General features: G+C 66.3%; 56 protein-coding genes and 1 pseudogene (1 of these 57 cut by a window edge). 33 read left to right on the top strand and 24 right to left on the bottom strand.

Annotated features, from left to right (window positions below):
* The 5 genes and pseudogenes from ACTXG9_RS03625 to ACTXG9_RS03645 form a co-directional block, all read left to right on the top strand.
* On the top strand, positions 1-276 hold a 276-nt coding region (locus ACTXG9_RS03625; protein WP_457654774.1), incomplete at its 5' end, for a PilN domain-containing protein.
* Positions 257-964 carry a type II secretion system protein GspM gene (gspM, locus tag ACTXG9_RS03630; RefSeq protein ID WP_241745020.1) on the top strand — a complete coding sequence of 236 codons (708 nt, stop codon included), beginning with the start codon at positions 257-259 and terminating at the stop codon, positions 962-964. The genes ACTXG9_RS03625 and gspM, both read left to right, overlap by 20 nt.
* On the top strand, positions 954-1,748 hold the full coding sequence (locus tag ACTXG9_RS03635; protein WP_010482014.1) for a hypothetical protein: 795 nt from the start codon (positions 954-956) through the stop codon (positions 1,746-1,748). The genes gspM and ACTXG9_RS03635 overlap by 11 nt, the downstream gene beginning before the upstream one ends.
* A gap of 9 nt (positions 1,749-1,757) precedes the next feature.
* Positions 1,758-2,171: pseudogene (locus ACTXG9_RS03640) on the top strand (type II secretion system secretin GspD); the annotation flags it as partial.
* 36 nt (positions 2,172-2,207) lie between these two features.
* On the top strand, positions 2,208-3,392 hold the full coding sequence (locus tag ACTXG9_RS03645; protein WP_111102661.1) for an MFS transporter: 1,185 nt from the start codon (positions 2,208-2,210) through the stop codon (positions 3,390-3,392).
* A gap of 12 nt (positions 3,393-3,404) precedes the next feature.
* On the opposite strand, the gene ACTXG9_RS03650 is transcribed toward ACTXG9_RS03645, so the two are convergent.
* The 6 genes from ACTXG9_RS03650 to ACTXG9_RS03675 all read right to left on the bottom strand — a co-directional run bounded on the left by ACTXG9_RS03650 (position 3,405) and on the right by ACTXG9_RS03675 (position 9,489).
* Positions 3,405-5,477 (bottom strand): acyltransferase family protein, encoded by a 2,073-nt coding sequence (locus ACTXG9_RS03650; protein ID WP_111102663.1) that lies wholly within the window; start codon positions 5,475-5,477, stop codon positions 3,405-3,407.
* A gap of 48 nt (positions 5,478-5,525) precedes the next feature.
* Positions 5,526-6,212 (bottom strand): DUF2058 domain-containing protein, encoded by a 687-nt coding sequence (locus tag ACTXG9_RS03655; RefSeq protein WP_021202714.1) that lies wholly within the window; start codon positions 6,210-6,212, stop codon positions 5,526-5,528.
* 10 nt (positions 6,213-6,222) lie between these two features.
* Complete coding sequence (locus tag ACTXG9_RS03660) at positions 6,223-6,462, bottom strand: SlyX family protein (protein ID WP_019660397.1); 240 nt, start codon at positions 6,460-6,462, stop codon at positions 6,223-6,225.
* Complete coding sequence (locus ACTXG9_RS03665; protein ID WP_019660398.1) at positions 6,455-7,804, bottom strand: UDP-glucose dehydrogenase family protein; 1,350 nt, start codon at positions 7,802-7,804, stop codon at positions 6,455-6,457. Before ACTXG9_RS03665 ends, ACTXG9_RS03660 begins: the two co-directional genes overlap by 8 nt.
* Positions 7,805-7,827: 23 nt before the next feature.
* A complete protein-coding gene (locus ACTXG9_RS03670) occupies positions 7,828-8,805 on the bottom strand; it encodes an FKBP-type peptidyl-prolyl cis-trans isomerase N-terminal domain-containing protein (protein ID WP_019660399.1) in 978 nt (325 codons plus the stop codon).
* 96 nt (positions 8,806-8,901) lie between these two features.
* Positions 8,902-9,489 carry a glutathione peroxidase gene (locus tag ACTXG9_RS03675; protein ID WP_019660400.1) on the bottom strand — a complete coding sequence of 196 codons (588 nt, stop codon included), beginning with the start codon at positions 9,487-9,489 and terminating at the stop codon, positions 8,902-8,904.
* 364 nt (positions 9,490-9,853) lie between these two features.
* Between ACTXG9_RS03675 and ACTXG9_RS03680 the strand changes: the two genes are divergently transcribed.
* The 7 genes from ACTXG9_RS03680 (at position 9,854) to ACTXG9_RS03710 (ending at position 14,442) form a co-directional block, all read left to right on the top strand.
* Positions 9,854-10,099, top strand: a complete 246-nt coding sequence (locus tag ACTXG9_RS03680) for a hypothetical protein (RefSeq protein ID WP_032955307.1) — start codon at positions 9,854-9,856, stop codon at positions 10,097-10,099.
* A gap of 2 nt (positions 10,100-10,101) precedes the next feature.
* A complete protein-coding gene (locus tag ACTXG9_RS03685) occupies positions 10,102-10,461 on the top strand; it encodes a GntR family transcriptional regulator (protein WP_006453095.1) in 360 nt (119 codons plus the stop codon).
* On the top strand, positions 10,461-11,336 hold the full coding sequence (locus tag ACTXG9_RS03690; protein ID WP_019660401.1) for an ABC transporter ATP-binding protein: 876 nt from the start codon (positions 10,461-10,463) through the stop codon (positions 11,334-11,336). Before ACTXG9_RS03685 ends, ACTXG9_RS03690 begins: the two co-directional genes overlap by 1 nt.
* Positions 11,333-12,361, top strand: a complete 1,029-nt coding sequence (locus tag ACTXG9_RS03695; RefSeq protein WP_019660402.1) for an ABC-2 transporter permease — start codon at positions 11,333-11,335, stop codon at positions 12,359-12,361. The genes ACTXG9_RS03690 and ACTXG9_RS03695 overlap by 4 nt, the downstream gene beginning before the upstream one ends.
* Positions 12,362-12,386: 25 nt before the next feature.
* Positions 12,387-13,274: a DUF4097 family beta strand repeat-containing protein gene (locus ACTXG9_RS03700; protein ID WP_111099345.1), complete on the top strand. Its 888-nt coding sequence runs from the start codon at positions 12,387-12,389 to the stop codon at positions 13,272-13,274.
* Positions 13,275-13,304: 30 nt separating this feature from the next.
* Positions 13,305-13,910, top strand: coding sequence for a YggN family protein (locus ACTXG9_RS03705; RefSeq protein WP_021202712.1), 606 nt, complete (start codon positions 13,305-13,307; stop codon positions 13,908-13,910).
* Positions 13,911-14,016: 106 nt separating this feature from the next.
* Positions 14,017-14,442 (top strand): hypothetical protein, encoded by a 426-nt coding sequence (locus tag ACTXG9_RS03710; protein WP_032953534.1) that lies wholly within the window; start codon positions 14,017-14,019, stop codon positions 14,440-14,442.
* 105 nt (positions 14,443-14,547) lie between these two features.
* Here the strand turns inward: ACTXG9_RS03710 and ACTXG9_RS03715 are convergent, their stop codons facing one another.
* The gene (locus ACTXG9_RS03715) at positions 14,548-15,975 is read right to left on the bottom strand and encodes a class II fumarate hydratase (protein WP_111101754.1); all 1,428 of its coding nucleotides are present in this window, start codon (positions 15,973-15,975) and stop codon (positions 14,548-14,550) included.
* Between the two features lie 292 nt (positions 15,976-16,267).
* Here ACTXG9_RS03715 and purB point away from each other — a divergent pair, with 292 nt between their 5' ends.
* The 8 genes from purB (at position 16,268) to lpdA (ending at position 28,034) form a co-directional block, all read left to right on the top strand.
* Complete coding sequence (gene purB, locus ACTXG9_RS03720) at positions 16,268-17,635, top strand: adenylosuccinate lyase (protein ID WP_111101755.1); 1,368 nt, start codon at positions 16,268-16,270, stop codon at positions 17,633-17,635.
* Between the two features lie 451 nt (positions 17,636-18,086).
* Positions 18,087-18,752, top strand: coding sequence for a T6SS immunity protein Tdi1 domain-containing protein (locus ACTXG9_RS03725; RefSeq protein WP_111098025.1), 666 nt, complete (start codon positions 18,087-18,089; stop codon positions 18,750-18,752).
* A gap of 369 nt (positions 18,753-19,121) precedes the next feature.
* Positions 19,122-19,478, top strand: coding sequence for a hypothetical protein (locus tag ACTXG9_RS03730; RefSeq protein WP_134735989.1), 357 nt, complete (start codon positions 19,122-19,124; stop codon positions 19,476-19,478).
* 472 nt (positions 19,479-19,950) lie between these two features.
* A complete protein-coding gene (locus ACTXG9_RS03735; protein WP_111104472.1) occupies positions 19,951-21,366 on the top strand; it encodes a ribosomal protein uL16 3-hydroxylase in 1,416 nt (471 codons plus the stop codon).
* Between the two features lie 11 nt (positions 21,367-21,377).
* Positions 21,378-22,274: a GNAT family N-acetyltransferase gene (locus ACTXG9_RS03740; RefSeq protein WP_456115731.1), complete on the top strand. Its 897-nt coding sequence runs from the start codon at positions 21,378-21,380 to the stop codon at positions 22,272-22,274.
* Between the two features lie 187 nt (positions 22,275-22,461).
* On the top strand, positions 22,462-25,293 hold the full coding sequence (locus ACTXG9_RS03745; protein WP_019660410.1) for a 2-oxoglutarate dehydrogenase E1 component: 2,832 nt from the start codon (positions 22,462-22,464) through the stop codon (positions 25,291-25,293).
* Positions 25,294-25,334: 41 nt separating this feature from the next.
* Positions 25,335-26,534 (top strand): dihydrolipoyllysine-residue succinyltransferase, encoded by a 1,200-nt coding sequence (sucB, locus tag ACTXG9_RS03750; RefSeq protein WP_019660411.1) that lies wholly within the window; start codon positions 25,335-25,337, stop codon positions 26,532-26,534.
* A 63-nt stretch (positions 26,535-26,597) separates the two neighbouring features.
* A complete protein-coding gene (gene lpdA, locus ACTXG9_RS03755) occupies positions 26,598-28,034 on the top strand; it encodes a dihydrolipoyl dehydrogenase (RefSeq protein WP_019660412.1) in 1,437 nt (478 codons plus the stop codon).
* A gap of 145 nt (positions 28,035-28,179) precedes the next feature.
* Here the strand turns inward: lpdA and ACTXG9_RS03760 are convergent, their stop codons facing one another.
* The 9 genes from ACTXG9_RS03760 to ACTXG9_RS03800 all read right to left on the bottom strand — a co-directional run bounded on the left by ACTXG9_RS03760 (position 28,180) and on the right by ACTXG9_RS03800 (position 37,801).
* The gene (locus ACTXG9_RS03760; RefSeq protein ID WP_032955311.1) at positions 28,180-28,428 is read right to left on the bottom strand and encodes a hypothetical protein; all 249 of its coding nucleotides are present in this window, start codon (positions 28,426-28,428) and stop codon (positions 28,180-28,182) included.
* A complete protein-coding gene (locus ACTXG9_RS03765) occupies positions 28,425-28,637 on the bottom strand; it encodes a hypothetical protein (protein WP_019660414.1) in 213 nt (70 codons plus the stop codon). The genes ACTXG9_RS03760 and ACTXG9_RS03765 overlap by 4 nt, the downstream gene beginning before the upstream one ends.
* Before the next feature lie 263 nt (positions 28,638-28,900).
* On the bottom strand, positions 28,901-30,331 hold the full coding sequence (locus ACTXG9_RS03770) for a replicative DNA helicase (protein WP_021203036.1): 1,431 nt from the start codon (positions 30,329-30,331) through the stop codon (positions 28,901-28,903).
* Between the two features lie 212 nt (positions 30,332-30,543).
* Positions 30,544-31,104: an NADPH-dependent FMN reductase gene (locus ACTXG9_RS03775; RefSeq protein ID WP_111104478.1), complete on the bottom strand. Its 561-nt coding sequence runs from the start codon at positions 31,102-31,104 to the stop codon at positions 30,544-30,546.
* A gap of 66 nt (positions 31,105-31,170) precedes the next feature.
* On the bottom strand, positions 31,171-33,114 hold the full coding sequence (asnB, locus tag ACTXG9_RS03780; protein ID WP_021203034.1) for an asparagine synthase (glutamine-hydrolyzing): 1,944 nt from the start codon (positions 33,112-33,114) through the stop codon (positions 31,171-31,173).
* 3 nt (positions 33,115-33,117) lie between these two features.
* On the bottom strand, positions 33,118-35,397 hold the full coding sequence (locus ACTXG9_RS03785) for a thiamine pyrophosphate-dependent enzyme (RefSeq protein ID WP_134732283.1): 2,280 nt from the start codon (positions 35,395-35,397) through the stop codon (positions 33,118-33,120).
* Between the two features lie 62 nt (positions 35,398-35,459).
* Entirely contained in the window at positions 35,460-36,116 is a 657-nt protein-coding gene (locus ACTXG9_RS03790; RefSeq protein ID WP_031269994.1) for a glutathione S-transferase family protein, read from the bottom strand.
* 176 nt (positions 36,117-36,292) lie between these two features.
* Positions 36,293-36,835 (bottom strand): GNAT family N-acetyltransferase, encoded by a 543-nt coding sequence (locus tag ACTXG9_RS03795; RefSeq protein WP_019660420.1) that lies wholly within the window; start codon positions 36,833-36,835, stop codon positions 36,293-36,295.
* A 123-nt stretch (positions 36,836-36,958) separates the two neighbouring features.
* Positions 36,959-37,801 (bottom strand): glycine zipper 2TM domain-containing protein, encoded by an 843-nt coding sequence (locus tag ACTXG9_RS03800; RefSeq protein ID WP_026347069.1) that lies wholly within the window; start codon positions 37,799-37,801, stop codon positions 36,959-36,961.
* A 163-nt stretch (positions 37,802-37,964) separates the two neighbouring features.
* On the opposite strand from ACTXG9_RS03800, the gene ACTXG9_RS03805 reads away from it, so the two are divergent.
* On the top strand, positions 37,965-38,183 hold the full coding sequence (locus ACTXG9_RS03805) for a DUF6116 family protein (protein WP_019660422.1): 219 nt from the start codon (positions 37,965-37,967) through the stop codon (positions 38,181-38,183).
* Positions 38,180-38,953, top strand: a complete 774-nt coding sequence (locus ACTXG9_RS03810) for a TatD family hydrolase (RefSeq protein ID WP_019660423.1) — start codon at positions 38,180-38,182, stop codon at positions 38,951-38,953. Before ACTXG9_RS03805 ends, ACTXG9_RS03810 begins: the two co-directional genes overlap by 4 nt.
* A 110-nt stretch (positions 38,954-39,063) precedes the next feature.
* On the opposite strand, the gene ACTXG9_RS03815 is transcribed toward ACTXG9_RS03810, so the two are convergent.
* Positions 39,064-39,891: a tRNA threonylcarbamoyladenosine dehydratase gene (locus tag ACTXG9_RS03815; RefSeq protein WP_111099281.1), complete on the bottom strand. Its 828-nt coding sequence runs from the start codon at positions 39,889-39,891 to the stop codon at positions 39,064-39,066.
* Between the two features lie 79 nt (positions 39,892-39,970).
* On the opposite strand from ACTXG9_RS03815, the gene ACTXG9_RS03820 reads away from it, so the two are divergent.
* Together ACTXG9_RS03820 and ACTXG9_RS03825 are read left to right on the top strand one after the other, a co-directional pair.
* Positions 39,971-40,405 (top strand): cytochrome c, encoded by a 435-nt coding sequence (locus tag ACTXG9_RS03820; RefSeq protein ID WP_019660425.1) that lies wholly within the window; start codon positions 39,971-39,973, stop codon positions 40,403-40,405.
* Positions 40,406-40,541: 136 nt separating this feature from the next.
* The gene (locus ACTXG9_RS03825; protein WP_005410289.1) at positions 40,542-41,036 is read left to right on the top strand and encodes a glycine zipper 2TM domain-containing protein; all 495 of its coding nucleotides are present in this window, start codon (positions 40,542-40,544) and stop codon (positions 41,034-41,036) included.
* Positions 41,037-41,109: 73 nt separating this feature from the next.
* On the opposite strand, the gene ACTXG9_RS03830 is transcribed toward ACTXG9_RS03825, so the two are convergent.
* A complete protein-coding gene (locus tag ACTXG9_RS03830; protein WP_005410290.1) occupies positions 41,110-41,319 on the bottom strand; it encodes a cold-shock protein in 210 nt (69 codons plus the stop codon).
* A gap of 236 nt (positions 41,320-41,555) precedes the next feature.
* Here ACTXG9_RS03830 and ACTXG9_RS03835 point away from each other — a divergent pair, with 236 nt between their 5' ends.
* The 3 genes from ACTXG9_RS03835 (at position 41,556) to arsC (ending at position 43,656) form a co-directional block, all read left to right on the top strand.
* On the top strand, positions 41,556-42,041 hold the full coding sequence (locus ACTXG9_RS03835) for a DUF456 domain-containing protein (RefSeq protein WP_111104487.1): 486 nt from the start codon (positions 41,556-41,558) through the stop codon (positions 42,039-42,041).
* A 119-nt stretch (positions 42,042-42,160) separates the two neighbouring features.
* A complete protein-coding gene (locus ACTXG9_RS03840; RefSeq protein ID WP_019660427.1) occupies positions 42,161-43,315 on the top strand; it encodes a phospholipase A in 1,155 nt (384 codons plus the stop codon).
* Positions 43,315-43,656, top strand: a complete 342-nt coding sequence (gene arsC / locus ACTXG9_RS03845) for an arsenate reductase (glutaredoxin) (RefSeq protein ID WP_019660428.1) — start codon at positions 43,315-43,317, stop codon at positions 43,654-43,656. The genes ACTXG9_RS03840 and arsC overlap by 1 nt, the downstream gene beginning before the upstream one ends.
* 100 nt (positions 43,657-43,756) lie before the next feature.
* Here arsC and ACTXG9_RS03850 read toward each other — a convergent pair whose 3' ends face one another.
* From ACTXG9_RS03850 to ACTXG9_RS03865, 4 genes are all read right to left on the bottom strand, one after another.
* A complete protein-coding gene (locus ACTXG9_RS03850; RefSeq protein WP_019660429.1) occupies positions 43,757-44,392 on the bottom strand; it encodes a glutathione S-transferase family protein in 636 nt (211 codons plus the stop codon).
* Positions 44,393-44,448: 56 nt separating this feature from the next.
* Positions 44,449-44,784: a hypothetical protein gene (locus tag ACTXG9_RS03855; RefSeq protein ID WP_019660430.1), complete on the bottom strand. Its 336-nt coding sequence runs from the start codon at positions 44,782-44,784 to the stop codon at positions 44,449-44,451.
* Between the two features lie 74 nt (positions 44,785-44,858).
* The gene (locus ACTXG9_RS03860; RefSeq protein ID WP_111099277.1) at positions 44,859-45,254 is read right to left on the bottom strand and encodes a hypothetical protein; all 396 of its coding nucleotides are present in this window, start codon (positions 45,252-45,254) and stop codon (positions 44,859-44,861) included.
* A 117-nt stretch (positions 45,255-45,371) separates the two neighbouring features.
* On the bottom strand, positions 45,372-46,889 hold the full coding sequence (locus ACTXG9_RS03865) for a fumarate hydratase (RefSeq protein ID WP_019660432.1): 1,518 nt from the start codon (positions 46,887-46,889) through the stop codon (positions 45,372-45,374).
* 147 nt (positions 46,890-47,036) lie between these two features.
* On the opposite strand from ACTXG9_RS03865, the gene ACTXG9_RS03870 reads away from it, so the two are divergent.
* The 5 genes from ACTXG9_RS03870 (at position 47,037) to ACTXG9_RS03890 (ending at position 52,187) form a co-directional block, all read left to right on the top strand.
* Positions 47,037-47,933: an RNA polymerase sigma-70 factor gene (locus tag ACTXG9_RS03870; protein ID WP_111099275.1), complete on the top strand. Its 897-nt coding sequence runs from the start codon at positions 47,037-47,039 to the stop codon at positions 47,931-47,933.
* Between the two features lie 36 nt (positions 47,934-47,969).
* Positions 47,970-48,419, top strand: coding sequence for a carboxymuconolactone decarboxylase family protein (locus tag ACTXG9_RS03875; protein WP_019660434.1), 450 nt, complete (start codon positions 47,970-47,972; stop codon positions 48,417-48,419).
* 368 nt (positions 48,420-48,787) lie between these two features.
* The gene (locus tag ACTXG9_RS03880; protein ID WP_111104343.1) at positions 48,788-50,659 is read left to right on the top strand and encodes an ABC transporter ATP-binding protein; all 1,872 of its coding nucleotides are present in this window, start codon (positions 48,788-48,790) and stop codon (positions 50,657-50,659) included.
* Positions 50,660-50,739: 80 nt separating this feature from the next.
* On the top strand, positions 50,740-51,519 hold the full coding sequence (locus tag ACTXG9_RS03885) for a ferredoxin--NADP reductase (protein ID WP_019660436.1): 780 nt from the start codon (positions 50,740-50,742) through the stop codon (positions 51,517-51,519).
* Positions 51,520-51,629: 110 nt separating this feature from the next.
* A complete protein-coding gene (locus ACTXG9_RS03890; RefSeq protein ID WP_227852243.1) occupies positions 51,630-52,187 on the top strand; it encodes a TlpA disulfide reductase family protein in 558 nt (185 codons plus the stop codon).
* 34 nt (positions 52,188-52,221) lie between these two features.
* Here ACTXG9_RS03890 and ACTXG9_RS03895 read toward each other — a convergent pair whose 3' ends face one another.
* On the bottom strand, positions 52,222-52,701 hold the full coding sequence (locus ACTXG9_RS03895; protein ID WP_111104338.1) for a glutathione peroxidase: 480 nt from the start codon (positions 52,699-52,701) through the stop codon (positions 52,222-52,224).
* A gap of 130 nt (positions 52,702-52,831) precedes the next feature.
* Between ACTXG9_RS03895 and ACTXG9_RS03900 the strand changes: the two genes are divergently transcribed.
* Positions 52,832-55,000 carry a M3 family metallopeptidase gene (locus ACTXG9_RS03900; RefSeq protein ID WP_111104336.1) on the top strand — a complete coding sequence of 723 codons (2,169 nt, stop codon included), beginning with the start codon at positions 52,832-52,834 and terminating at the stop codon, positions 54,998-55,000.
* A 63-nt stretch (positions 55,001-55,063) separates the two neighbouring features.
* Here the strand turns inward: ACTXG9_RS03900 and ACTXG9_RS03905 are convergent, their stop codons facing one another.
* Positions 55,064-55,396, bottom strand: the 3' end of a protein-coding gene (locus tag ACTXG9_RS03905; RefSeq protein WP_111104335.1) for a hypothetical protein. 420 nt of this gene lie beyond the right edge of the window; the window shows 333 of its 753 coding nt (coding positions 421-753); its start codon lies beyond the right edge, outside the window; the stop codon is at positions 55,064-55,066.

Consider the following 55,396-nt stretch of genomic DNA (forward strand, 5'->3'; position numbering starts at 1 on the left):
CTGACCCGGCGCCTGCCGGAGGGCACCTATCTGGAAAAGCTGGCCATCGAGAACAACAACCTGCAGCTGATCGGCCTGAGCCGCGAGGCGTCGCAGCTGGTGCAGCTGCTGCAGGACGCACCGCAGTGGCGCAAGGTCAATCTGACCGGCGTACTGCAGGCCGATGGTGCTGCCAGCGGCCGTGACCGTTTCACCATGACTGCCGAACTGCAGCCGTTGCCGGCTGCAGCCCCGGCCCGGGAGGCGGCCGATGCCGATGCCAAGCGCACGCCGTGACCGCTGGCTGGCACTGGCGCTGCTGCTGGCAGTGCTGGGCCTGGCCTACCTGCTGCTGGTGCACCCCTGGTTCACCCGGCCACTGCGTGAAATCGACGCCGACGTGGCCGCCCTGCGCGAGCGCGAACAGCGCGTGCAGGCGCAGCTGCAGCAGCAGCCGCAGATCGAACAACGCCTGCGCGCCACCCGCGAGGCACTGCAGCAGCGGCCGGGCTTCCTGCGTGAAGCCACCGCCGAAGCTGCAGCCGCTGCGCTTGGCGCCAGGCTGCAGGATGCGGTGGCGATGGCCAGCCCGGGCAACCGCAGCTGCACCATCAGCAACCGCACGCCACTGGCCGACAACCGTCGTGACGCCGAGTTCGTGCGCGTGGCCATGCAGGTGCGCCTGCGTTGCGGTGTGGCCGAACTGGCCACGGTGCTGCACAGCCTGGAAACCGGCAGCCCGCGCCTGTTCGTCGACAACCTCAACCTGATCGCGCAGCGCTTCCAGCAGTCGCCGAATGAATCCGGGCTCGGCCTGGACGTGTCGTTCGAACTGGCCGGTTACCTGCTGCCCGGTGCCGCTGCCGATGGCGCTGCGGCGGCCCCGGCAGCCGAGCCGGGCGCGGCGCCGCAACCGCCTTCGGCTGCACCGGCACCCTCACCGGCTGCGCCGGAAGAGGGGCAGGAGGTGGCCGATGAAGCTTGAGCAGATCAGCCTGCGCACCGGTTTCCTGCTGGCACTGGCCGGCTGGGCGGCAGCGGTCTGGCTGGCCACCGGCTTCGGCCTGGGCAGCCAGCTGCCAGGTGCGGATGGCGATGCCGATGCGGTGCCTTCGTTGCCGGTGCTGCCGCCGTTGGCCGCAGAACGCATGGCCAGCGCCGACAGCTACAGTGCCATCGGCGAGCGACCGCTGTTCGCCGAGGACCGCAGGCCGAAGCCCTATCTGCTCGGTGGCAGCGAGCCTGCCGCCAGCGCCGCGCTGCGCCTGACCGGCGTGCTGCTGACCGGCGACTTCGGCATGGCCACCTTCACCACCGAACAGAACCGTTCGTTGCGCCTGCGCCTCAACGGTGAAGCCGTCGACGGCTGGCAGCTGGTGGCACTGCAGCCGCGCCAGGCCACCGTGATCGGCCCCGGTGGCAACCAGGTGCTGGAACTGGCGGTCTTCAACGGCCAGGGCGGTGAGCCGCCGACCGTGCTGCGCGGCGCCAACGGTGCGCCGCCGGCAGGTGCGATCGTTGTGCCGCCCCCGGCAGGTGCTCCGCCGACACCGCCGCCGGCTGCGGCAACCCCATCGCCGTCGCCTGCTGCCAGTACGCCAGCGCCCTCGGCTGCGGCGGCCGCCACACCGCCTGCCACCAACAACGGCCCCAGCGAAGCGCAGATGCAGGCCATCCGCGAACGCATCCAGGCCCGTCGCCGCCAGCTGCAGCAACAACAACAGCAGCAACAACCGTCGCCGCCCCCGGGCGATGGCACCAACCGATAGAGTGAATGCATGAGCCTGCGTTTCCTTCCCTGGTCCTTTGCCCTCGCGCTGCTGGTCGGCTGCAGCACCGTGTCCGCGCCGCACGTGCAGCGCAAGGGCAATCTGTCGCCCACTGCCGAGGCCGGCCAGGCGGCCAATGTCGCCGCGGATGCTGCCCGTGACGCGCAGGGCGCTCCGCAGGCGGTGATCCGCCGTGGCACCGGCACCATGATCAACCGCGAAGCAGCACGCGCACCGGCACCGGCACTGCATGGCGCCAGCACCGGTGAAGCAACCTTCAATTTCGAAGGCGAATCGGTGCATGCGGTGGTCAAGGCCATCCTCGGTGACATGCTGGGCCAGAACTACGTGATCGCACCGGGGGTGCAGGGCACGGTCACCCTGGCCACGCCCAAGCCGGTGTCGCCGGCGCAGGCGTTGTCCGGGCATGGCCCGGCGCTACCGTGCATTATTCCCGCGATGACCGTTCCCGTTGCCCGCCTCTCAAGTTTCTACTTGTTCTACTACGCGGCGCTCGGCGCGTTCACGCCGTACTGGAGCCTGTTCCTGACCGCGCGCGGGATGAGCGTGACCGCGATCAGCGTGATGATGGGCCTGTGGTACGCCACCCGCGTCATCGCACCCAGTGCCTGGACCTCGCTGGCGGCCGCATCACCGCGACCGATCCGCCTACTGCGCGTCGGCTGCGTGCTGACCCTGCTCAGCTTCGCCGCCTTCCTGCAGCCCCTGCCGCAGCCGTGGATGTACCCGGCGATGATCGTGTTCTGCTTCTTCTACAACGCGGTGATGCCGCAGTTCGAGTCGATCACCCTCACCCACCTGGGCACCGACAGCCATCGCTACGGGCTTATCCGGGTCTGGGGCTCGCTCGGTTTCATCGCCGTGGTCACCCTGTTCGGCTGGCTGATCGAAGGCGATGGCGCCGGCAGCCACGCCGGATTGTTGCCCTGGATGATGCTGCCCCTGTTCGTGCTGCTGGTTGCCTCGGCCTTCAGCAACCACTACGCGCGCGACATCGGCAGGACGGCGGGGGATGCCAGCGGCTTCTGGCAGATCGTGCGCCGACCGCCGGTGCTGGCGTTCTTCCTGGCCGCGTTCATGGAGCAGCTGTCGTTCGGCCCGTACTACACGTTCTTCTCGGTCTACATGGACCATCACGGTTACCGTACCTCCGCCCTGGGCCTGCTGTGGACCATCGGCGTGGTCTTCGAAGTGGGCGTGTTCTTCACCATCGGCCGCTTCTTCCGCCACTACGACGCCAGCTGGATGCTGCTGATCGCACTGGTCAGTTCCTGCCTGCGCTGGGCCGTGACCGCATTGTTCCCGGAGAACCTGCCGGTAATGCTGCTGGCGCAGACCGCGCACGCGCTGGGCTTTGCCGCGTTCTTCGCGGCGGCGATGCAGATGCTGGCGACCTACTTCCCCGGTCGTCTCAATGGCCACGGCCAGGGACTGCTCTATGGATTCTCGTCGGGTGTCGGCGGGGTGCTGGGCGCGCTTATTGCCGGCCAGCTGTGGAAGATCGACGATGGCCGCACCGCGTTCCTGGCGGGTAGCGGGTTTGCCCTGATCGGCGCCCTGCTCTGCTTCTTCGCGCTGAGCCTGCCGCTGATACGCGCGCGCCGGACCCACGGCGCACACTGACAACGCTCCGGTTCAGCGCTGCAGCAACACCTGCTGCAGCGAAGGCAGCAGCACGCGGTTGCCATGCGCGCTGAGATGATCGCCATCGAAGAACAGCGGGCGGCCATCGCGCTGCGCGGGACATAGCGCGTCGTCGCACAGCACCGGCAGCGGGTCCCACAGCACGCCCCCCGGCAGTCCATCGACCACCTGCCGCAGGCTGCCCAGCATGGGTGCCCGCAACGTTTCCATCGCGACGCGCGTGCTGTCCAGCCCGTTGCGGCAGACCTCGTTGCGCGCATTGAAGCGGTCCGAGCAGCGATAGGGGGGCGCCGGCAGCACCGGTTTAGGTGCCTCCAGCACGATGCGCACACCGCGCTCGGCCAGAGGCTTCCACTGCTTGATCGCCTCGGCCGCTTCGGCCTCACGCCCTGCCGTGGCCTCCGCTGTCAGTTCGCCCTCCAGCTGCGCCTGCGCATCGAACAGCACGAACTGATCGGACAGGCGCGGCACCCGCAGCGATACCAGAACCACGGCGTCCCCCGGCTGCGCGCGCTGCGCGATGTCGGCAAACACCGCTGCGTCGAAATCGGTGCAACCGGCCCCGGCACCGCGCCACTTCTGCAGGCTCACCTGCGGGCATCCGCCACGGCCATAGAGGGAGACCTCAGAGCCGGTTTCCAGCGCCAGGCGCTGCAGCAGCTCGATGTAGGCCATCGCATGCGAATCGCCGGCAACAAACACCCGCTTCGGCGCACCGGCCGGCAGCGGACGGTCGCAGTTTCCACGGGTAAAGGTGCGCGCACTGCCGCCTTCGAATCGATGCTTCGCGGCCACCAGAGCACAATCGGGATAATCACCCGCCACACTCTCGCCATTGGGATACCAATCGGCTGGATGCCGGCTGACGGTACTCAGCGACAGCCGCGGCGCCTGCAGGTAGAGCAATGCCTGGATGCCGGCGGCGCACAGCAGTACGACTGCGCCGCTCAGCACCCACCGGCCTGGACGCAGGCGCTGCGACAACGGGCCGCGGAAGGGTTGCTCGACCCAGCGCCACGATACCCATGACAGCAGCAGCACCAGCACCATCGCAGCGATCATCTGCGGTGGTGTCCGCAGGCCCACGGTCCAGCGCATCAGCACGAACACCGGCCAGTGCCACAGATACAGCGAGTACGACAGCAGGCCAATGCGGCGCATCGGAGCGCTGGCGAGCAGCCGCGCCACCCATGCCTGCGGATGATGATGCAGCGTCCAAAGCAGGCCTGCGGTGGCGAAGGCCGGCAGCAGGCCGTCAGGCCACGGCGAGCGCCCGGCACGCGAGGACCATAGAGCCCACCCCAGCAGGACCAGCGCCATCATGGCCAGCAGGGAAAACACCGGCGCAGCGCGCTTCAGTGCCTGACTGGTTGCGGGGTCCAGCGATTGCCGCACGTGCAGCAGCTGGAACAGCAGCACGCCCACGCCCAGTTGCCAGAGACGGGTGCTGGTGGCGTAGAACGCCCACGATGGCGGCGCCTCGCGCAGACCCAGCACCGCAGCGTGCAGCAGCGATGCCATGCTGACCAGTGCGAACAGGCCCAGGCTGATACAGCGCCCGCGCGCGCCACGTGCCCAGGCCAGGAACAGCAACGGGAACAGCAGGTAGAACTGCTCTTCCACACCAAGCGACCAGGTATGGGTGTAGGGATTGAATTCGGCCTTGGGCGCGAAGTAATCGTTGCCGATCGCCGCCAGCACCCAGTTGCTGAATCCGAACAACGCCATCAGCCCCGTCTTGTCGCTGGCTTCGCTGAGCCACGACTCAGGAATGAACAGCACGCTCGCCACAGCGGTCAGCAACACGCACGCCAGCAGCGCCGGTGCGATACGACGGATGCGGCGCGCATAGAAGCGCAGCATCGACTGCCCCAGCGACAGCGGCGGCAGCCGATGTACCGACGCGCTGACCACGAAACCGGAGATGACGAAAAACACGTCCACGCCGGTAAACCCGCCCGGCAACCAGCCCGGGTCCAGGTGGAACACGATGACAGCCAGCACGGCGATCGCGCGCAGGCCGTCAATGTGCGGCACGTAGCCGCGGCTTGGATCAGCGGTCATCCCTTCCTCCGCGGCCGCGGGGGCAACGCGCCCACGGCGATCACGCGTTTACCAGACCAGGTCGTCCGGCACCTGGTACTGCGGGTCCGCGTACGGATCTTCCTCGGCCGGCGCATTCGGATCGACCTTCAGCGCCACCGACGGGGCGAACACTGCCTCGCACTGTGCCAGCACCTCGGCGGTCACCAGCAGGTAGCGGCCGTTGAGCTGGACCACGCCCAGTTCACCCGCATTGAGCGCGGTCAGCTGTTCGGCGGTCACGTAGATGCGCTTGATCTTGCCGCCGTACGGGAAGTGGCGGGCAATGTCCGCCTCCTCGGCATTGAGGCTTTTGCCCTGCAGCAGCGCTTCCAGCTTGGCCTTCGCCTCACGGCGCACGCGTGCTTCTTCCTGCTTCAGGCGCTCGGCCTCGATGCGCTCTTCCTTCTCCCGCTGCGCACGGATCGCATAGGCCTTGGCCAGGTCCATCTCTTCGGCGCTGCGCGGCTTGCGCGGCCCCTGCTGCCCTTGGCCACCACGCGCCTGCCCACCGGGCTTGCCCGCCCCACCATGGCCATGCCCGCGACGCTCGCCGGGCTTGTGCTCGCCCTTGCCTGCGCCCTGCGGCTTTGCATTGCCGTTGCCACCCTTGCCCTGCGGGCGGCCGTCACGGCGGGGGCCATCATTCTTGCGCTCGGGCTTGGGCGCGGGCTTGAAGCCCAGGCCCATCAGCTGGTCGCGGAGGGTATCGCTCATAGGATTCGGATCAGTAGTGCGGCGGCGGCGGTTCGCTCGCCGGATCGGAAGAATTCAGTGCGTTGCGGACCTTGCCCAGGTCCTCCAGCAGGACGCGCAGCACATCGGCATTGCGCATGCCCTGCATGCGGGCATCAGCCAGCGCATCGCTCAACTCGGCCAGCGCCTGTTCCTGGAAGGACACGCGCATCTCCAACTCGACCAGGCGCGCTTCCAGCGCCTGCTCGCGTTCGGTCGGTAGATCAGACATGCAGCGAACGCCCCCGGCCGATGCCGTAGTACGCCAGGCCGGCGGCTTCCACTTCGGCCGGCTCATAGAGGTTGCGGCCGTCGAACACCACCGCGTCCTTCAGCTGCTCGCGCAGCTTCTGGAAATCGGGACTGCGGAACTGCTTCCACTCGGTCACCACGACCAGGGCATCCGCGCCCTGCAGCGCTTCGTCAGCATTGCTGCAGAACACCAGGTCATCGCGTTCGCCGAAGATGCGCTGCGATTCGTGCATTGCTTCCGGATCGTAGGCACGCACCGTGGCACCGCCTTCCCACAGCTGCGCCAGCAGGCGACGGCTGGAGGCTTCACGCATGTCATCAGTGTTCGGCTTGAAGGCCAGGCCCCACACGGCGAAGGTCTTGCCGCGCACCCCTTCGTCCTCGCCCTTGTCGTAATGACGCTGGATGAGGGCGAACAGATGGCCCTTCTGTGCATCGTTGACCGCTTCCACTGCATTGAGCAGCTTCGGCTCCAGGCCATGCTGCTGGGCCGTACGGGCCAATGCCTGCACGTCCTTCGGGAAGCACGAGCCGCCGTAGCCGGCGCCCGGGTAGATGAAGTGCCAGCCGATGCGCGGGTCCGAGCCGATACCCTGGCGGACCTGCTCGACGTCGGCACCGACGCGTTCGGCAATGTTGGCGATTTCGTTCATGAATGAAATCTTGGTTGCCAGCATCGCATTGGCGGCGTACTTGGTCAGCTCGGCCGAACGCACGTCCATCTCGACCACGCGGTCGTGGTTGCGGTTGAACGGCGCGTACAGGCGGCGCATTACCGCTACCGACTCATCGCTGGTCGCACCGATGATGATGCGGTCCGGGCGCATGCAATCGGCGACTGCGTCGCCTTCCTTCAGGAATTCCGGATTGGACACCACGTCGAAGGTGATGTCCGCGCCACGCGCGGCCAGCTCTTCGGCAATGGCGGCGCGCACCTTGTCGGCGGTACCCACCGGCACCGTCGACTTGTTGACCACCACGGTGGGCACGCTCATGTGCCGGCCGATGGTACGGGCAACGGCCAGCACGTACTGCAGATCGGCGCTGCCATCCTCGTCCGGCGGGGTACCCACGGCGATGAACACTACCTGGCCATGCGCGATCGCCGACGCGGCATCGGTAGTGAATGCCAGCCGCGACGCGGCGTGGTTGGCCTTCACCATCGGCTCCAGGCCAGGCTCATAGATGGGAATGACGCCCTGGTTGAGGCCATCTACCTTGGCCTGGTCGATATCGACGCAGACCACCTGATGACCGACATCGGCCAGGCAGGTACCGGTCACCAGTCCAACGTAACCCGTACCAAAAATCGCAACGCGCATATCCGTATTCGCTCCTCGATGACTTACGGCAGGACGCCCAGCAGCTCGACGTCGAACGTCAAAGTCGCGTTCGGGCCGATCGGGCCGCCGGGAGTGCCGTTCTCACCGTAGGCGAGTTCGCCCGGAATCCAGAAGCGGTACTTCGAACCGACCGGCATCAGCGCAACGCCTTCGGTCCAGCCCTTGATCACCTGGTCCAGGCCGAACTCAGCCGGCTGGCGGCCGTAGGAACTGTCGAACACGGTGCCGTTGAGCAGCTTGCCTTCGTAGTTCACGCGCACCTTGCTGCTCGGCAGCGGACGCTCGCCGCTACCCGGGCGGATCACCTGGTACTGCAGGCCCGACGCGGTGGTCACCACGCCCGGCTGGGTCTTGTTCTTGGCCAGGAACGCATTGCCTTCCTCGCGGTTGGTCTGCGCAGCGGCGGCGGCCTTGGCCTGCATTTCGGCCTGCTTGCTGCCCATGAAGGCCTGAATGGTGGCGGTCGCGTCAGCTTCCGTCATCTTCGGCTGTCCCTTGCTCAGGCCGGTGCTGATCGCGTCAAACAGCGAGGCGACGTCGATGTCATCCTTCAGTTGCGCCAGCGACGGGCCCACCGAGTAGGAACCGATCATCTGCGAGACCTTGACGCGGTCGACCTTCGGCGGCTGCGAACCCGGCGCCACGCCCGGCACCTGCTGGCCGCTGCGGGCCATCACGACCTGGCGCAGGGCCGCGTCGGTGGCCTTGGCCTGTTCCTGGGTGATCTGCGGCTGCAGGCCTTCGAACGAACGCTCCACGGCGGTGCGCAGCGCGGCCACGTCGATCTCATCGGCGATCGGAGTGAACGACTTGGCCACGTCCAGGCCGATGGCGTAGCCCAGCTTCTGCTTGGGGGAATTCAAGGTTGCGGTCTCCTTGGCGGCTGCGGGGGCAGCCGGTTGTTGCGACAGAGCGACACCCGAAGTGCCCATCGCCAGAATCAGAACCGACGCCGCGGCGCCGCGCATTCCCATCTTCATTCGCTGCATTCCTGGAAGTGTCTGGGCGCCGACGTCGGCGCGAAAAGGATCATTGTCGCACGCATGCCGTCGATGTCGAGGCATGCGTGCCGGATATCAATGCGTGGCGGCGGCCGCCAGCGCCTTGTCGATGGCCGCGATCAGCTGCGGATCGTCCGGCGTCACCTTGCTGGCGAACTGGGCGATGACCTTGCCATCGCGGCCCACGAGGTACTTGTGGAAGTTCCAGGCCGGCGCAACGCCGGTCGCTGCGGTCAGCCGCTGGTACAGCGGCGTGGCCTGCGGACCGACCACATGCACTTTCTCGAACATCGGGAACCTGACGCCGTAGGTCAGGGTGCAGAAGTCCTGGATCTGCTTCTCGTCACCGGGCTCCTGGCCCTTGAAATCGTTGGACGGGAAGCCGAGCACCGCGAAGCCCTTGCCGGCGTACTGCCTGTGCAGCGCCTCCAGGCCTTCGTACTGAGGGGTATAGCCACACTTGCTGGCGGTATTGACCACCAGCAGCACCTGGCCGTGGTAGCGCTGCTGCAGGTTGACCTGCTGCTTGCCAGCCAGCGGCCGATAGCTGACGTCGAGCAGGTCGGCGGCCAGCGCATTGGCCGAGGCTGCCAGGCCGAGGGCCAGCAGAGTCAACAGGGACAGGCCGCGGAAGCGGTGCGGGAAGGCGGTCGACAGGGGCATGGGAACGTTCCGCAATAGCCGTTTCAAGGGTCCGGCCAGCATCGGCCGGGAATCGGCCGAACTATAGCACCGGGCCCTGTGGCACCTGTCGGCCCCGCCGTGGCACAGCTTTGCCGGGCTTGGCGACAGCCTGTGGGAAACGGCCGCGGCGCGTCGTCATTGACATAGGATTGACGTGATTGAATGGAAGGCGGTCAGGGAAGCCGGTTTTACCAAACATTTTTCCTTTATTATCAATTGCCTGGATGGATATGGCGCGTTCTTGACCGCCCCTGCCATCAGTTGGGTGATGTGGGGGCTTGCACCCCGGCGTGCCGGTGTTATAGTTGCATACAACACCAGTCACCTGAGACAGGGGGAAGCCATGAACGTCCGGATCCGTCGCAACCTCACCGCACACGCGGCCGTCGCTGTTTCGACCCTGCTCGTGCTGGCCTGGTGGGCCACGCCCACCGCCCCTGCTTCTGCCGCTGCCGAAAGTGCGCAGGACGCGACGCTCTCCCCGGCAGGGAATGCCACCCCCTCCTCCCCCCCTCCCCCGCGTCGGCTGCACAGCGCGCTGTCCATGCCGTATTTCTCGTTCGCCCAGCCGCTGATCCCACGGAGCTGAACATGAGCGACATCCAGTGGAGCGACGGCGCTCCCATCTACCGTCAGTTGAAGGAGCGCGTGATCGCCATGATGCTCGACGGAATCCTCAAGCCGGGCGATGCCCTGCCTTCGGTGCGCCAGGTGGCCGCCGACTATCAACTCAACCCCATCACCGTTTCGCGCGCCTACCAGGAACTGGCTGACGAAGGCCTGGTGGAGAAGCGCCGCGGCCTGGGCATGTTCATGACCGAGCAGGCGGCTACGCAGCTGCGAAGCAGCGAGCGCGACCGTTTCCTCAACGAAGAATGGCCGGCGGTCCTGGAGCGCATCCAGCGCCTGGGCCTGAGCCTCGACGAATTGCTGCCCCAGGGGAAAGTCTGATGAAGAGCACTGCAAGTGAAGCGGTCATCACCGCCCGAGGCCTGCGCAAGGCCTACAAGACCACGGTTGCCCTCGACAACGCCAGCTTCAGCATCCCAAGCGGGCGCATCGTCGGCCTGATCGGGCCCAATGGCGCCGGCAAGACCACCGCGCTGAAGGCCATTCTTGGCCTGACCTCGGTGGAGGGGGACCTGAGCGTGCTCGGGCGTGACCCGCGACTGCACCGCGACGAACTGATGAATGACATCTGCTTCATCGCTGACGTCGCCGTGCTGCCGCGCTGGTTGAAGGTCCGCGAAGCGATCGACTTCGTCGCTGGCGTTCACCCGCGCTTCGACCGCGCCCGTTGCGAACGCTTCCTGGCCAACACCAAGCTGCAGCCGAAGCAGCGCGTGCGGGAGCTGTCCAAGGGCATGATCGTGCAGCTGCACCTGGCGCTGGTGATGGCCATCGATGCCCGCATCCTGGTGCTGGACGAGCCGACACTGGGCCTGGACATCCTGTACCGCAAGGAGTTCTACCAGCGCCTGCTGGAAGACTACTTCGACGAACAGAAGACGATCATCGTCACTACCCACCAGGTGGAGGAAATCGAGCATATCCTCAGCGACGTCATGTTCATCCGTGATGGCCGCATCGTGCTCGACGCTGAAATGGACGACGTCGGCCAGCGCTATACCGAGTTGCTGGTCAATGCCGAACAGCTGGACACCGCCCGCGCATTGAAGCCGATCGACGAGCGCAGCCTGGCGTTCGGCAAGACGGTGATGCTGTTCGATGGCGTGCCGCGCGCCCAGCTTTCCTCCCTCGGCGAGACCCGCATCCCGGGCCTGGCCGACCTGTTCGTCGCCATCATGAAGGGGACCTACGCATGAACGCCGTCAACCACCCCGTCAGCCCGATCGGCACCCTGCGCTGGCTGCTCAAGCGCGAGTATTGGGAGAACCGCGGCGGCTTCCTCTATGCACCGTTGATCGCCGGACTGATCTCGCTGGTGATGAGCACCATCGGCATCGCGTTCGGCCTGTTCGCGCTGCATCGTGCCGCGCGCGACGGCGGCCTGCACATCGACGGCGAAGATGTGAACATCAATGGCCTGGACCTGGCGCTGCTCACCCGCGACATCAGTGCCAAGGACCTGGCCGATCTCGGTAACGGCCTCGACCTGACCCTCGTGCTCAGCTCGGCGTGGCCATTCCTGGTCCTGGCCTTCGTGGTGTTCTTCTACTGCCTGGGCGCCCTGTACGATGACCGCCGCGACCGCAGCATCCTGTTCTGGAAGTCGCTGCCGCTGTCGGACACCCAGACGGTGCTGTCCAAGCTGATCAGTGCGCTGATCGTGGCCCCGCTGATCGCGGTGATCGCTGGCATCATCACCATGCTCGGCTTCATGCTGGTCATCAGCATCGTCGCGCTGATGCACGGTGGCAGCCCGATGACCCTGATCTGGGGCCCGGCCAGCCCGTTGACCCTGGCTGCCGGCCACCTGAGCTGGATTCCGGTCTACGCGCTGTGGGCCCTGCCCACCGCCGGCTGGCTGCTGCTGTGCTCGGCCTGGGCCAAGAGCAAGCCGTTCCTGTGGGCGGTGATGCTGCCGCTGTTTGCCGGCGTCATCGTCAGCACCACCAAGATCATGCCGCTGTTCGGTCTGACCACCGGCTGGTTCTGGCAGAACATCGTCGGCCGCCTGCTGCTGGGCGGCGTACCCGGCATGGACCTGCTGTATCGCCTCGGCGCAGGTGAAGGGTCGCGCCGCGATCTGGACTCGGTGGTCAGCCTGATGTCCCCTGCCTCGCAGCTGAAGTCGCTGGCGATGCCGGAACTGTGGATCGGTGCGGCCGTCGGTGCAGTGTTCATCTTCCTCGCCATCCGCCTGCGCAAGCGCGCCGGCGAGATCTGACTCCACCCATCCGGAGGCACCACCCATGCGTTCCCTGCTCGCCTGTTCTGCGTTGTTGCTGTTGCCGCTGTCGGCGCTGGCCGCCGATGCCCCTAACTGCAAGTTCACCGCTGCCCGTACGTTGAAGCTGGAGACATCCGGCGCCAAGGCGGTGGTGTTCGAGGTGAACCAGCATGACCTGAAGGTGGTCGCCAGCAAGGGCGGTGGCCAGCTGGATGGTCGCGCCTGCGCCTCGAGCCAGGAATGGTTGGACCAGCTGGTGCTGGATCAGCGGAAGGAAGGCGACAAGCTGGTGGTCAGCCTGCGCCGCGAAGGCCGCGACAGCGGCATCAGCCTGGGCAGCAGCTATGCCTGGCTGGACATCCGTGGCAGCGTGCCGGACAACCTGCCGCTGCAGCTGAAGGTCGGCTCCGGCGATGCCAGCGTGGAAAACGCGCAGTCACTCAGCGTGGACGTCGGTTCCGGTGACGCCGTGGCCCGCGGAACCCGTGGCAGCATTCACGCCGCAGTGGGTTCGGGCGACCTCAACATCGATGGCGGCGGCTCCCTGAACCTGCTGTCGCTGGGTTCCGGCGACGTCACCGTACGCAACATCACCGGCGACGCCAGCACCGGTACCGTCGGCTCCGGTGACCTGAAGATCACCGATGTGCGTGGCAACGCGCGGCTGGATACCGTGGGCTCGGGTGACATCGAGTTCAAGCGTGTGCAGGGCAGCGTTGAAGTGGGCGTGGTCGGCTCCGGCGGGGTCGATCTGGCCGATATCGGCGGCAATGTGCATGTCCGCAGCCACGGTTCGGGCGACATCCACGTCGACGGGGTGCGCGGCACCCTGACCGTCGATCGCAGCGGCAGCGGTGACGTCGATCATCGCAACGTCAGCGGCCGGGTCACCCTGCCGCGCAGCAAGTAACCCTTTTCCAGACACCACCAGGGGAACACCATGAACCTGTTGCGCCTGCTGCCTGCCACCCTGCTGTGCCTGCCGCTGATCGCCTGCGGCGGCACGTCCTCCACGCCTGATACCACCGTCGGCAAAAGCGTGGCCGAGGCGACCAGCGGGGTCGGCCAGACGGTCAAGGAGGCCATGGACGATGCCCGCAAGGACATCGCCCAGGGCAACATCAAGATCTCGGCCGACAAGCAGCCGCGTGCGGAGATCACGCCGGACGGGCGGCTGCTGATCGGCGGCAAGGAAGTGCCGGCCGATGAGGCCCAGCGCCGGCAGCTGCTGGAATACCGCGGCCACGTCGTTGCCATTGCAATGGACGGCATGGATGTCGGCCTGGCCGGTGCCAAGCTCGGCGCCAGTGCTGCCGGAGAGGCCCTGAAGGGCATCTTCAGCGGCGACAGCGAGGGCATCGAGAAGCGGATCAATGCCGAGGCGGAGAAGATCGAAGCCCAGGCCAAGCGCATCTGCAACCGCATGCCGGCGATGCTGGCCAGCCAGCAGGCGCTGGCCGCATCGCTGCCCGCGTTCAGGCCGTACGCCACGATGGACCAGAGTGACGTCGACGACTGCGGCAAGGACACCGTGGTCCAGCGCTAGGCCTGTGACAGATCAGCGCACCCGGCCGGCAGCGGCGCCCCGCTGCCGGCCGTAACGTGCCGACCGGCTTACAATGTCGGCCCCGGACGCCCCCGAACCGAATGCCATGAAGAAGTTGTTCCTGCTGCTGGCCGCCCTGCTCTGCCTGGGCCTGGTCGGCTGTGACAAGGATTACCGCAACCACCGCGCCGAGCGCGGCAAGCCCAAGATTTCCGTCAGCGAAGGGATGGTGACCGTGCGTCGCCCGCCGGCACCGAACATCATCATCCTCGGCGATGGCACGATGAAGGTGGACGAGATCCAGATCCCGCTCGACGAAGGGCAGAAGCAGATGCTGCAGACGATGTTCGGCCGGCTGCAGGTACTGCGCCAGAACACCCTGGTCGCCGCCCCGGCCGATCCCAACATGCAACCGGTGAAGATCCAGCCGCCGGAAGGCATGGAAGTGATCCCGGCCGACCTGGTCCAGCGCATCCCCGAGTTCAAGGACTACACCGACACCTTCGGCAACATCGTCGCCGACCGTCGCTGAAAAAACGCCGCCCCCTGGGCGGCGTTTCCTCTTGTAGAGCCGAGCCCATGCCCGGCTCAGGTCCAGGAAGCAGCCGAGCATGGGCTCGGCCCTACGACCGGCGCATCAACCGCCGCCGCCACCGCCCCCCGCGTGGATGCCACCGGCAGTCAGCGCGGTGGGGTCCAGCAGGCGGCGCAGTTCCGCTTCCTGCAGGCCGCTGTCTTCCAGCGCGACGTCCAGCACCGGGCGCTGTTCCTTGTAGGCACGCTTGGCAATGGCCGCTGCCTTCTCGTAGCCGATGATCGGGTTCAGCGCCGTGACCAGGATGGGATTGCGCGACAGCGCCTCGGCAACACGGTCTTGGCGCACCTTCAGCCCGGCAATCGCGCTGTCGGCCAGCAGCCGCGACACATTGGCCAGCAGGCCGATGCCATCCAGCAGGTTCACCGCAATCAGCGGCAGGGTGACGTTGAGCTGGAAGTTGCCGGTCTGCCCGGCCACGGTGATCGCGGTATGGTGGCCAATCACCTGCGCACACGCCATCACGGTTGCTTCCGGAATCACCGGGTTGACCTTGCCCGGCATGATCGAGCTGCCCGGCTGCAGTGCCGGCAGTTCGATCTCGCCCAGCCCGGCCAGCGGACCGGCGTTCATCCAGCGAAGATCATTGGCGATCTTGATCAGCGCCACGGCCAGTGCATTGAGCTGGCCCGACAGTTCCACGGCATCATCCTGCGCGGCCAGGCCCTCGAACTTGTTCTCGGCGCTGTCGAACTTGAAACCGGTCTGTTGCTTCAGTGCCTTGGCCACCTGCGCGCCGAAGCGCGGGTCGGCATTGATGCCGGTGCCGATGGCGGTGCCACCCAGCGGCAGGCGGCGCACGCGCTTGAGGCTGTCTTCGATGCGCTCCTGCGCCGAGGCCAGCTGCGCCGACCATGCGCCGAACTCCTGCTCGAAGGTCAGTGGCATCGCGTCCATCAGGTGGGTACGGCCGGTCTTGACCACCTTGCGCAGGCTGCGGCCCTTCTTGTCGAGGGTCTTGCGCAGGTGCACCAGCGCCGGCAGCAGCTGTTCGTGCGTCGCCAGCACCGCCGACACGCGCAGCGCGGTCGGGATCACGTCGTTGGAGCTCTGCCCCTGGTTGACGTGGTCATTGGGATGCACGGTGGTCTTGCCCGCCTTGCCGGCACGGTTGGCCAGGGTGGCGATGACCTCATTGGCATTCATGTTCGACGACGTGCCCGAACCGGTCTGGTAGACGTCGATCGGGAAGTGCGCGTCCCAGTTGCCGGCGGCCACTTCGGCAGCAGCGGTCTGGATAGCCTTGGCCACGTTCTTCGGCAGGTGGCCCAGCTCGGCGTTGACGCCGGCGGCAGCGCCCTTGACCAGGCCCAGGGCACGGATGAAACCGCGCGGCATGCGCTGGCCCGACACCGGGAAATTCTGCACGGCACGCTGGGTCTGGGCGCCCCACAGGGCGTCCGCAGGCACCTGCAGCTCGCCCATGCTGTCGTGTTCGATTCTGAAACCCTTGCTTGCAGCTTTGCTCATTGCATCAACTCCGCACTACTTCAGTTGGGGAAAGGGAAGCGGCGGCTGGCAGGGTGTCGCTTCCCGGGCTGGCGGCTGCGCCAACGATACTCTCTTGTCCGCAGCGTGGGATGACGAGGACGGGCCAGAACGTTCCGTCCGCAGGGCCGTGTTGTAGAGCCGAGCCCACGCTCGGCGTCCCGCAGGCCGCCGGATTCTCCGAAGCAGCCGAGCGTGGGCTCGGCTCTACAGGGCACGCCCCGCCGGCACGTCGTAGAATATCGGCCCCGCCGCTCGTCCCAGCCCTGCCGACATGTCCGATTCCGCCCTGCTCGCCCTGTCCCCGCTCGATGGCCGCTATGCCGGCAAGGTCGACGCGCTGCGCCCGATCTTCTCCGAATACGGCCTGATCAAGGCCCGCATCACGGTCGAGGTGGAATGGCTGCTGGCGCTGGCCGCCGAACCGGGCATCGTCGAACTGGCGCCGTTCTCCGACGCCGCCGTCGCCCGCCTGCGCGACCTGGCCGCCCGCTTCAGCCCGGCCCAGGCCGCGCGCGTGAAGGAGATCGAGCGCACCACCAACCATGACGTCAAGGCGGTGGAGTACTTCATCAAGGAACAGCTGAAGGACGACGCCGAACTGGCCCCGGCGCTGGAATTCGTGCATTTCGCCTGCACCAGCGAAGACATCAACAACCTCAGCTACGGCCTGATGCTGGAACAGGCCCGCCGCGAGGTGCTGCTGCCGACCCTGGACGGCATCGCCAGCACCCTGCGCAGCCTGGCCCACGCCCAGGCCGGCCAGCCGATGCTGTCGCGCACCCACGGCCAGACCGCCTCGCCGACCACGCTGGGCAAGGAGCTGGCCAACGTGGTCGCTCGCCTGGAACGCCAGCGCGGGCAGATCGCCGCGGTCGAACTGACCGGCAAGATCAACGGTGCCGTCGGCAACTACAACGCCCACGTGGCCAGCTACCCGGACGTGGACTGGCCGGCCTTCGCCGAGCGCTTCGTGACCGGCCTGGGCCTGGTATTCAACCCGTACACCACGCAGATCGAGCCGCACGACAACGTGGCCGAGATCGGCGATGCCGCACGCCGCGCCAACATCATCCTGATCGATCTGGCTCGCGACATCTGGGGCTACATCTCGCTGGGCTATTTCAAGCAGCGCCTGAAGGAAGGCGAAGTCGGCTCGTCGACGATGCCGCACAAGGTCAACCCGATCGATTTCGAGAATGCCGAAGGCAACTTCGGCATCGCCAACGCGCTGTTTGAGCACTTCAGCGCGAAGCTGCCGATCAGCCGCTGGCAGCGTGACCTGACCGATTCCACCGTGCTGCGTGCACTGGGCACCGCGTTCGGCCACAGCCAGGTGGCGCTGGATTCGCTGGCCAAGGGCCTGGGCAAGCTGGAAGTGAACCCGCAGCGCCTGGATGCCGATCTGGACGCGGCCTGGGAAGTGCTGGCCGAGGCCGTGCAGACGGTGATGCGCCGCCATGGCCTGCCGAACCCGTACGAGCAGCTGAAGGCGCTGACCCGCGGCCAGGGCATCACGGCTGAGTCGATGCGTGCGTTCGTGCAGGGGCTGGAGCTGCCGGCGGATGCGAAGCAGCGCCTGCTGGAGATGACCCCGGGCAGCTACACCGGCCTGGCCGAGTCGCTGGCGAAGAAGATCTAAGAGGTTTCCGTTGCGGCGGCGGCCGCGGGCGCTGCCTGCGGCAGGCAACAGCAACGTCAAAGGCGGCTCTGGGTTATGTCGCGCTTGGCGGGGCGGGTTGGGTTCGCGGGGGACGCCGTGAATCCGTCCGTGGAGGCTTGGCAGCCGCATCCATGCGGCTGACACCCCCGCGACCCCATCCCTCCCCACCTCTGACAGTTGTCCGGTGACGGATCGAAGAGCGTTGGGTTGTCGGGACGGAATTTGAAAGAGGGACGCGGCTTCGCCGCGTCCCTTTTGTCGTTTCTGGCTCCCATCCTCATTTCATGCCGCACACCGGGGCAAGGCAGGCCGGAGGGACCGTTTCTGAAAACGGGCCAACGTCGGTATTGCCTGATACGTTCGACCATCAACAAGTCCGGCAGATGACGTATTCGCGCCGCAGATTCGAAGGCCAAACTGCAGATCAGAAATGAGTAAACTAATTGACTACATCGTCAACGAGCATGGACACCCAAAGCTGTGTCGCTCGCTCACCCGCGACGAGTGGAATTCACTTCCAACATCCCTTCCTGATCAACTCCGCGAACTCTTCGCTAAGCTGGGCTTTTTCTTCACACTGCAAGGCCAGCTCCAGACATGCCACCCCAGGAGTTTCAAAGGCATTCTGGATGCAGTGTTCGACCGCGACGAGCAATTCAACAGTACGAATTGCCATGCGTTTTGCCATAGTGCGTTCGGCAATATTTTCTTCTATCACGAAGTCTTCGGCATCGGAGAGATAGAACTTATGCATGGCTCAGTGATGTGTGAGACATCTGCACGAGATACAGATGCCGGAATGCATCTTGAACATGCCATCGAGATCCCATTTATGCTCGACGCAGAGGATATCGATGCTTACGACAAAGATGACAGACGGCTATTCTCCAGAGCACGGAAGAAGCTTGGGCCCTTAGAGATCGGTGAATGCTATGGATTCCAGCCACTGCTTTCACTGGGTGGGGAGAACACCATTGAGAATCTGAAGAAGGTCGAGGCCATTGAGCATTTAGGGATCCTGTGCCAGGCACAGGACTTCTCCTTATACGAGTATTCATCGTATGGAACCCGGGCGCTTGTCAGATCATTCAGTTGAAATCACACGGCGATCTTCAGATCGACAACTACAGATCTCCTCCCGGTCTTGATACTTCCTGGTAGTTTCTGCGACCTGTGTCTGATCCTGTAGCCCTAAGCCTACGCCGGGCTGCTTTTCGCAATGGCAAAAGCAGCCGAGCGTGGGCCCGGCTCTACACGAGCAAGCGCAGCGCGCGCCCCTTTCCGGTGACGGATCGAAGAGCATTCGGTTGTCGGGACGGAATTTGAGAGAGGGACGCGGCTTCGCCGCGCCCCTCTTGTCGTTTTCGGCGCCAACTTTCCCGCCCGTCTACACGTCGGGCAATACAGGCCACGGAGCTCTTCAACAGTCGTACTTCAAGTTGGTCTTGACTGATATGTTCAGCGGATGTCATCCACCGCATCACAATTGATTGAAGTGACGGCCAGCGAACTGGATATGGCCATCGATGACGATGAGCTCACTTTCCTTTTTGTCCGTTGGGGCCAGACGGGACAGTATCTGGACATCACACGCGAGTGTGGAGAAGGCGGAACCTATCTCGAGTTCTGCGACCAAGGCGCCGGTTTCTATCCGGATAGCATCGAGATGACTTTTGCCGACGGCATCCTCGCCGTGCAGCTGGGCCCCACCCAAACCCTTGGGCCTAACGTGCAGGAAAGTCGCATTCATATCAGCTTGAGCAAGGTCTCACCTGACATTGAGTCGCTGCACGCCTGCATCTCCTTTCTGAGCTCCAGATAGACCACAGACAAGCTGGTAAAGGCGCGCTGATGTAGAGCCGAGCCCATGCTCGGCTGCTTGTTCCAACAGCAAGCCGAGCGTGGGCTCGGCTCTACAGATGCACGAGCAAGCGCAGCGCGCGACCCGCTCTTGCCTTTGATTTTCTTCTTCCATTCCGTGGCGGGCCGCGCAGGAAACTGTCAGGGGCCGGGCGGGTGGGCTGCGCGGGGGTGTCCGCCGCATGGATGCGGCGGCCAAGCTTACAGGGACGTACTTGCAGCGTCCTCCGCGCGGCCCACCCGCCCGGCCAAGCCCATGAAGCCGGTCGACTAACAGTCGACCCTACCAAGCTGTCGCCACGAGGGGCTCCGCCGTTGGCCGGACACCCCGCGACAAACCCGCGCACGTGCGCAATCCCCACGAACGTCGGACAATGGAGACCTTGGCGGCCCGCCGCGCCGCCCCTCCCGCTTTCCGCTGCAAGGATTCCCCCATGGCCGCCCGCAAGTCCTCCGCCCCCCTGATCGAAGTCACCGCCCGCCCCGGCCAGCCGCTGGGCATGGCGCCGGCCACCTTCCTGCGCGACTTCTGGCAGAAACGCCCGCTGCTGATCCGCAACGCCTTCCCCAATTTCCAGACCCCGGTGCAGCCGGAAGACCTGGCCGGGCTGGCCTGCGAGGAAGGCGTGCTGGCGCGCCTGATCGAGCACGACAAGACCCAGGACGGCTGGCGCGTGCGCACCGGCCCGTTCCAGGAAGACGTGTTCCCCGTCCTGCCCGACCATGACTGGACCCTGCTGGTGCAGGACGTGGACAAGTGGGACCCGGACGTGCGCGCCCTGATCGAGCACTTCAGCTTCCTGCCGCGCTGGCGCATGGATGACGTGATGATCAGCTTCGCCGCCACCGGCGGCTCGGTCGGCGCCCATGTCGACCAGTACGACGTGTTCCTGCTGCAGGCCCACGGCCATCGCCGCTGGCAGATCGATGCCAGCGAATCGATCAAGGGCAGGCAGCCGCCGCTGGGCTTCCGCCCGGACGTGGAGCTGAAGCTGCTGAAGGTGTTCAAGCCCACCCACGACTGGGTGCTGGCGCCGGGCGACATGCTCTACCTGCCGCCGAACGTGCCGCACCACGGCGTCGCCGAAGACCCCTGCCTGACCTTCTCCTTCGGCATGCGTGCGCCCTCTTCGGCCGAGCTGATCAGCGACTACCTGGACACCCTGATTGCCGATGCCGACGAGAACATCCGCTATCAGGATGCCGACCTGAAGGTGCCGGCCGACCCGAATGAAATCGACACGGTGGCGATGGCGCGGGTGATCACCGCGCTCAACGCCATCCGCATGAACGACCCGGACAAGCTGGGTGACTGGTTCGGCCGTTTCATCACCACCTACCGCGCCGCCGGCGAAGTGATGGCTCACCAGGCCGCTCCCGCACAGGAGGAAGTGGTCCAGGCCCTGGCCTCGGGCCTGCTGCTGCAGCGTCACCCCTGGGCGCGCCTGGCCTGGCGCCGGGCCAAGCGTGGCGCCAGCCTGTACGTCAGCGGCCAGGACTTCGCGCTGCCGGTGAAGGACGCGCAGCGCCTGGCCGGCGCCGAGCAGCTCGATGCCGCCGCCTATCGCGGCCTGTCCGACAAGGGCCGCGCGGTGGTCCAGCAGCTGTTGGCCGGTGGCGTGTTCCAGCTGATCGATCCGAACGAGGTGTATGACGCTGAAGATGAGGATGACGGCGAAGACGCCGTGGTGCTCGGCGAAGTGGTTGAAGGCCGTGACCGTGTCGACGCGATCGACGCCGACGCGGTGTCCGACGATGTCCACACCGTGACCGTGCACGACGACGGCATCGAGGTCATCGTCAACTTCGAGGATCACGACGAAGACGACAGCGACGACGGTCGCGCCTGAGCCCTGCCGCCATGGTCCGGGTCCAGCAGGTCAGCCACGCCGACGCCCACGTTGCCATCCACGACGTGCGCCAACGCGTGTTCGTGCAGGAACAGGGCATCGCCGCCGAACTGGAACGCGACGCGCTGGACCCGGTCAGCGCCCATGTGCTGGCGCTGGACGCCGAAGGCCTGCCGGTCGGCACCGGCCGCCTGGCCCCCGATGGCCGCATCGGTCGCATGGCGGTGCTGGCCGACCATCGCAGCCAGGGCGTCGGTGAGGCCCTGCTGGAGGCACTGGTGGAGGCCGGGCGCCGGCTCGGCCTGGCCGAACTGCACCTGCACGCCCAGCTGCCCGCCCGCGACTTCTATGCCCGCCAGGGCTTCCTGCCCGAGGGCGAGGTGTTCGAGGAGGCCGGCATCGGCCACCAGCAGATGCGGCGGCGGCTGGGCGCGGCCAGCGCCATCGACAGCCGCGCCGAGGCCGTGGCGGCCACTACCGCCGTCATTCACCGCGCCCGTCGCCGGCTGTGGCTGCACAGCCGCCAGCTCGACCCGGGCCTGCTCGACACGCCTACGGTGCAGGCCGCGCTGCGCCGCTTCGTCACTGCCCGCCACGACAAGCAGCTGCGGGTGATCGTGCACGATGCCGCTGCGATCGCCGCTGCCGGCGCCCCACTGCTGGCGCTGGCCCAGCGCCTGCCCAGCGTGGTCCGGTTCCGCGAGGTCAGCGATCCGGTCGACCGTGCGTTGGCCTCGGCCTGCCTGCTCAACGATGCGGGCGACTTCTACTTTCGTCTGATCGGCCATCGCCTCGACGGCGAGGCCGGCATCGCACTGCCTGCACGTTCGCAGCCGTTCGAGCAGCAATTGCTGCGTGTCTGGGACCGTTCGCGCGATTGCAGCGAACTGCGCGCGCTCGGCATCTGAGCCGGCGCCGCCGACCCAACCTGTCTGGAACCGGCACCCGAGGACGCGGGTTGCCTGCGGCAATGCCCCTTCGTGGCCCGTTGGGGGTACAATTTGGCTGTTTGAACGCGCCCGCGCAGGGCTATTCATCATTCCTGCCGGGTCCTTCTGAAGCCATACCCCACAAAGCGAATCAACACCCTCCATCGTGGACAATCAACTGAAGCAGTTTGCGCAATCTTCGCAACTCGCCGGCGGCAACGCCTCCTATGTCGAGGACCTGTACGAGCAGTACCTGGTCTCCCCGGATAGTGTCGATCCCAAATGGAAAACCTACTTCGATGGCTTCAAGGGCCGTGAAGCAGGTGACATTCCGCACTCGGCCGTCATCTCCCACATCGCGGACGCGGCCAAGGATGCGCTGAAAGCTGGCACCGGCAGCGGTGCGGGCGACGAGCGCGAGCGCAATGTCGGTCGTCTGATCACCGCCTACCGCTCCCGCGGCCACCTCGACGCCCGCCTGGACCCGCTGGGCCTGGCCGCACCGGTCAACACCCCGGACCTGGGCCTGCCGTTCCACAGCCTGTCCGATGCCGACCTCAACAGCGAGTTCAGCACCGGCGGCGTCGGCGGCCAGCCGCGCATGAAGCTGCGCGACCTGCTGGCACGCCTGAAGGCGACCTACACCGGCTCGATCGGTGCGGAGTTCATGCACATCTCCGAGGTCGAGCAGCGCCAGTGGATCTACAAGAAGCTGGAAGCGGCCGGTGGCAACTACCAGCTGGACGCTGACACCCAGCGCCGCACCCTGGAGCGCCTGACCGCGGCCGAAGGCCTGGAGCGCTACCTGCACACCAAGTACGTCGGCCAGAAGCGCTTCTCGCTGGAAGGCGGCGACTCGCTGATCCCGATGATGGACACCATCATCCGCAGCGCCGGCAAGGATGGCGTCAAGGACGTGGTGATCGGCATGGCCCACCGCGGCCGCCTGAACGTGCTGGTCAACACCCTGGGCAAGAACCCGCGCAAGCTGTTCGACGAGTTCGAGGGCAAGTTCGAGCACGACGAGCACGCTTCGGCCGGCGACGTGAAGTACCACATGGGCTTCTCCGCCGACGTCGCCACTGAAGGCGGCCCGGTGCACCTGGCGCTGGCGTTCAACCCGTCGCACCTGGAAATCGCCGACCCGGTCGTGGCCGGTTCCGTGCGTTCGCGCCAGGAGCGCCGCAAGGACACCGCCCGCAAGCAGGTGATGCCGATCCTGATCCACGGCGACGCGGCCTTCTCCGGCCAGGGCGTGGTCATGGAGCTGTTCCAGATGTCGCAGGCCCGCGGCTTCGCCGTCGGTGGCACCGTGCACATCGTGGTCAACAACCAGGTGGGCTTCACCACCTCCAACCCGCTGGATACGCGCTCCACGCGCTATGCCACCGACGTGGCGAAGATGATCGCCGCGCCGGTACTGCACGTGAACGGCGATGATCCGGAAGCGGTGGTGTTCGCCGCGCAGCTGGCCTTCGAGTTCCGCCAGAAGTTCGCCAAGGACGTGGTCATCGACCTGATGTGCTACCGCCGTTGGGGCCACAACGAGGCCGACGAACCGGCAATCACCCAGCCGCTGATGTACCAGGTGATCCGCAAGCACCCGACCACCCGCGAGATGTACGCCGAGCAGCTGGAGAAGGCAGGCGTGATCGCCGCCGGTGCCGGCAAGGCGATGGTCGATGCCTACCGCGAGAAGCTGGACGCCGGTGAAGTGACCACCGAACTGGCCAAGGTCGAGAAGACCCCGCCGAGCAGCCCGCTGTTCGTCGATTGGCCGAAGCTGCTGGAAGGCAAGCTGTCCGACCCGGTCTCGACCAAGGTCGAGAAGAACAAGCTGGTCGAACTGGCCAGGCTGATCAACACCATCCCGGACGAAGTGCAGCTGCACTCGCGCGTGGCCAAGGTCTACGACGACCGCCGCAAGATGGCCGCCGGCGAGATTCCGGGCGACTGGGGCTTTGCCGAGAACCTGGCCTACGCCACCCTGCTCGACGAAGGCCATGCACTGCGCCTGGTCGGCCAGGACGTCGGCCGCGGTACGTTCACGCACCGCCACGCGATCCTGCACGACCAGAAGACCGACAACTACTACATGCCGCTGCGGCAGCTGGTGGATTCGCCGGAGAAGGCCACCGTCATCGACTCGCTGCTGAGCGAAGAAGCGGTGATGGCCTACGAATACGGCTTCTCCACCACCGATCCGAACACGCTGTGCATCTGGGAAGGCCAGTTCGGCGACTTCGCCAACGGCGCCCAGGTGGTGATCGACCAGTTCATCGCCGCCGGTGAAGCCAAGTGGGGCCGCATTTCCGGCCTGACCCTGCTGCTGCCGCACGGCTATGAAGGGCAAGGCCCCGAACACAGCTCGGCGCGCCTGGAGCGCTTCCTGCAGCTGTGCGCGCTGGAGAACATGCTGGTGGTCGTGCCGTCGACTCCGGCCCAGGCCTTCCACATGCTGCGTCGCCAGCTGCACATGACCACCCGCAAGCCGCTGGTGGTGATGTCGCCGAAGTCCCTGCTGCGCCACAAGCTGGCGGTGTCGACGCTCGACGAGCTGGCCAACGGCGAGTTCCAGCACCTGATCGGCGACGCCAATGCCGACGCCAAGAAGGTCAAGCGCGTGGTGCTGTGCTCGGGCAAGGTCTACTACGACCTGCTGGAGGACCAGACCAAGCGTGGCCAGGACGACGTGGCGATCATCCGCGTGGAGCAACTGTATCCGTTCCCGCGTGCGCTGCTGGCTGCCGAGCTGAAGAAGTACGGCAAGGCCACCGACGTGGTGTGGACGCAGGAAGAACCGCAGAATCAGGGCGCGTGGTACCAGATCCGCCACCACCTGCAGTTCTGCCTGGCCGATGGCCAGAACCTGCACTACGCCGGTCGCGCACGTTCGGCCTCGCCGGCTGCCGGTCACATGGCTGACCATGTCCGCGAGCAGCAGCAGCTGATCGCCGACGCACTGGTCAACCCGTTCAACGACCAGGTCGCTGAATAACTCCCCCCCCTATTTAGAAGACAAACCAGGAAGCTCCCGCAATGGCCACCGAAGTCAAAGCCCCGGTACTGCCCGAATCCGTCGCCGACGGCACCATCGCCACCTGGCACAAGAAGGTGGGCGACGCCGTCAAGCGCGACGAAAACCTGCTTGACCTGGAAACCGACAAGGTCGTCCTGGAAGTGCCGTCGCCGGTTGACGGCGTGCTCAAGGAAATCAAGTTCAAGGAAGGCGATACCGTGACCTCCAGCCAGGTCGTGGCGATCATCGAAGAAGGCGCCGTAGCTGCGGCTCCGGCCCCGGCCGCTGAAGAGAAGAAGGCTGAAGCCGCACCGGCCGCCGCTGCTCCGGCCGCTGCCGCTGCGCCGGCCCCGGCTGCCAAGTCGGCCGCCGACGCGCTGCCGCCGGGCGCCCGCTTCACCGCCATCACCGAAGGCGTGAACCCGGCCGACGTCGACGGCACCGGCCGTCGTGGCGCGGTGACCAAGGAAGACATCGTCAACTTCGCCCGCAACGGCGGCGCCGGCAAGGCCGGTGGCGCTCGTCCGGAAGAGCGCGTGCCGATGACCCGCATCCGCAAGCGCATTGCCGAGCGCCTGATGGAGTCGAAGAACTCCACCGCCATGCTGACCACCTTCAACGAAGTCGACCTGTCCAAGGTTTCGGCCGCGCGCAAGGAACTGCAGGACGAGTTCGTCAAGGCCCACGGCATCAAGCTGGGCTTCATGAGCTTCTTCGTGAAGGCCGCCGCCAACGCGCTGCAGCGTTTCCCGCTCGTCAACGCCTCGATCGACGGCGACGACATCATCTACCACGGCTACTCGGACATCTCGATCGCCGTCTCGACCGAAAAGGGCCTGGTCACGCCGGTCCTGCGCAACGTCGAGCGCATGTCGTTCGCCGACATCGAGAAGACCATCGCCGACTACGCCAAGAAGGCACGTGACGGCAAGCTGGGCCTGGAGGAACTGCAGGGCGGCACCTTCACCGTGACCAACGGCGGCACCTTCGGTTCGCTGCTGTCGACCCCGATCATCAACCCGCCGCAGAGCGCCATCCTGGGCATGCACGCCATCAAGGAGCGTCCGATCGCCCAGAACGGCCAGGTCGTGATCGCGCCGATGATGTACCTGGCGCTGTCCTACGACCACCGCATCATCGACGGCAAGGACTCGGTGCAGTTCCTGGTGGACATCAAGAACCAGCTGGAAAACCCGGGCCGCATGCTGTTCGGCCTGTAAGAAACCTCCCGCCCCTCCGCGCCCGCGCGGAGGGGTTCTGGTAATGCATCAAGGAATAATTCAATGGCTGAACAATTCGACGTCGTCGTCATCGGTGCCGGCCCGGCCGGTTACCACGCTGCCATCCGCGCGGCCCAGCTGGGCCTGAAGACCGCCTGCATCGACGCTGCGCTGGGCAAGGACGGCAAGCCGGCCCTCGGCGGCACCTGCCTGCGCGTGGGCTGCATCCCGTCCAAGGCGCTGCTGGACTCCTCGCGCCAGTTCTGGAACATGGGCCACATCTTTGGCGACCACGGCATCAGCTTCAAGGATGCCAAGATCGACGTCGAGGCGATGATTGGCCGCAAGGACAAGATCGTCAAGCAGTTCACCGGCGGCATCGGCATGCTGTTCAAGGCCAACAAGGTCGCCGCCTATTACGGCTTCGGCCAGCTGCAGCCAGGCAACGTGGTCAAGGTGAAGCAGCACGACGGTTCGGAAGTCGAGCTGAAGGGCACCAACGTCATCATCGCGGCCGGTTCGGATTCGATCGAGCTGCCGTTCGCCAAGTTCGACGGCGAGACCATCGTCGACAACGTCGGCGGCCTGGACTTCACCGAAGTGCCGAACCGCCTGGCGGTGATCGGCGCCGGCGTGATCGGCCTGGAACTGGGCAGCGTGTGGAAGCGCCTGGGCGCTGAAGTGACCATCCTGGAAGCCATGCCGGAGTTCCTGGCCGCTGCTGACGCCGAAGTGGCCAAGACCGCTGCCAAGGAGTTCAAGAAGCAGGGCCTGGACATCAAGCTCAATGCCAAGGTTTCCAAGACCGAGATCACCGGCAAGGGCAAGAAGAAGGAAGTCATCGTCACCTACACCGACGCCGAAGGCGAAAAGACCCTGACCGTGGACAAGCTGCTGGTGGCCGTGGGCCGTCGCGCCGCCACCAAGGGCCTGCTGGCCGAAGGCACCGGCGTCAAGGTCAACGAGCGCGGCCAGATTGAAGTCGATGCGCACTGCCACACCGGCGTCGACGGCGTGTGGGCGGTCGGCGACTGCGTGCGCGGCCCGATGCTGGCGCACAAGGGCTTCGAGGAAGGCATCGCGGTGGCTGAGCTGATCGCCGGCCTGCCGGGCCACGTCAACTTCGACACCATCCCGTGGGTCATCTACACCGAGCCGGAACTGGCCTGGGTCGGCAAGACCGAAGCCCAGCTGAAGGCCGAGGGCATTCCGTACAAGGCCGGCAGCTTCCCGTTCGCCGCCAACGGCCGTGCCGTGGCGATGATCGAGCCGGCGGGCTTCGTGAAGATCCTGGCCCATGCCGAAACCGATCGCATCCTCGGCATGCACCTGGTCGGCGCCAACGTCTCCGAGCTGGTGCACGAAGGCGTGCTGACCATGGAATTCAGCGGCTCGGCCGACGACCTGGCCCGCATCTGCCACGCCCACCCGTCGCTGTCGGAAGTGATCCACGACGCGGCGATGGCGGTCAGCAAGCGCGCCATCCACAAGGCGAACTGATCGTTCGCGGGTTGTGCCGGCCGCTGGCCGGCATGGCCGGATGCAAGGAACCCCGCTTCGGCGGGGTTTTTTTTTGCTCATTTCCCTGTAGTGCCGAGCCCACGCTCGGCTGCCCTGCACAGGCCGCCGAGCATTGGGCTCGGCGCTACACCTTTCCGGCCGGCTTCTTCGGCGGATCGTCACAGATGCGGTGCCGGACCACGGTTCCACCCGCCTTCCACTCCTTCACCACCCGGCACCGCTCCCTGGGCTTGACCGCCCTGGCCGCTGCAGCATCCGCCTCATCGGCAGCGGCGGCCTGCTGTCGTTCCAGCCATGCGGACGACGGTGACACCGGTGTGGCCGGTGCCGGCCCCGCAAGCAATGCCAGCGCGACCAGCACCACTGCCCTCATGCCGCCACCGGGCCGCCGCCGAGCAGGCGCGCGGGCAGCATGAACAGCGCGCGCAGGAACGCAAACAGCGCCGAGAACGTGATGCCGACCAAGCGGAACGGCAGGCTCAGCAACCAGACAAACGGCCACGCGATCAGGGCGAGGACCGCCAGCGGCCAGCACAGCACGAACAGCAGGCACCACACACCGAGCGCGAACAGGGTCTTCATCACGGTCTCCTTGTGGCGGCACCTTGCCGCCTGCCGACACGTTGGCGCCCTGCCCTTGCCGCGCGCAAACGGTTTGCGACGAAACCGGGCTGGGGGCGATGAAACCGCCCCAGCGCCGGTACAACGCCGAGCCCATGCCCGGCTGCGCTTGGTGGCGACCGCATGGAACCGGCGCTGCACGGGGGCGCTGACAGCGGCTCCTGCCGCTGCCTTGGGCTCTACAGCGCCCGATGGCGGTTGCCGGCCAACGGCCGGCACGACCGTTACTCGAACGAACCGACCGAATCGTGGGCCAGGTTGTCGAATCGGGTGTATTCGCCAAAGAACTTCAGCTTGCACGAACCGGTCGGGCCACCACGGTGCTTGCCGATGATGATCTCGGCCAAGCCCTTGTCTGGCGAATTTTCCTTGTTGTAGTAATCGTCGCGGTAGATGAAGACGATCATGTCCGCGTCCTGCTCGATTGCGCCCGATTCGCGAAGGTCGGCCATCACCGGGCGCTTGTCGGTACGCGTTTCCAGCGAGCGGTTGAGCTGCGACAACGCGATCACTGGAACGTTCAGTTCCTTGGCCAGGCCCTTCAGCGAACGCGAGATTTCCGAGATTTCAGTCGCGCGGTTCTCGCTGTTGCCCGGCACGCTCATCAGCTGCAGGTAGTCGATCACCACCAGGCCCAGGTCATGCTCGCGCTTGAGGCGGCGGCACTTGGAACGCAGCACTTCAGGCGACACGCCAGGCGTGTCGTCGATGAAGATCTTGGTTTCCTTCAGCATCTTGATCGCGCTGGTGACACGGCTCCAGTCCTCGTCTTCCAGCTGGCCGGTACGCAGGCGCTGCGCGTTGATGCGGCCATTGGAGGAAATCAGGCGCATCGCCAGCTGCGCGGCCGACATTTCCATCGAGAACACGGCCACGCCTTTCTTCGATTTGATCGCTGCGTACTCGGCGATGTTCAGTGCGAAGGTGGTCTTGCCCATGGCCGGGCGCGCGGCAAGGATGATCAGGTCGGTCGGCTGCAGGCCGGAGGTCATTGCGTCGAAATCGGTATAACCGGTCGGCAGGCCGGTAATGTTGCCGCCGTTCTCGAAACGACTGCGCAGCTCTTCGAAGGCATCCTTCAGTGCACCGGGCATCGCCACGAAATCGGTACGGCCGCGTGCGCCCTGTTCGGCGATGGCGAACACGCTCTTTTCTGCCGAGGCCAGCAGCTCGCTGCTGTCACGCCCTTCGGGCTGGAAGCCGTCGTTGACGATATCCGTGCCGACCTGGATCAGCTGCCGCAGCACCGCCTTGTCACGCACGATCTCGGCATAGGCCACGATGTTGGCGGCTGACGGCGTGGTACTGGCCAGTTCGACCAGGTAGGCGCCATCACCCACCAGTTCCATCTTGCCCTGCGATTCGAACCACTCGCCCAAGGTCACCGCATCGAACGGCCGCTCGCGCTCGGACAGCTCACGGATTGCGCGATAGATCATCTGGTGGTCGCGGCGGTAGAAGTCGCCTTCGGTCAGCTGGTCATTGACCCGGTCGTAGGCCTCCGGGGCCAGCATCAGGCCACCCAGCACCGCCTGCTCGGCTTCCACCGAATGCGGCGGTACCCGCAGCTGGTCGATGCGCGACTCGTCGCGTTCGCGATCGAAGCCATCACCGCGCTCTCTGCGGTTGGAACGGAAGCCGGGGCGAGCGGACATGCTGCGATGTTTCCTGCAAAAGTGGGCGAGACGAGTGTAGGCATGTGCCGCCCCCGGCGGCGATGGACAAGCCTGTGGATAAACCGTGGGAAAACGGGGGATATCCGCCGGTACCTGGCCAGACTGGCGTGGGAGCGTCGCACTGCCTGCGACGGGCGCCGTTGCGGCGCCCGAGCACGCATTATCGCAGATGGGGGTGTCGACCGCTGGCGTCAATCGCCCTTGACGTGCACCGCGATCAGCGCCAGGAACCGGTCCGTATAGCCCTGCAGGAATTTCTGCGTGCCCTCGTTGTGGACCGTGCCGTCGGCATCGATCAGGCCGTCCTTGAAATGAATGAATGCCTCTGGCTGGCCGAGCACGTGCATGTCCAGGAAGGCCAGGCTGTTGCGCAGATGCTGCTGGGCCACGGCGGTGCCGATCTGGCCGATGGAGGCGCCGATCACCGCCGCCGGCTTGCCGGCAAACGCACTGTCACCATACGGGCGCGATCCGATATCGATGGCGTTCTTGAGCACGCCGGGCACCGACCGGTTGTACTCGGGTGTCACGAACAGCACCGCGTCGGCGGCGCGCACCTGGTCCTTCAGCCGGGTGCCCTGCGGCGGATAATCGGCGTCGAAATCCTGGTCGTACAACGGCAGATCGCCGATCTGCACATACTGGAAGCGCGCGCGATCACCGGCGAGCTTCTCCAGCGCATGGGCCAGCTTGCGGTTGCAGGAATCCTTGCGCAGGCTGCCAACGAACACGGCGATGGTGGGGACGGACATCGGGACATACTCCTCACGGTGCGGGAGCACCAGCCTAGTCGCCGGGCCCTTGCAGGCCGGTGAAGATCAGCCGCCCGTCACGCCCGCACGCACCTGCCGCCAATGCGCCTGCCAGGCCTGGAACATCAGCACGTTCCACAGATGGGTATGCCACTTGCGCTGGCCGCCGAGGAACTGCTGCCACAGCGGCTGTATGGCGGCCGCCGACAGCACGCCCTCCCGCTCCAGCCGTGCCGGCTGCAACAGGTCTTCGGCCCACGGCCGCAGGTCGCCCTTCAGCCAGTCACTGACCGGTGCGCCGAAACCGCGCTTGGGACGGTGCACCATCGACTGCGGCACATAACGGCCCAGCACGCGCTTGAGCAGCACCTTGCTGGTGGTCTCACTGCGCTTGAAGCCCAGCGGCAGCGACCAGGCGAACTCGGCCACGCGTGAATCCAGCAACGGTGCGCGCGCTTCCAGGCTGACCGCCATCGAGGTCCGGTCGACCTTGCACAGCAGATCATCCGGCAGGTAGGTCAGGTAATCGGCCAGCATCATCGCGTCGGCCGGTGTGCCGGCGCCGTGCAACGGATCGGCCAGATCATAGAAGCTGCCGGCAGCCTGCGCGCCCGGCACTGCCGCTGTCGGGTCGCGCCAGCGCGAGATGCGGTTGCGGTACACATCACCGATGCCACGCGCGCCGGACTCGGCCAACAGCGCGGCCAGGCCGCCGGTACGCGAGGCCTCGCCCTGCTGCTGGGAGCGCGCGCCCATCCAGCGCCGCAGCGGCCCAGGCACGCGCCCCAGCATCTGCCAGTTGCGCAGCGCGCGCACATAGCGGGTGTAGCCGAAGAACAGTTCGTCGCCACCATCGCCGGAAAGCGCCACGGTCACGCCCTGCCGCGCCAGCCGGGCGACCAGCGCGGTCGGTACCTGCGAGGCATCGGCGAAGGGTTCGTCAAACATCGCCGGCAACTGCGGCACCACCGCCAGTGCATCGGCGCCACTCACGTAGAGTTCGGTGTGGTCACAGCCCAGGTGCGCGGCCAGTTCCTTGGCCAGCGGCGCCTCGTCGTGGCTCGAATCGGTAAATCCGATGCTGAAACTGTGCACCGGCTGCCCGCTCTGCGCCTGCATCAGCGCCGCCACCAGCGACGAATCGGTACCCCCGGACAGGAACACGCCCACCGGCACGTCGGCCACCATGCGCAGCGCCACTGCGTCGCGCAGCAGCCCGTCCAGCTGCTCCTCGGCCTCCTCGATGCGGCCCTGGAACGGCGCAGCCAGCGCCGCCTGCATGCGTGCACGTGCATCCCAGTAGGGGCGCTGCGCCTGTTCCGGGCGATGCGCCGAAGCGCCCGCCGCCACGGCTTCGGCATCCAGGCGCAGCACGCGGCCCGGCATCAGCTTGTAGCAGCGCTGGTGGATGCTGTGCGGGGCTGGAATGTAGTCCAGCCGCAGCAGCAGGGTCAGTGCGTCACGGTCGATGTCGTTGTCGAAGGCCGGGTGCTGCCACAGCGCCTTCAGTTCGGAGCCGAACACCAGGGTGTCCCCGGCCCAGCCGTAGTACAACGGCTTCTTGCCAACGCGGTCGCGGGCCAGCCACAGGCATTGCTGCTGGCGGTCCCACAGCGCGATGGCGAACATGCCGTTGCAGCGCTGCAGGGTGTCTTCCATGCCCCATTGCAGGATCGCTGCCAGCAGCACCTCGGTGTCGGAGTGACCACGGAAGACATGCCCCAATGGCTCCAGTTCTGCACGCAGGGCAGCGAAGTTGTAGACCTCGCCGTTGTACGCCATCACATAGCGGCCGTCGGCCGAAGCCATCGGCTGGTGGCCCAGCGGCGACAGGTCGAGAATGCTCAGGCGACGGTGTGCCAGCGCGATGCCTGCACCGGCATCGACCCAGTTGCCGCCATCATCCGGCCCGCGATGGTGCAGCGCTTCGCCCATGGCCAGCACCTGCGCCTGCAGTAGCTCGGCCGACGCCACAGGCGCCGGCAACAACATTCCCGCCAATCCACACATGCATCAAGGTTCCTGCGCCAGTTCAAGGGCGGCGCCAATCACCGCATTGTCGCTTGGAAGCCCGAACATTGCTGCCCCCGCCAACGGGGTGTAGGTATCGGCACCGCAGACCCGGCGCAGTGGCAGATGGCCGAAACCGGCCTCGACCAGTGCGGTCACCACGCCCTCGCCCACCCCGCCACTGTGCCGGCCCTCGTCCAGCACCAGCACCCGCCGTGCGCTGGCGGCCTGGGCGGCGATGAAGCCGGCATCCAGCGGCACCAGCCAGCGCAGGTCGACCACCCGCACCTGCCAGCCCAGCTGCTGCCCGATGGCTCGCGCTGCGCGCAACGCCATCGGCACGCCGTTGCCATACGTGTAGACCACCAGATCGCCCGCCTCCGGCCCGTAAACACGGCCTTCGCCCGGCACCAGTGCCCTGCCCTGGGCCGGATAGTCGAACAGCCACTGGCCATCGCCCGGCTCATGCAGGTCCTTGCTCATGTACAGCGCGATCGGCTCCAGGAACACGGCCACGCGCCCATCCACCCGGGCCAGCGCCGCCAGCGTGCGCAACATCATCACCGCATCGTCGCCGCGCGACGGGCAGCCGACCACCAGCCCGGGGATGTCGCGCAGGGCGGTGATCGAGTTGTCGTTGTGGAAGTGGCCGCCGAAGCCCTTCTGGTAGCCCAGCCCGGCCACCCGCAGCAGCATCGGGTTGCGGTACTGGTCGTTGGAGAAGAACTGCAGCGAACAGGCCTCGCCACGCAACTGGTCGATGGCATTGTGCAGGTAGGCCAGGTACTGGATTTCCGGAATCGGCAGCATGCCCATGTTGGCCAGGCCCTGCGCCATGCCCAGGATCATGGTTTCGTCCAGCAGGGTGTTGAACACCCGGCGTGGCCCGAAGCGGCGCAGCAGATCCTTTGTGACAGTGTACACACCGCCCTTCTGGGCCACGTCCTCGCCGAACAGCAGGCTCTGCGGATACTTCGCCAGCAATTCCTGCAGGCCGTGGTTGATCTGGATCGCCAGATGCCGCGGCGCCTGTCGTTCGGGCAATGCCTCGATACCACAATAGAGTGCCTCGCGCGCTTCGGCAGCGACCTCGCGCTGCGCTTCGGCCTGCACCGCTGCCGGCGTGTACGGTGCGAGCGGCGCCATCACCTCCCGCAGCGACCCCAGCTTCGCCCCGCCTTCAGCCTCGGTCGCAGCGGCCATGCAGCGCGCACGCATCGTCTCGTAGGCCGTCTCGATCGCCGCCGCATCCATCCAGCCCGACTCCAGTGCGATCTGCGCCGAGCGCAGCAGCGGATCCTGCGCCTCGGCCGCGCACAGCTCCGGCAACGCCCGCCATTCCACTTCGAAGTCGGTGCCGGCGTGGCCCATCAGGCGCGTGGTGCGCAGATGCAGGAAAGTCGGTCGCCGCGTTCGCCGGCAGTGTTCCACCGCAGCCTGCACCTGGGCGTGCCCGGTGGCCAGGTCCAGCCCATCGGCGAAGAAATAGTCCAGCCCCGGCTGGTGGCTGAAGCGCTCGGCGATCCAGCCATCGGGGGTCTTCACCGAGATGCCCAGGCCGTTGTCCTCGCAGACGAACAGGATTGGCGCCGGCAGTTTCTGGTAGGCCGCCCACATCGCGGTGTTGAACGCCGTCTGCGCGGTAGCGTGATTGGCCGAGGCGTCGCCGAACGAGCAGAGCACGATACTGTCGGCGGGAACCGGCAGCGCCTGCGCCAGCCGCTTGCCACTCTCGATGGCCAGCGCGGTGCCCAGCGCTTTCGGCAGGTGCGAGGCGATGGTCGAAGTCTGCGGCAGCACCCACAGCGGCTTGCTGCCCCACACTTTGTGGCGGCCACCACTGGCCGGATCATCGGCGCAGGCAGCGAAGGAAAGCGCAGCATCGCGCAACGGGTCGATGCCCGGCACCTGGCGCGAACGCTCGGCCATGAAGGCGCCGGAACGATAGTGCAGGAAGGCAGGATCGGTGTGCCGGCAGGCCCGCGCCAGCAGCGCGTTGCCTTCATGGCCGGACGACCCGATGGTGTAGAAGACCTTGTTCTGCACGCGCAGCACGCGCGCCATCAGGTCCAGCTGGCGGCTGGCCAGCTGCGAGTCGAACAGTTCATCGAAGGCGGCAGCGGTGAGCGTACTGCCGGGCAGGATCGGAGCATCTGCCGCGGGTCGCGGGCGCGGCGTCCCGCGCCACCCGCGCACCGCCTCAAGGAAATTGACGTCGCACACCTCGGCGCGGTTGAGCCCCCGCATGCGTGCGGGAATCGGATCCGGAACCACAGCGAACATCGAACACCCTCCGTGTCGTTGTTGCGTTCCGCCCGGCAATACCGGGCGCTACCCTGTGGGCATCAAGCCGCCTCGAAACGCGAGCGCACCTCGGCGGTCACCGCCGGCATCGGCAGGAAGCGCGGCTGCGCACGCACGCGCTGCAGCCAGGCGCGCACCTCGGGGAATGGCTCCAGGCTGATGCCGCCCTCGCCTGCCACGTCGGTGTAGGCAAACAGGGCGATATCGGCGATGCCGTAGCTGCTGCCGGTGAACCACTGCGCCTGGCGAAGGTGCTGCTCCATCACCGCCAGCGCGGTGGCGGCGCGCTCGTGCAACCGTGGCAGCTCGGCGCGGCGTGGCGAGTCGGGCGCCGTCCAGCCCCGGATGAAGCGCGCTACCGCCACGCACGGCTCGTGCGTGTACTGCTCGAAGAACATCCAGCTCAACGCCTGCGCACGCTCCCAGCCATCGCTGGGCAGGTAGGGCGTGCCTTCGGCCAGCCAGAACAGGATCGCGTTGGATTCGGTCAGCACGCGGCCGTCGTCGCGGACGATCAGCGGCACCTTGGCATTCGGGTTGAGCGCAAGGAATTCGGGCGTGTGGGTCTGGCCATGGGCACTGTCCACTTCCACCCAGCGGTAACGGCTCCCGAGCTGCTCAAGCAGCAGCCGGACCTTGTGGCAATTGCCCGAGACCGACATGCCATGCACCGTCAGCGGGACGCGCTCTTCCACCATTGCCTGCTCCATCGGATCCGGCCGGCGGCCGGCTGCGTGCAGTCTGGCAAGTGCGCCAGGGAATGCCAAGCGCGGATGCAGCATGGCACCCCGGTAGTGCCGGCCGCTGGCCGGCAATCGCACGAATGCTGCCGCAACATGGTTGCCGGCCAGCGGCCGGCACTACCAGGCAACGCTCAGCGCGCGCGTTGCCGCCACTGCTCGCGCGACTGGCCCCAGATCTGCATCGGCTTGTCGTTGTAAGGCGGCGGCAATTCGCCCATGCGCAGCAACCTGCTGCCGAGCTTGCGCGCGACCGCCCGCGAGTTGTCGTTGTTCTCGGCGATGGTATGGATCACCTCGTGCCAACCCAGCGTGTCGAAGGCCCAGTCGATCGCCGCGACCGCCGCTTCCGGCGCATAGCCCCGGCCCCAGCTGGCGCGGCGGATGCCCCAGCCGACCTCTGTACCCGGCCAGTCCTGCGGTTGCCAGGGGCCCATACGCCCGATCCAGTCCCCGCTGGATTTTTCGATCACGCTGAACATCGAGAAGCCGAACAGCTGCCAGGCGCCAGCCAGGCTGCAGAAGCCGCGCCAGGCTACCGAAGGCGGCTGCACGCCACCGAGGGTGCGCATCGTTTCCTCGTCGGCGCAGAACGCCAGATAGGGTTCGTAGTCCTCGCGCCGCAGCGGGCGCAGGATCAGGCGCTCGGTTTCCAGGCGCAGGTCGAAGATGCTCATGCCGACTCCATGTCGAAGGGGCCACCATGATGGTGGATTCGGCCTCCACACGGATGAATGCCCGCGCTCACAACGAAACGGGCCGGCATGCGCCGGCCCGTCGGGTACAGCACGTATTCTGGATTACTGGCGCGTGGCCGCAGTGGCGCCGGCAGCAGCGGTCTGCGTGACCAGCTGGCCATCGACCACCGGCAGGCGATCGCTGGCAGGCTTGTTGTCCATGCGCACGGTCTTCTCGGCGCCGTCGTAGCGGTAGGTCACGTTGTAGCCCTTCACCACGTCATTGGTGCCCATGGCGATGCGGTTGCCCGGCTTGCTGGCCATGCGCATGGTACCGGTGGTGCCGTCTTCGTTGCGGTAGGTCACGTTGTAGCCGGTAACACGGCTCGACTCGGAGGTGGCGGTCTCGGTGTGGCACTGGCGCTCGGTGCGGTTGACCACGCGGCCACCCACGTGGCGCTTGTCGATCTGATTGCCGATGAAGCCACCGGCCACCGCGCCTGCGGCGGTCGCGGCCTTCTTGCCGTTGCCGCCGCCAACCTGGTTGCCGAGCAGGCCACCGACCACGGCACCGACCACGGTGCCACCGACGTTGCCATCACGCTCCGGCAGGCGTTCCTGCACGGTCACGTCCTGGCACACCTCGTGCGGGGTCTGGGTGGTGGAAGTCTCGCGCACCGGATCGGTGCCGATGACAGTGGCGTAGGCCTTCTGCTTCTCGGTGATCGGGTCGACCTTCAGCACGTCGGCGTATTCCAGCCCACGCGGCGCAGACGGGTCGAGCCTGTCACCACGTGCGCCATCGTCGGTGGCACTGCCGTCGACCAGGCGCGACTCGCCATTGGGGGTGGTGGCGCTGATGGAATCGGGCGATTTGTCGCCACTCTTCATGAAGGCGGCGGTGGCGATGCCACCGACCAGCAGCGCGCCCGCTGCGACCAGGACAGTTGTAGTTGTGCTTTTCATGACCTGCTCCTTGCGGACCATCCGCAACGTTCTCGAACCAGATTGCAGCATGCGCTGCCTGAACGGAATCTCCACATTTCCTGCTCATTCCTGTAACCCATTCAGCATCGGGAAATGCTGGGCCCGTGGTAGCGTTTGCATATTCCCCACGAGGATTTCCGCCATGGCCAACCCGATGCTGCTGCCGGTACTGCAATGGGCCCGCCGGCTGCGCTACCCCACCCTGTTCAAGCTTACAGCGGGCCTGTTCGTGCTGACGCTGTTCATCCCGGACCCGATCCCGTTCGTCGATGAGCTGGTGCTCGGCTTCGGCACCCTGCTGCTGGCCAACTGGAAAAGCCGCCACGCTGCCACGGTTGCGCCGTCGCTGGAACAGCGTTGAGCCCGCTGGTCGACAGCCACTGCCACCTCGATGCCGGCGAGTTCGACAGTGACCGCAGCGCCGTGATCGCGCGCGCGCAGGCCGCTGGCGTGCGCCTGCAGGTGGTGCCGGCGGTGACCGCGGCCAGCTGGCCGAAGCTGCGCGTGGTCTGCCAGCAGGCGCCGGGGCTGCATCCGGCCTACGGGCTGCACCCGATGTTCCTGGCCGAGCACCGGCCCGACCATCTGCCGCTGCTGCGCGAATGGATCGAGCGCGAACGCCCGTGTGCGATCGGCGAATGCGGGCTGGATTTCTTCGTCGAGGGGCTGGATGAGGAGGCGCAACAGGCGTATTTCATCGGTCAGCTGCAACTGGCCCGCGAGTTCGAGCTGCCGGTAATCGTGCACGCGCGACGCGCGGTGGACGCGGTGATCGCCGCGATCCGCCGTATCGGCGGCCTGCGCGGCGTGGTGCACAGCTTTTCCGGCAGCCCCGAACAGGCTGCGCAGCTGCACCGGCAGGGCTTCCTGCTCGGTCTCGGTGGTCCGCTGACCTACGAACGCGCGCAACGGCTGCAGCGCCTGGTGCGCGGGATGCCGCTGGAACAGCTGCTGCTGGAGACCGACGCGCCCGACCAGCCTGACGCCGGCATCCGCGGCCAGCGCAACGAACCGGCACGGCTGGCGGTCATCGCCCGCCATGTCGCGGCACTGCGCGGAATGGACGTTGAAGCCGTTGCACATGCCACGACGGAGAACGCGCGACGGCTGTTCGCTCTGCCAGCGTTGTAACGGGCGGCGGACCCGCCACCGGGCAGGGCCCGGCGCTACCGGCTGCACTTACGTGTTGATCGAATCAGCGACGATCAACGGCAATGCCGGCCAGCGGCCGGCGTCTACCGTCATGCGTCGGCGTGGGCTTCAGCCACGTCGGCCTTCACCTTCTTCGGCTCCAGCAGCATTTCCAGCGCCTTGCCCACTGCGGCGAAGGCGAACGCACCGGTGATATGGGTCGCTGCCCCCAGGCCTACACCACAATCGAGCTTCAATGCCGCATCGGCGCCCAGGTTCGGCCGGATGCCGCAGACACTGCCATCGGCCTGCGGGTACTTCACGTTCTCCAGCGAATACACCGCCGGCACGCCAAAGTAGCGCTTGGCATTCCTAGGGAAGTTGAACTCGCTGCGCAGCTTCTTGCGGATCAGTGCCAGCATGGCATCGTGCTCGGTGCGCGAGACATCGCGGATGCGCACCAGGGTCGGATCGGTGCGACCACCGGCAGCCCCCACGGTCAGCAGCGGCAGCTTGCGGCGACGGCACCAGGCGATCGTCTCGACCTTGACCCGGAAGCTGTCGCAGGCATCGATCACCAAGTCGAAGCCACGGTCCAGCAACTCGGCCATGTTCGACACGGTCAGGAATGCCTGCACGGCATCGACCTCGATGTCCGGGTTGATCGCGCGGCAACGCTCGGCCATCGCCTCGGCCTTGTTGCGGCCGTAGTTGCCTTCCATCGCCGGCAGCTGCCGGTTGGTGTTGGAAACGCAGATGTCATCGGCATCGATCAGGGTCAGGTGGCCGACCGCAGAGCGGGCCAATGCCTCCACCACCCACGAGCCGACGCCGCCCATGCCCACCACCGCCACGCGGCTGCCCTGCAGGCGCTCGAGTGCGCCCACGCCATACAGCCGTTCGATGCCGGCGAAGCGTTGTTTGACCAGTTCGTTCATGCCGCTATTTTAACGTGCACCTGCCGGCACCTGCTGCGCGCCGGCATCGAACCCACCGTTGCACGCCGGAGAGCCTGCCATGAACGCCAGCCCGCCCCGCCGCCCGTCACCTGCCTACCGTTACCTGTTCGTGCTCGGCCTGGGCCTGCTGATCGGGCTGGTCGCCACGGTGATGGTCGGCCGTGCCCTGCAGTCCCGCCGCGACCCGTTCCCCGACAGCCTGATGCAGGTGATGCAACGGCAGTCGCAGCTGCTGCTGCAGGCCCAGCAGCAGAACCGCTGCAGCCTGGCCGACAGCGTGCCGCGGTTGCAGGCAATGCGCTTGCTGTCCAACGACCTGGATCTTGCCTTCCCCGGGCTGAAGGACAGCGCGCAGTTCCAGCAGCATGCCAGCCAGCTGCGCGGCAGCCTCAATGCCGCCTTGGCCGCGCCGCCCAGCGACTGCACGGCCCTGGCGCAGGTGGTGGAAACGGTGCAGGCCGATTGCCGCGCCTGCCACCAGGACTTCCGCTGAGCCGCATTCATCCTGCAGCCGGGCAAGGGCTGCGCGGTTGGCGCCTTGTTCACGTTCAAAAGGGGACGATTCGTCCACCCTGCTGCACGACGCAGTACCACCCAACGCACCCGCCTTCACGGCCAGGAGACGCCCCATGAAGATCCAGCTCATCGCCGCCAGCGCCATCGCTACCCTCGCCCTGGCTGGCTGTGCCACCTCCCCCGGCTATGGCGGTGGCGGCTACAACAACGGCTACAACAACGGCGGCTACGGCAACAACGGCGGCTACAACCAGGGCCGTTGTGCCGACTGCGGCATCGTCACCCGCATCAACACCGTGCCCTCGGGCCGCACTGCGCCCAGCGCGACCGGCGCGATCCTCGGCGGCATCGTCGGCGCGGTGGCTGGCCACGAGATCTCCGACCACACCGGCGGCAGCCGTGGCAACAAGAACATCGCCGCCGCTGCGGGCGCGGTCGGCGGCGCGCTGGCGGGCAACCAGATCCAGAAGAACGTCACCAGCGATACCTACGACATCAGCGTGCGCATGGACGATGGCCGCACCATCGTGGTCAACCAGCGCGACCTCGGCGGCATCCGCGAAAACACCTACGTGCGCGTAGTCAACGGCAAGGTCATCCTGCGCTGATCTGCACCGGGCCGATCGCAAAGAAAAAGGCCCGCTTGCGCGGGCCTTTTTCATGCGACGGCTTGCAGCGCGATCAGGTCGGCTGCACGGCGTCGGCCTGCAGGCCTTTCTGGCCCTGCACGACGGTGAAGGTGACCTTCTGGCCTTCCTTCAGGCTCTTGAAGCCCTGGGTCTGGATGGCGCGGAAGTGCACGAACACGTCTTCGCCGTTTTCACGGCTGATGAAGCCGAAGCCCTTCGCATCGTTGAACCACTTGACGGTACCGGTCTCGCGATCAGACATCTCACTAACTCCCTGGTGACTCTCTCTTGTTGTTGGAAACGCCTGGTGGGCGGCTGACAAGCAAGGGGGAAGCGAGGTGCATCGATGCAGCGGATCGGGAAGATCTTGCTTCATCAGGCCACGATCCACGGTGACCTTGCCAAGCTCAGCGACTGCAACTTAACCCGCCCAAAACGAAAAAGCAACTGGCAAAATCTTTCACTGTCAACCCCAAAACGGCCACCATACGGGACAGCATGGGACTCTCATTCATCTTGTATCTGCTAGCGGTCATTTTTGTCCTCGCCGGCATCGCGGGCATCATCCTCCCGGCCCTGCCCGGCATCCCGCTGGTGTTCATCGGACTGCTGCTGGCGGCCTGGGCGGACGGCTTCGTCCACGTCGGCTGGCCGACCCTGGTTGGGCTGGGCGTACTGACCGTGCTCTCGCTGCTGGCGGACGTGCTGGCCACCGTAGTGGGTGCACAGCGGGTGGGTGCCAGCCGCAAGGCGCTGTGGGGCACCTTCGCCGGCAGCATCGTGGGGCTGTTCTTCATGCCCATCGGCCTGTTTGCGGGCCCACTGCTCGGCGCCCTGCTCGGCGAGTACTGGCACACCCACGAGCTGGGCCGCTCGACCAGGGTGGGACTGGCCACCTGGCTCGGCATCCTGCTCGGCCTGGCGCTGAAACTGGCCGTAGTGATCGCGATGCTTGGCCTGTTCGCCTTCGCGTGGTTCCTGTAATCGGCACCGCCTTCACGCCGCACGCACGCGGTGGGCGTGCATAAACCGTGGGGGCTGGCCGCGACCCGGTACAGCCGCCACACTGTGCGACTCCCGTATTCACCGAAGGGCCTGCTGGAATGACCCTCCCCCCGCTGCTTCCCCGCCTCGCACCGCTGGCGCTGGCCTTGGCCAGTGCTCCGCTCGCTGCGCAGGAGTTCGCGCCCAGCGCCGAAGCCTCGCCGGCCGCATGTGCGGCGATTACCACAGACGCTGCCCGCCTGGCCTGTTATGACCGGCAGTTCGGGCGCTCCGCGCAGTCCACCGCCGAGGCCGACGCTGCCGCCGAGGCAGCAGCACAGGCCCGTCGCGAAGAACGACAGACTGCACGCGTAAGCCAGGGCGAAGAGAAACTGCGCGAGCGGGTCAGTGATCTGCTCCGCCCAGCAGAGCCCGACAGCGCGCTGGCAAACGCTGGCCGGGGCTCACTGCTGGACAGCCGCTGGGAACTGGCCGAGGACTCCAAGCTCGGCCCGTTCCAGCTGCGCGCCTACAAGCCGGTGTACCTGCTGCCTGCGTTCTGGACCAGCGACCGCAACACCACACCGCATTCGCCGAATCCGGCCAACACGGTCACCACGCCGCAGGTGCTGGACAGTGCCGAGCTGAAGTTCCAGATCAGTTTCAAGACCAAGATCGCCGAGAACCTGTTCGGCGACAACGGCGACATCTGGGCCGGCTACACCCAGAGCTCGCGCTGGCAGGCCTACAACAGCGAGGATTCGCGCCCCTTCCGCGAAACCAATTACGAACCGGAAGTGATGATGGTCTTCCGCAACGGCTACTCGATCGGTGGCTGGCGCGGGCGCATGACCGGCATCGCGCTGAACCACCAGTCCAATGGCCGGGCCGACCCACTGTCGCGCAGCTGGAACCGGGTCATGCTCAACATCGGCCTGGACCGCGAGAACTGGGCGCTGGTGCTGCGCCCCTGGTACCGCATCCCGGAAACCCGCAGCGATGACAACAACCCGGACATCGAGGATTACATGGGCCGCGGTGACGCGACCCTGACCTGGAACCGCAACGGCCACGAAGTCTCGTTGATGGCACGCCATTCGCTGCGCACCGGCAGCCGCTCGCACGGCGCCCTGCAGCTGGATTACGGCTTCCCGATCAGCAACCTGCTGCGCGGCCATGTGCAGGTCTTCGACGGCTACGGCGAAAGCCTGATCGATTACAACCACAAGGCCACCTACGTGGGCGTGGGTGTGTCCCTGCTGGAGTGGTTCTGATGGACGTGACGATCTGGCACAACCCGGCCTGCAGCAACTCGCGCGGCGCACTGAAGCTGATCCGCGATGCAGGCTTCGATCCGGAGGTGATCGAATACCTGGGCAACCCACCCGATGCGGCCACGCTGCGCCAGGTGCTGGCCGAATCCGGACTGGACGCGCGGGCGCTGGTGCGCAACAAGGAGGCGCAGTTCACCGAACTTGGCCTGGAGGATGCGGACGAGGCCACGCTGCTGGCCGCGATGGCCGAACACCCGCGGCTGATCAACCGCCCCGTGGTGCGCACGCCCAAGGGTACACGGCTGTGCCGGCCGCCGGAAACGGTGCTGGAGATCCTGTAACCCGCACTGCCAGAGCCGAGCCCTGGCCGGCTGCTGCCCGGCTGCTGCTCGCGTGCCACCCGTGAATGCAGCCGAGCGTGGCTCGGCGCTGCAGAACGGGCTACTGCCAGTCGGTGATGCCCTCGCGGCGATACACCTCGGCGAACGCCGGGCGCGCCTTCATCGACGTGGCATGCGCCTTCAGCGCCGGCCAGGTGTCGCTGGGCCTCGGCATGTTGCGCGACCAGCGCATCAGCATCACCAGCATGTAGTCGGCCACGCAGGGCGTGGCGCCCAGCAGGTAGGGGCCATGTGCATGCAGGTGCGCGGCCACATGCTGCCAGGCCGCTTCCAGGCGCTGCCGTGCCATCCCGCGGCTGGCCTCGATATTCGCCTCGCCCGCCATTTCGTGTGGATAGAACCATGCTCGATAGGCCGGCTGCAGCGTATTGGCACACCAGAACATCCAACGGTAGGCATCGGCGCGCTGCGGTGTGCCCAGCGCGGGCAGCAGGTTGGCGTCCGGATGACGATCAGCCAGGTACAGTGCAATGGCCGCCGCTTCGGTCAGTACCAGGCCATCGATCAGCAGCGTCGGCACCACGCCAGCAGGGTTCAGTGCCAGGTACTCGGCCGACTTGTGCTCGCGTGCGTCGAAATCCAGCAGCACCAGTTCGTGCTCGATGCCGAGTTCGATCAGCAGCCAGTGCACCACCAGGGCGGCGGTGCTGGTCGAACCATACAGCGTGGTGCTCATGCGCAAGTCCCGGGTGGATGAATCGGCCGATTATGCCCTGCACGGGCAATCGTTGCTCAGCCGCAGCGGCTCATGCAGGTATCGCGGCCTTCGCTACAGGACATGATCGGCGTGCGTATCGCGCAGTCGTGTGTCTTCAGTTCACAGGAACGGCGCAGTTCGGGATTGGCAACGTCCTTGCAGCGTTTGTCCGGCGCCGGCACCATCTGTTGTTCGCAGCTGAAGTCGTTGCTGCCGATACTCCCCCGCGCCATGCAGCTCCGATAATCGGCCTGGCATTGCACGCGGCACTGCGAGGAGGCGGAGAAATCCGCACCTTCATAGGAGGACGTTGTGCTGCAGCCGGCCAGGACCAGCAGGAATACAGTCGCGACGGATCGATGCAGGCGCATGGGCACATCCAGTGCAGGGATGTGCCGACCCTAGCAGACTACGGTTACTCGTGCAGGCCCGACGCGCGCCCCGATCAGTACACGGGAACACCGGTGTCGGTGCGAACGTCATTCACGGTGCCGCCGCAGGAGAGCAGGCATTGGGCGTACGGAGCGCCGCATGAAGGAAGCACCGGGGGACCGCAGTAGTTGCCGGCACCGTTGCCCCCTTCGCAGTTGTGCCGCTGCTTGTCATCGGCGATATCACTGCAACGGCTGATGACCCGGCTCTTCTCGCTTTCGCAGCTGCGCTGATCCGACTCGGCAAGGGCGCGGTTGTGGAAGTCGCACGTTGCCTTCCGGTTCTCGCAGACCGACGCGCAGATCTTCCCCGCTTCGTGGGTGGGAGGCTCGACGAAGTAACGTGGCCCGCAGGCGCTGCACGCCAGCGCAGCGACCAGCAACACGAAAACACGCGGCAACTGCAGCACGATGGACTCCCTTCCAGAACGCCAGCCAGTACGTTAGCAGAGCAGGCCACGCGCAGGCAGGCTGCACACAACAACGGCGCCACACGGGCGCCGTTGTCTGAACACTGGGCGGAAGGATTACTCCACCACCACCGGAATCTTGCCGATACGGGCCTGCCATTCGCGCGGGCCGGTCTTGTGCACCGATTCGCCGGTGGAATCGACGGCCACGGTCACGGGCATGTCCTGCACGGTGAACTCGTAGATCGCTTCCATGCCCAGGTCGGCGAAACCGACCACCTTGGCCGCCTTGATCGCCTTGGACACCAGGTAGGCCGAACCACCAACGGCCATCAGGTAGGCCGACTTGTGCTTCTTGATCGCTTCGATGGCGGCCGGGCCGCGCTCGGCCTTGCCGACCATGCCCAGCAGGCCGGTCTGCGCCAGCACCTGCTCGGTGAACTTGTCCATGCGGGTCGCCGTGGTCGGGCCGGCCGGGCCCACCACTTCGTCGCGCACAGGATCTACCGGGCCGACGTAGTAGATGAAGCGGCCCTTCAGATCCACCGGCAGTTCCTCGCCCTTGTTGAGCATGTCGACCATGCGCTTGTGCGCGGCGTCGCGGCCGGTCAGCAGCTTGCCGTTGAGCAGCAGGGTCTGGCCCGGCTTCCAGCTGGCCACGTCTTCCGGGGTGATCGTGTCCAGGTCCACGCGGGTGCCCTTGGACGCGTCATAGGTCAGCTTCGGCCAGTCTTCCAGCGACGGCGGGTCCAGCATCACCGGGCCGCTGCCATCCAGGGTGAAGTGCGCATGGCGGGTGGCCGCGCAGTTCGGGATCATCGCCACCGGCAGGTTGGCCGCGTGGGTCGGGTAATCCTTGATCTTGATGTCGAGCACGGTGGTCAGGCCCCCCAGGCCCTGCGCACCAATGCCAAGCGCGTTGACCTTCTCGTACAGCTCCAGGCGCAGCTCTTCAATGCGGTTGGACGCGCCCCGGGCCTGCAGTTCGGTGATGTCGATCGGCTCCATCAGCGCTTCCTTGGCCAGCAGCATCGCCTTCTCGGCGGTGCCACCGATGCCGATGCCGAGCATGCCCGGCGGGCACCAGCCGGCGCCCATGGTCGGCACGGTCTTCAGCACCCAGTCGACGATGGAGTCGGACGGGTTGAGCATGGCGAACTTGGTCTTCGCTTCCGAACCACCGCCCTTGGCGGCGACGATCACGTCGACGGTGTTGCCCGGCACCACCTTGACGTTGACCACGCCCGGAGTGTTGTCCTTGGTATTGATGCGCTTGCCGGCCGGATCAGCCAGCACAGAGGCGCGCAGCTTGTTGTCCGGGTGCATGTAGGCGCGGCGAACGCCCTCATTGGCCATCTCTTCCACGCCCATGGTGGCGTCGTCCCAGCGCACGTCCATGCCGATTTCCAGGAACACGGTGACGATGCCGGTGTCCTGGCAGATCGGGCGGTGGCCCTCGGCGCACATGCGCGAATTGATCAGGATCTGGGCCATCGCTTCCTTCGCGGCCGGCGACTCCTCGCGCTCGTAGGCAGCGGCGAGGTTCTTGATGTAGTCGACCGGGTGGTAGTACGAGATGTACTGCAGCGCGTCGGCGATGGACTGGATGAGGTCTTCCTGCTTGATCGATGTCACGGCTTGCTCGCTTGCTCGAGGCTGGCGGGGGTAATCCGCCCATTTTACCCCCTCCCCCGGCCCCGGGGTGGTAGTGCCGGCCGCCGGCCGGCACTATCCGCGCAAGCCCTCTGTCACGCCATGCGCCACTGCGGCGTCCTTGCCCACATGAACGCTGAAACCGCTTTCCAGACCCACCGCCCGCGCCTGATGGCCCTGGCCTACCGCCTGCTCGGCAGCCGCGCCGACGCCGAAGACGTGGTCCAGGACGCCTGGCTGCGCTGGTCCGGCGCCGATCCTGCCAGCGTCCGCGACCCCGAGGCCTGGCTGGTCACCACCACCACCCGGCTCGGCCTGGACCGGCTGCGTGCGGCCAAGCGCGAGCGCGCGCACTATGTCGGGCCGTGGCTGGCCGAGCCGCTGGCCGTCACGCTGGAGCCTGACCCGGCGCCCGGCCCGGCCCAGCTGCATGCGCTGGCCGACGATGTCTCGGTGGCCTTCCTGACCTTGCTCGAACAACTCGGCCCCGAAGAACGCGCCGCCTTCCTGCTGAAAGAGGCGTTCGACCACGACTATCGCGAGATCGCCGAGCTGATCGGTCACAGCGAGGCCAACTGCCGGCAGATGGTGCACCGTGCCCGGCAACGCCTGCTGGCCCGGCGGCCGCGCTTCAACGCCGATGCCAGCCAGCACCGGCAGCTGCTGGCGCGCTTCATGGACGCCTCGCAGCGCGGCGACAGCGAGGCGATCCAAGCCCTGCTGCACGCCAACGCGCAACTGGTCTCCGACGGTGGCGGCGTGGTTACCGCAGCGATCCGCCCACTGCTGGGTGCCGAGCGCATCGGCCGCCTGTTCTGGGCCATCGCCCGCCGTGGCGCGGTGCATCCGGCCCACCTGGGCTGCGTCAATGGCGAGCCGGCGATTCTGCGCTTCCAGGGCGACCACCTGCACTCGATCACCACCATCGAAGTGGTCGATGGCCGCATCGCCAACGTGTACAGCGTGTTGAATCCGGAGAAGCTGCCGGACGTTGTCACGCGCGGCGACGGTACGGCGTCCTGGTAGTGAAAGGCGGCCACTGTGGCCGCCGTGGAGCCCACGATGTCGAACCATGCCTCTCCCCGCGTCCCCTACACCCGCCTGGCCGCCGAGGCCTTCAAGGGCCTGCTGGCCACCAGCCAGGCGGTGCATGACAGCTCGGTCGATCCGACCCTGATGGAACTGGTGTTCCTGCGCGTGTCGCAGCTCAACGGCTGCGGCTACTGCATGGACATGCACGGCACTGCGCTGCGCAAGGGCGGCATCGAGCCGCGCAAGCTCGATACGCTGCCCGCCTGGCACGAAAGCCGCTTCTTTGATGCCCGTGAACGTGCGGCGCTGGGCTGGGCCGAGGCGCTGACCCGGCTGACCGACGGTGCGCCGTCGCAGGCGGCGTTCGATGCACTGGCACCGCACTTCGATGAGAAGGGCATCAGTGACCTGAGCATGGGCATTGCGGTGATCAATGCGTGGAACCGGCTGGGTGCAGGGTTGCTGCCGCCGCTGCCGTAAAAGGGGCCTGTTGGCCGGGCTGCCGCCCGGCACCCGCAGAGGCCAGAGCAACAGCTGGAGCAACGGCAGAAGCTGGCTCTTCTGCGGGTTGGCAGGGTGGGTCAGGTCGCAGGGGACGCTGCAAGTACGTCCATGTAAGCTCGGTCGCCGCATCCGTGCGGCTCACGCCCCTGCGACCTGACCCACCCCGCCCTCGACAGACTTCTACTGCTGTTGGCAGGTGTCGACCTTGGTCGACACGGTAGATCCACGCCATGCGTGGATACGGGGGGCTGGATCAGATCCCTTTGCAAAGGGATCTGATCCCGGTGCCGGCCACACGGCTGCACTGACCCCATCTGCACGCGTCCGACGCGCACAATACGCGCATGCCTGCTACCCCCACCGCTGGCGCTGACGCCGCGAAGAAACCCAGCCTGCGCCAGCGCTTCAGGGCGATGCGCAACCTGCCGCCTTTCCTGCGCATGGTCTGGCAGACCAGTCCCGTCCTGACCCTCGCCAGCCTTGGGCTGCGCCTGATCCGTGCGCTGCTGCCGGTGGCAATGCTGTACGTCGGCAAGCTGATCATCGACAGCGCCCTGCACCTGAGCCAGCACGATGCCGGCTTCCCGCCGCTGGGCGAAGCGCTGTCCAGTGGTCTGCTCAACCCACTGCTGGGCCTGCTGGCGCTGGAATTCGGCCTGGCCATCGGCTCGGACCTGCTCGGCCGCCTGGTCAGCTACGCCGATGCCCTGCTCTCGGAGCTGTTCGCCAACGTCACCAGCATCCGGCTGATGGAACACGCGGCAACGCTGGATCTGGAGGACTTCGAGGATCCGGACCTGCAGGACAAGCTGGACCGTGCGCGGCGCCAGACCATGGGCCGGATGAACCTGATGAGCCAGCTGTTCGGCCAGGTGCAGGACACGATCACCGTGGCCAGCCTCGCCGTCGGCCTGCTGGTCTACGCGCCGTGGCTGATCCTGCTGCTGGCGCTGGCGCTGGTGCCGGCCTTCATCGGCGAATCGCACTTCAACGCGGCCGGCTACAGCCTCAATTTCCAGTGGACGCCCGAGCGCCGCCAGCTCGACTACCTGCGCCAGCTCGGTGCCAGCGTGGAAACGGCCAAGGAAGTGAAGATCTACAACCTGCACCGCTTCCTGGTGGAACGCTACCGGCGCCTGTCGGTGGCGCTGTTCCAGGCCAACCGTGCACTGGCCCGGCGCCGCGCGTTCTGGGGCACGCTGCTGGCTGCACTGGGCACGCTGGGGTACTACACCGCCTACGCCTACATCGCGTGGCGCACGGTGCGCGGCGACTTTTCGATCGGCGACCTGACCTTCCTCGCCGGCAGCTTCCTGCGCCTGCGCCAGCTGCTGGAAGGCCTGCTGATCGGCTTCTCGCAGGTCGCCAGCCAGGCGCTGTATCTGGATGACCTGTTCTCGTTCTTCCAGATCGAGCCGGAAATCCACTCGCGTGAAGGCGCCGTGCGCGTGCCGCAGCCAATCCGCCAGGGCTTCGTGTTCGAGAACGTCGGCTTCCGCTATCCCGATGCCGAACAGTGGGCGGTGCGCCATCTGGATTTCCAGCTGTACGCAGGTGAAGTGCTGGCCCTGGTCGGCGAGAACGGCGCCGGCAAGACCACGCTGGTGAAACTGCTGGCACGGCTGTACGAGCCGGACGAAGGCCGGATCCTGCTCGATGGCCGCGATCTGCGCGACTACGACCTGGACGACCTGCGCGCCAACCTCGGGGTGATCTTCCAGGACTTCGTGCGCTACAACCTCAGCGCGGGCGAGAACATCGGCGTTGGCCAGGTCGAGGCGATGGACGACCAGGCGCGCATTGCCGACGCCGCAAGGCGCGGCATGGCCGAGGAAGTGATCGAGGACCTGCCCGGTGGCTACGACCAGCAGATCGGCCGGCGCTTCAAGCAGGGCGTGGACCTGTCCGGCGGCCAATGGCAGAAGATCGCCATCGCGCGCGCATGGATGCGCGATGCGCAGGTCATGATCCTGGATGAGCCAACCGCAGCGCTGGATGCGCGCAGCGAGTTCGAGGTGTTCCAGCGGTTCAGGGAACTGGCGGATAATCGCACCGCAGTGCTGATTTCCCACCGCTTTTCCTCCGTACGCATGGCCGACCGCATCCTGGTCCTGGCCGACGGCCGGATCGAGGCCAGCGGCACCCACGCGCAGCTGATGGCACAGGGTGGCCGCTACGCCGAGCTGTTCGAGCTGCAGGCGGCGGGTTATCGCTGAGAACGCCTCTCGTTCTGCCCAATGAGAACCTGTCTCATTTGAGATAGAATCACCCCCGACGACTTTTGATAGATACGCCCATGTCCACCGCTTTTGGCGCCGAAACGGTGCTTGAGGTCCGCCACTGGACCGACGCCTACTTCAGTTTCACCACCACCCGCGACAGCGGCTTCCGCTTCGAGAACGGCCAGTTCGTGATGATCGGCCTGGAAACCGAGGCGCGCCCGTTGCTGCGTGCCTACTCCATCGCCAGTGCCAACTGGGAAGAGCAGCTGGAGTTCTTCAGCATCAAGGTGCAGGACGGCCCGCTGACCTCGCGCCTGCAGCACATCAAGCCGGGCGACAAGGTGCTGGTCGGCAAGAAGCCCACCGGCACCCTGCTGATCAGCGACCTGCACCCCGGCAGGAACCTGTACCTGCTGGGCACCGGCACCGGCCTGGCGCCGTGGCTGTCAGTGATCAAGGACCCGGAAACCTACGAGCGCTTCGAGAAGGTGATCCTGTGCCACGGCGTGCGCTACGAGAAGGACCTGGCCTATCGCGATTACTTCGAGAAGGAACTGCGTGAGCACGAGTTCCTCGGCGACATGATCGGCGACAAGCTGCTGTACTACCCGGCTGTCACCCGCGAGCCCTTCGCCAACCAGGGCCGCCTGACCTCGCTGATGGAAAGCGGCCAGATGCAGCGCACCCTCGGCCTGCCGGAACTGAGCCCGGAAAACGACCGTGCGATGATTTGCGGCAGTCCGCAGATGCTGGCTGATCTGCGCACCGTGCTCGACGCGCGTGGCTTCCAGGTTTCGCCGCGCATCGGCCAGCCGGGCCACTATGTCTTCGAGCGCGCGTTCGTCGAGAAGTAAAGCGCGGGGCGCCGACCCCGCCTCTGCACCCGACCTGTTGCATACCCTGCGCATTGCCGGCATGGTCCGCCACACACGGGCCGATGGCCCTCTTGGGGAATACACGGATGATGGACACATGGATCCCGCACCGGATGCGGGCGTGGGCGATTGCCGGTCTTCTGCTGGCGGCGGCTCCGGCGTGGGCTGCGCCGCCCGCCCGTGGCGACGTGCCGCCGCAGGCACTGGGCAACGACCGCAAGGGCAATCCGGTCAATCTGGCCGAGCAGCGCGGCAAGGTCGTGATCGTGACCTTCTGGGCCTCCTGGTGCGGCCCCTGCCGCAAGGAACTTCCGATCCTGGCCCATCTGCAACAGGTGGTCGGCGAGGACGCGTTGAAGGTCTACGCGGTCAACTGGGGCGAACCCCGACTGGAAGTCAGCCGTCTGATCCGTCAGCGCGACTGGCCGAAGCTGGAGTACCTGCATGATCCCGGCGGCGCGCTGGCCGAGCAATTCGGCATCGTCGCAGTACCCCACATGTTCATCGTCGGCCGCGACGGCACCGTCGCCCATGCCCACCGCGGCTACAGCGAGGCCAGCCTGCCGCAGATCATGCAACAGGTGATCGATGCACTGCCGGAAGAAGTGCGCAACCGCGAGGCAGGCGCAGCAGCGCTGGGGCACTGACTACATACATCGCCTCCTGCGCGAACAAGGCGTGTTACAGCAGCGCTTCGATCTCGTCGCGCAGCTGCTCCGGCCTGGTGGTGGGCGCATGCCGCGACACCACCCGCCCCTGGCGATCGACCAGGAACTTGCTGAAATTCCACTTGATGCGGGCGCTACCCAGCAGGCCGCGCTTCTCGCGTGACAGCCAGGCCCACAACGGATCAGCCCCCTCGCCGTTGACCTCGATCTTCTCCGACAGCGGGAAGCTGACCGGATAATCCAGCGAACAGAACTGGCGGATCTGCGCGGCGTCGCCGGGCTCCTGCGCGCCGAACTGGTTGCATGGGAAGCCGATCACCACCAGGCCACGCTCACGGTAGTTCTGCCACAACTGTTCCAGCCCGGTGTACTGCGGGGTGAAGCCACAACGGCTGGCGACATTGACCAGCAACAAGGGACGGCCCCGGTACTGATCCAGCGCCTGCGGCTGGCCGTCGAGGTCACGGAAGCTGAAATCGTAGGCGCTGGTCATGATGGCGGGCCGTGGGCGGTGGATGCATGGTACCCGCGCCCGGCCCCGGCAACATGCCTTTTGACACAAGTGCCAGCGCCGCCGGCCGGGTTACCCTCGGGCCCTTGTTTGCCTTACCGGAGTTCCTACCTTGACCACTCGCCTTGCCCTTGCCGTGGCCATGTCCCTCGGCCTTGCCCTGCCCGCCTTCTCGGCCGGCGCCGCTACCCCGGCCGCCAGCACCGCCGCCCAGCAGGCCAATCCGTTCTTTGCCGAAAGCCCGTTGCCGCTGCACTTCCCACAGTTCGACAGGATCAAGGACAGCGACTTCGCCCCGGCCTTCGACGCCGGCATGGCGCAGCAGCTGAAGGAAGTGGAAGCGATCGCCAACAACAAGGCCAAGCCGACCTTCGACAACACCATCATCGCCCTGGAGAAGAGCGGTGACATCCTCGACCGTGCGACCACCGTGTTCTTCAGCCTGGTCGGCGCCGACACCAATGACACCCGCAAGAAGCTGCAGGCCGACTACTCGGCGAAGTTCGCCGCGCACAGCGATGCGATCGCGCTGAACGGCAAGCTGTTCGCCCGCATCCAGGCGCTGTATGACACCCGCAGCCAGCTGGGCCTGGACGCCGAAGGCGTGCGCCTGGTCGAGAAGTACTACGACAACTACGTGCGCGCCGGCGCCAAGCTGTCCGAGGCCGACAAGGCCAAGCTGAAGGAGATGAACGCCGAACTGGCCAGCCTGGGCACTAGGTTCAGCCAGAACGTGCAGTCGGAAGTGAACGCCTCGGCGATCACCGTCGACGACGTCAAGGAACTGGACGGGCTGTCCAAGGAGCAGATCGCCGCCGCCGCCGAAGCCGCCAAGGCCCGGGGCCTGGAAGGCAAGTATGTAATCACCCTGCTCAACACCACCGGCCAGCCGCCGCTGACCAACCTGGCCAACCGCGCCCTGCGCCAGAAGATCTACGAAGCGTCGGTCAGCCGCGGCAGCCGCGGCGGTGAGTTCGACAACACCGCGCTGGTTTCGCGCATCATGCAGCTGCGTGCCGACAAGGCCAAGCTGATGGGCTTCCCGAACTTCGCCGCCTACAACCTGACCAACCAGACCGCCAAGACGCCGGAAGCGGTCAACGCGATGCTGGGCAAGCTGGCCCCGGCCGCGGTGGCCAACGCCAAGCGCGAAGCCGCCGACCTGCAGGCGATGATCGACCAGGAACAGAAGGCCGCAGGCAAGCCGACCTTCAAGCTGGAACCGTGGGACTGGGCCTTCTACAGCGAGAAGGTGCGCCAGGCCAAGTACAACTTCGACGAGTCGCAGCTGAAGCCGTACTTCGAAATGAAGAACGTGCTGGAGAACGGCGTGTTCCATGCCGCCAACCTGGAATTCGGCCTGACCTTCAAGCAGCGCACAGACCTGCCGGTCTACCACGACGACGTGACCGTCTACGACGTGTTCGACGCCGACGGCAGCCAGCTGGCAATCTTCATCTTCGACCCGTACGCACGCGCCTCCAAGCGCGGCGGCGCGTGGATGAACTCCTACGTCTCGCAGTCGAAGCTGACCGGCTTCAAGCCGGTGGTCGCCAATCACCTGAACATCCCGAAGCCGCCGGCCGGCCAGCCGACCCTGCTGACCTGGGACGAGGTGAACACCACCTTCCACGAGTTCGGCCACGCCCTGCACGGCATGTTCTCCAATGTGAAGTACCCGTATTTCTCGGGCACCTCGGTGCCGCGTGACTTCGTCGAGTTCCCCTCGCAGGTGAACGAGATGTGGGCCGACAACCCGGTCATCCTGAAGAACTACGCCAAGCACTACCAGAACGGTTCGGCGATGCCGCAGGCGCTGCTGGACAAGGTGCTGGCGGCGGCCAAGTTCAACCAGGGCTTCGCCACCACCGAGTACCTGGGTGCAGCGATGCTGGACCAGCGCTGGCACCAGATCGGTGCCGACCAGGTGCCGGCCGCCAAGGACGTGATGGCCTTCGAGCGCGCCGCGCTGGAGAAGGACGGCATCTACTACGCGCCGGTGCCGCCGCGCTACAAGACCCCGTACTTCAGCCACATCATGGGTGGCTACTCGGCCGGCTACTACGCCTACATCTGGTCGGAAGTGCTCGACGCCAACACCCAGAAGTGGTTCAAGGACAACGGTGGCCTGAGCCGCAAGAACGGCGACCACTTCCGCGCCACCCTGCTGTCCAAGGGTGGCAGCGTCGACGCGATGCAGCTGTTCCGCGATTTCGCCGGCCACGAGCCGCAGATCGAACCGCTGCTGGAAAAGCGTGGCCTGACCGGCGCCGGCAACTGATCGCCTGCGCGCTAGCGTGAAACGAAAACCGCCCGGGAGACCGGGCGGTTTTTTTCGTTGAGGTCATCGCCGGAACAATCGTTCCCACCATCGTTTCTGCGTGTTTGCCGCCGGAGCCGTATCCGTATCCAGGGTTTCCGGCACGAACTGCGCCAGCTCCGCCGCGACGGCCTCTGCGTACAGCAACGCGCCATCGGGGGCGCAGTTGAGCAGATTGCTCATGCTGGTCGATGCGTTGAAGTCCATCGGATTCGGCTCGACCACCTCGCTTGCTTCCAGCAATCCGCATCCATTGCCGATGGCATCATCGACAACGCTCCAGAACACGGCCAGTCGACCATCGGAGAACAGCTCGTGCAGACGCGCGCGCAGGTCATTGTCCCCGGCGTAGTCCGC

The sequence above is a fragment of the Stenotrophomonas maltophilia group sp. LNF247 genome, from assembly GCF_054083135.1.

Bases quoted from the DNA above. Each gene is read 5' to 3' on its own strand.
- ACTXG9_RS03820 (WP_019660425.1), top strand. From the start codon at position 39,971: ATGAACGCCAGCCCGCCCCGCCGCCCGTCACCTGCCTACCGTTACCTG.
- ACTXG9_RS03870 (WP_111099275.1), top strand. From the start codon at position 47,037: ATGAACGCTGAAACCGCTTTCCAGACCCACCGCCCGCGCCTGATGGCC.
- ACTXG9_RS03825 (WP_005410289.1), top strand. From the start codon at position 40,542: ATGAAGATCCAGCTCATCGCCGCCAGCGCCATCGCTACCCTCGCCCTG.
- arsC (WP_019660428.1), top strand. From the start codon at position 43,315: ATGGACGTGACGATCTGGCACAACCCGGCCTGCAGCAACTCGCGCGGC.
- asnB (WP_021203034.1), bottom strand. From the start codon at position 33,114: ATGTGTGGATTGGCGGGAATGTTGTTGCCGGCGCCTGTGGCGTCGGCC.
- ACTXG9_RS03735 (WP_111104472.1), top strand. From the start codon at position 19,951: ATGGCCGCCCGCAAGTCCTCCGCCCCCCTGATCGAAGTCACCGCCCGC.
- ACTXG9_RS03760 (WP_032955311.1), bottom strand. From the start codon at position 28,428: ATGAGGGCAGTGGTGCTGGTCGCGCTGGCATTGCTTGCGGGGCCGGCA.
- purB (WP_111101755.1), top strand. From the start codon at position 16,268: ATGTCCGATTCCGCCCTGCTCGCCCTGTCCCCGCTCGATGGCCGCTAT.
- ACTXG9_RS03765 (WP_019660414.1), bottom strand. From the start codon at position 28,637: ATGAAGACCCTGTTCGCGCTCGGTGTGTGGTGCCTGCTGTTCGTGCTG.
- ACTXG9_RS03795 (WP_019660420.1), bottom strand. From the start codon at position 36,835: ATGAGCATCTTCGACCTGCGCCTGGAAACCGAGCGCCTGATCCTGCGC.
- ACTXG9_RS03670 (WP_019660399.1), bottom strand. From the start codon at position 8,805: ATGAAGATGGGAATGCGCGGCGCCGCGGCGTCGGTTCTGATTCTGGCG.
- ACTXG9_RS03830 (WP_005410290.1), bottom strand. From the start codon at position 41,319: ATGTCTGATCGCGAGACCGGTACCGTCAAGTGGTTCAACGATGCGAAG.
- ACTXG9_RS03675 (WP_019660400.1), bottom strand. From the start codon at position 9,489: ATGCCCCTGTCGACCGCCTTCCCGCACCGCTTCCGCGGCCTGTCCCTG.
- ACTXG9_RS03880 (WP_111104343.1), top strand. From the start codon at position 48,788: ATGCCTGCTACCCCCACCGCTGGCGCTGACGCCGCGAAGAAACCCAGC.
- ACTXG9_RS03650 (WP_111102663.1), bottom strand. From the start codon at position 5,477: ATGACCGCTGATCCAAGCCGCGGCTACGTGCCGCACATTGACGGCCTG.
- ACTXG9_RS03705 (WP_021202712.1), top strand. From the start codon at position 13,305: ATGAACCTGTTGCGCCTGCTGCCTGCCACCCTGCTGTGCCTGCCGCTG.
- ACTXG9_RS03855 (WP_019660430.1), bottom strand. From the start codon at position 44,784: ATGCGCCTGCATCGATCCGTCGCGACTGTATTCCTGCTGGTCCTGGCC.
- sucB (WP_019660411.1), top strand. From the start codon at position 25,335: ATGGCCACCGAAGTCAAAGCCCCGGTACTGCCCGAATCCGTCGCCGAC.
- ACTXG9_RS03775 (WP_111104478.1), bottom strand. From the start codon at position 31,104: ATGTCCGTCCCCACCATCGCCGTGTTCGTTGGCAGCCTGCGCAAGGAT.
- ACTXG9_RS03715 (WP_111101754.1), bottom strand. From the start codon at position 15,975: ATGAGCAAAGCTGCAAGCAAGGGTTTCAGAATCGAACACGACAGCATG.
- ACTXG9_RS03770 (WP_021203036.1), bottom strand. From the start codon at position 30,331: ATGTCCGCTCGCCCCGGCTTCCGTTCCAACCGCAGAGAGCGCGGTGAT.
- ACTXG9_RS03875 (WP_019660434.1), top strand. From the start codon at position 47,970: ATGTCGAACCATGCCTCTCCCCGCGTCCCCTACACCCGCCTGGCCGCC.
- gspM (WP_241745020.1), top strand. From the start codon at position 257: ATGCCAAGCGCACGCCGTGACCGCTGGCTGGCACTGGCGCTGCTGCTG.
- ACTXG9_RS03655 (WP_021202714.1), bottom strand. From the start codon at position 6,212: ATGAGCGATACCCTCCGCGACCAGCTGATGGGCCTGGGCTTCAAGCCC.
- ACTXG9_RS03815 (WP_111099281.1), bottom strand. From the start codon at position 39,891: ATGAACGAACTGGTCAAACAACGCTTCGCCGGCATCGAACGGCTGTAT.
- ACTXG9_RS03685 (WP_006453095.1), top strand. From the start codon at position 10,102: ATGAGCGACATCCAGTGGAGCGACGGCGCTCCCATCTACCGTCAGTTG.
- ACTXG9_RS03700 (WP_111099345.1), top strand. From the start codon at position 12,387: ATGCGTTCCCTGCTCGCCTGTTCTGCGTTGTTGCTGTTGCCGCTGTCG.
- ACTXG9_RS03730 (WP_134735989.1), top strand. From the start codon at position 19,122: ATGTCATCCACCGCATCACAATTGATTGAAGTGACGGCCAGCGAACTG.
- ACTXG9_RS03805 (WP_019660422.1), top strand. From the start codon at position 37,965: ATGGCCAACCCGATGCTGCTGCCGGTACTGCAATGGGCCCGCCGGCTG.
- ACTXG9_RS03850 (WP_019660429.1), bottom strand. From the start codon at position 44,392: ATGAGCACCACGCTGTATGGTTCGACCAGCACCGCCGCCCTGGTGGTG.
- ACTXG9_RS03645 (WP_111102661.1), top strand. From the start codon at position 2,208: ATGACCGTTCCCGTTGCCCGCCTCTCAAGTTTCTACTTGTTCTACTAC.
- ACTXG9_RS03895 (WP_111104338.1), bottom strand. From the start codon at position 52,701: ATGACCAGCGCCTACGATTTCAGCTTCCGTGACCTCGACGGCCAGCCG.
- ACTXG9_RS03835 (WP_111104487.1), top strand. From the start codon at position 41,556: ATGGGACTCTCATTCATCTTGTATCTGCTAGCGGTCATTTTTGTCCTC.
- ACTXG9_RS03690 (WP_019660401.1), top strand. From the start codon at position 10,461: ATGAAGAGCACTGCAAGTGAAGCGGTCATCACCGCCCGAGGCCTGCGC.
- ACTXG9_RS03840 (WP_019660427.1), top strand. From the start codon at position 42,161: ATGACCCTCCCCCCGCTGCTTCCCCGCCTCGCACCGCTGGCGCTGGCC.
- ACTXG9_RS03680 (WP_032955307.1), top strand. From the start codon at position 9,854: ATGAACGTCCGGATCCGTCGCAACCTCACCGCACACGCGGCCGTCGCT.
- ACTXG9_RS03785 (WP_134732283.1), bottom strand. From the start codon at position 35,397: ATGTTCGCTGTGGTTCCGGATCCGATTCCCGCACGCATGCGGGGGCTC.
- ACTXG9_RS03695 (WP_019660402.1), top strand. From the start codon at position 11,333: ATGAACGCCGTCAACCACCCCGTCAGCCCGATCGGCACCCTGCGCTGG.
- ACTXG9_RS03890 (WP_227852243.1), top strand. From the start codon at position 51,630: ATGGACACATGGATCCCGCACCGGATGCGGGCGTGGGCGATTGCCGGT.
- ACTXG9_RS03710 (WP_032953534.1), top strand. From the start codon at position 14,017: ATGAAGAAGTTGTTCCTGCTGCTGGCCGCCCTGCTCTGCCTGGGCCTG.
- ACTXG9_RS03740 (WP_456115731.1), top strand. From the start codon at position 21,378: ATGGTCCGGGTCCAGCAGGTCAGCCACGCCGACGCCCACGTTGCCATC.
- ACTXG9_RS03635 (WP_010482014.1), top strand. From the start codon at position 954: ATGAAGCTTGAGCAGATCAGCCTGCGCACCGGTTTCCTGCTGGCACTG.
- ACTXG9_RS03885 (WP_019660436.1), top strand. From the start codon at position 50,740: ATGTCCACCGCTTTTGGCGCCGAAACGGTGCTTGAGGTCCGCCACTGG.
- ACTXG9_RS03660 (WP_019660397.1), bottom strand. From the start codon at position 6,462: ATGTCTGATCTACCGACCGAACGCGAGCAGGCGCTGGAAGCGCGCCTG.
- lpdA (WP_019660412.1), top strand. From the start codon at position 26,598: ATGGCTGAACAATTCGACGTCGTCGTCATCGGTGCCGGCCCGGCCGGT.
- ACTXG9_RS03665 (WP_019660398.1), bottom strand. From the start codon at position 7,804: ATGCGCGTTGCGATTTTTGGTACGGGTTACGTTGGACTGGTGACCGGT.
- ACTXG9_RS03800 (WP_026347069.1), bottom strand. From the start codon at position 37,801: ATGAAAAGCACAACTACAACTGTCCTGGTCGCAGCGGGCGCGCTGCTG.
- ACTXG9_RS03725 (WP_111098025.1), top strand. From the start codon at position 18,087: ATGAGTAAACTAATTGACTACATCGTCAACGAGCATGGACACCCAAAG.
- ACTXG9_RS03790 (WP_031269994.1), bottom strand. From the start codon at position 36,116: ATGGTGGAAGAGCGCGTCCCGCTGACGGTGCATGGCATGTCGGTCTCG.